Origin of the sequence: Streptomyces africanus (assembly GCF_002150735.1) — a bacterium.
In the GTDB taxonomy this organism is placed as follows: Bacteria; Actinomycetota; Actinomycetes; order Streptomycetales; family Streptomycetaceae; genus Streptomyces; species Streptomyces africanus.
In genome coordinates this window covers 1-55186 of the sequence record NZ_MUKA01000268.1, presented here as the reverse complement: position 1 = coordinate 55186, position 55186 = coordinate 1, and the positions used below count along the sequence as shown (strand labels likewise).

Genomic DNA, 55186 nt, shown 5'->3' with positions numbered 1-55186 from the left:
AAGCCGACCTGCCCACCCTCGTCCGCCTCCGCGACGACGCCGCCCGCTGGATGCTGGCCCGCGGCATCACCGGGCAGTGGCGGCCCGGGGAGCTGGACGAGGGCCACTTCCGCCAGGTCATGGCGCACGGCGAGGTCTGGCTCGCGGAGGCCGGCGGGCACGTCACCGGGGCCTGGGAGCTGTGGTGGGAGGACGAGGCCGCCTGGGGGCCGCAGCCGCCCGTGGCCGGGTACGTGCACCGGCTCATGGTGGACCGGAGCAGCGCACCGCCCGGGACAGGACGGCGGCTGCTGGAGGCCGCGGAACGCCGGGTGGCCGAGGCCGGACGGACCTGGGTCCGCCTGGACTGCCTGGCCGGGAACGCACAGCTCAACGCCTACTACCGGGACGCCGGTTACCGCGTCGTCGGCCGGAAGGAGGGCAAGTCGCAACCGGGCGGGGCGCCCAAGTCCTTCACCCTGCTGGAGAAGGAACTCCCCGGCCCCGCGGCCCCGGAGACCGCCGACCGCAGCGGTTAGGGTGAACCGCGTGGAGCTCCTGCACCTGCGCTATTTCGTCGCCGTCGCCCAAGAACTGAACTTCTCCACCGCCGCCCGCAAACTGCACATGGCGGCCTCCCCGTTGAGCCGGCGGATCAAGGATCTCGAGAACGAACTCGGACACCGGCTCTTCGACCGCGACACCCACCATGTGCGGCTCACCCCGGCCGGCAGCGCGCTGCTGCCGATCGCCCGCGGGGTCCTGGAGCAGGTCGACTCCATCCAGTGGCGGCTGGACGAGACGGCCCGGCCCCGGCGGACCACCCTGCTGCTCGGTGTCCCGAGCGGCATCCATCCGGACCTGCGCGAGCGGATGGCCGCCCTCGCCGAGCGGGTCTGCGACCGGTTCGAGATCAAACGCTGGCCGGGCGGCACCGAGCGGCTGGTCGACGCGGTGTGCGACGGCAGACTGGCGCTGACCCTGGCCCGGCTCCCGGTCGGCGGCGACCCGGCCCTGGAACAGCTGTCCGTGATGTCGGAGCGCCTCGGCGCGGTCGTGCCCAGGGACCGGTTCGCGGGGCGGGAGTCGATCGCCCTGGCGGAACTGTCCGGACTCGCCTACGCGGGCTCGCCCACGGCCGTGACCAACGCGTATTTCCGCGGTCTCGACCAGCAGCTGGCCGAGCTCGGCATCAAGAAACGGATCGAAATCGGCAGCGCGACCTTCGACGGAGTTTCCGAGATAGTGTCCAGCGGCCTGGCATTCTCCATTTCCATGCTGGACCCGCGGAGCCCCGTGCAGAATTACCGTCTCGACAATGTGACCGTCCTGCCCTTCTCGGATTTCCACCCCCGGCTGGAGACCGGTCTACTCTGGCGCAAGGACCGGGCGCACGGCGGTGACCTGGAGGAAGTCGTCGCCGCCGCCCGCGAGATCTTCGCCGAGCCGCTTCACACCTGACCCGCTCAGGTATTCGAAAAGTATTAGCCAAAGGCGGTATGACCACTGCGGTCATACCGCCTTTCGCTTATTGGTCACTCCATTTGTTTCCGGTCTCCGCTCCCCCCTTGCTAACTTAGTTTCCAGATACACATACATGGCGAAGCAAGGAGTTGAAGGAAAAGCGATGACGGACATCACGGACACCGCCACCGGCCCCCTGGAAGGCATCCGCGTGATCGACCTGTCGACCGTGGTGATGGGCCCCTACGCGGCACAGATCCTCGGCGACCTGGGCGCCGACGTGATCAAGATCGAGTCGCCCGCCGACACCGTGCGCGTGGGCCACTACCGCACCACGCCGGGCATGACCCCGCTGAACCTCAACGTCAACCGCAACAAGCGCAGCGTCGCCCTCAACCTCAAGGACGACACCGACCGCGAGCGGGCGCTGAAGCTGATCGACACCGCGGACGTGCTGATCACCAACATGCGGCCGGGCGCCCTGCACCGCCTCGGGATGTCCTACGACGACATCGCCGCCCGCAACCCGGGGCTCGTCTACGCGCACGCCCAGGGCTTCCGCAGCGACTCCGACCGGGCGGGCAACGCCGCCTACGACGAGACCGTGCAGGCCGCATCCGGCCTGGTCGACATCGCCGACCGCGCGCTGGGCGAACCCGTCTACCTGCCCACCATCATCGGCGACAAGGTCTCCTCCCTGACCATCGCCTACAGCGTGCTCGCCGCCCTCCTGCACCGGAACAGGACCGGGCAGGGACAGCTCGTCGAGATCCCGATGACCGACACCCTGATCGCGTTCAACCTGGTCGAGCACCTGGCGGGACACACCCACGTGCCCGAGACCGGCCCCACCGGCTTCCCCCTGTCGATGCTGAAGGGCCACAAGGCGGTGCGCACCAAGGACGGCCTGGCCTGCGTCATGCCGTACAACCCGCAGAACTACCGGGACTTCTTCACCGCCGCCGGACGCCCGGACCTCGCCGAGGACCCGCGCGTGAACGGCGACGCCATCGACAGCGCCGACCACGAGGACCTGGCCGCGCTCCTGGAGACCTGCGCCCCGGCGCTGACCACCGACGAGTGGGCGGAGGTGTGCGCCAAGCACAGCATCCCGATGGCCCCGGTGCTGGAACTGGACCGCGCCCACGAGGACCCCTACGTGCGCGACGGTCACCTCCTCGACACCGTCGAACACCCGACCGAGGGCACCGTCCGCACCATCGGCATCCCGCTGCGCTTCTCCGCCACCCCCGGCTCGATCCGCCGCCTGGCGCCGGTCGCCGGCCAGGACACCGAGGACGTCCTCGCCGAGCTCGACACCGCCGCCCGCTGACCGTCACAGGAGGACAGCCATGAGCACCCCCACCACCCCCGTCGTCCGCACCGAACGCATCGGCTCCGCCCTGCTGATCACCCTCGACCGTCCCGAGGCCCGCAACGCCGTGAACGCCGCGGTCGCCACCGGCCTGACCGCCGCCCTGGACGAACTGGAGGCCGACCCCGAGCTGCGGACCGGCGTCCTGACCGGCGAGGGCGGCACGTTCAGCGCAGGCATGGACCTCAAGGCCGCGCTGCGCGGCGAGTCGCCCGAGGTCGAAGGCCGCGGCTTCGGCGGACTGACCGAGGCCGAACCGGCCAAGCCCCTGATCGCCGCCGTGGAGGGCTACGCCATGGGCGGCGGCTTCGAACTGGCCCTGGCCTGCGACCTGATCGTCGCGGCCGAGGACTCCCGGTTCGGGCTGCCCGAGGTCAAGCGCGGGCTGATCGCCGCGGGCGGCGGCGTGATCCGGCTGCCCAAGCGCATCCCGCACCACCTGGCCATGGAACTCCTGCTGACCGGCGAACCCGTCGACGGCCGCCGCGCCGGCGAACTGGGCCTGGCCAACCGGGTCACGGTCTCCGGCGAGGCCGTCGCCGAGGCGCTCCGGCTGGCCGAACGGCTCGCGGAGAACGCCCCGCTCGCCCTCGCGGCCGTCAAGCGCGTCGTCCACGCCGCCGACGGAGCGCCCGACGCCGACGCCTTCGCCTTCCAGCGCGGGGAGATGAAGACCCTGATGGCCTCGGCGGACGTACGCGAGGGCATGACCGCCTTCGCCGAGCGCCGCCCCGCGCGGTGGACGGGACGGTGAGCCGCCATGCACGCCGAGGACGTACGACAGCACCTCACCACCCCGCTCACCAGCCCGGCGTACGCGCCGACGGTCCCGCGCTTCACCGACCGGGAGTACCTCAACGTCGTCTACCGCACCGACCCCGACGCGCTGCGGGCCGTCGTCCCCGAACCGCTGCGGATCGGTGAACCCCTGGTCCGGTTCGAGGTCATGAAGATGGGCGACGTCAGCGGCTACGGCCCCTACACGGAAGCCGGGCAGGCGATCCCGGTCGGCTTCGAGGGCGAGCAGGGCGAGTACCTGCACGCGATGTACCTCGACAACTTCCCGGCGACCGCCTCCGGCCGCGAGGTCTCCGCCTACCCGAAGGTGCTCGGCTCCCCGTCGCTCACCGTCGACTCCGGCGCGCTCGTCGGCACCCTCGACCACGGCAGCCTGCGGGTCGCCACCGCGACCATGGGTTACAAGCACCACGAGCTGGACCGGCGCGAGGCCGAGGCGCAGATCACCGTGCCGACCTTCATGCTCAAGACGATTCCCGGCTACGACGGGCTGCCGCGCGTGCAGGAACTCGTCCGCACGCGCATCACCGACGTCACCGTCAAGGAGGCGTGGACCGGGCCCGCCCGGCTCCAGCTCTTCGCGCACGTGCTCGCCCCGCTGGCCGACCTGCCGGTGCTGGAGGTCGTCTCCGCCAGCCACATCCTCACCGACCTGACGCTGTCCGGCGTCGAGCCGGTCCACGACTACCTGAAGGGAGCCGCGTCATGACCCGCACCTTCCGTACGGCCGCGGTGATCGGCGCCGGGACCATCGGACTGTCCTGGACGGCGCTGTTCGCGGCGCACGGCCTGACGGTCCGGGTGAGCGACCCGCGACCGGACCTCGCCGAGGCGGTGGACGAGGCCCTGGCGCAGTCCGCCCCGCACCTGGCCGCCCGCGGCCTGGACGTGACCGGACTCGCCGGCCGGGTGCACATCACCACCGACGTCACCGAGGCGGTCCGGGACGCGGACGTCGTCCAGGAGAACGGCCCCGAGCGCGTCGAGTTCAAGCAGGACCTGTTCGCCGGTCTGGCCCGGGAGGCGCCCGGCCACGCGCTGCTGCTCAGCTCCTCGTCGGCCATCCCGTCGACCGAGTTCACCAAGGAGCTGGCGGACGACGACGCCGCCCGCGTCCTGATCGGCCACCCCTTCAACCCGCCCCACCTCGTCCCGCTCGTCGAGGTCGTGCCCGGTGAGCGCACCGGCGAGGACGCCGTGCGGGCCGCCGTCGACTTCTACACCGCGGTCGGCCGCACCCCGGTCGTCGAACGCAAGGAGATCCCCGGCTTCGTCGGGAACCGGCTGCAGAACGCCCTCAGCCGCGAGGCGGTGTACCTCGTCGAGCAGGGCGTGGTGACGCCCGAGGAGCTCGACACGGTGATGACCAACTCGCTGGGCCTGCGCTGGGCCACGGTCGGGCCGTTCCTCGGCTCGCACCTGGGCGGCGGACCGGGCGGCTACCGGCACCTTGCCGAGCACATCGGCCCCTCGATGAAGCGCATGTGGGCGGACCTCGGCACCCCGTCACACGACCAAGACCAGCAGGAACGGCTCATCGCAGCCGTGGAACAGGCCTACGGCTCCGCCCCGTACGCGGACCTCACCGAGACGCGCGACCGCAGGCAACTCGCCGTCCTGTCCGCCCTGGACAGCGCCGACAAGGAGGAAAACTGAGATGACCACCACGCTCGACGACCAGCTGGTCGCGGACTTCTACGCCTACGAGGCACTGCTGCCCGACGAGGAGCGGAAGATCCTCCTCAAGGCCCGTGCCCTGATGCGCGACGAGATCAAGCCGCTGGTCAACGCCCACTGGGCCAAGGGCGAGTTTCCCCGGGAACTCGTCGGCATCTTCCGCGACAGCGGCCTCGCCGGCCTGCCCTACGAGGGCTACGGCGAGCACCGGCCCGCCGTCAGCAACCTGCTCAGCGGCATGCTGGCGATGGAACTGAGCCGCACCGACGCCTCGGTGGCCACCTTCTTCGGCGTCCACAACGGCCTCGCGATGTACTCCGTCCACTCCGGCGGGAACCAGGAGCAGCGCGACCGCTGGCTCCCGGCGATGGCCGCGATGGACAAGATCGGCGCGTTCGCCATGACCGAGCCGCTCGGCGGCTCCGACGTCGCGGGCGGCATGCGCACCACGGCCCGGCGCGAGGGCGATACCTGGGTCCTGAACGGCGCCAAGAAGTGGATCGGCAACGCGACCTTCGCCGACTACGTCGTGGTGTGGGCGCGGGACGTCGACGACAACCACGTCAAGGGCTTCGTCGTCGAGAAGGGCACGCCCGGCTTCGACCCGGCGAAGATCGAAGGCAAGATCGCCTTCCGGATCGTCGAGAACGCCGAGATCACCCTCACCGACGTCCGGGTACCGGAGGCGAACCGCCTCCAGAACATCAACTCCTTCCGTGACGTCGCCGAGATCCTGCGCGCCACCCGCAGCGGGGTGGCCTGGCAGGCGCTGGGCGTCATGACCGGCGCCTACGAACTGGCCCTCGACTACGCCCGGGAGCGGCGGCAGTTCGGCCGTCCGATCGGCGGTTTCCAGCTCGTGCAGGACCTGCTGGTCAAGAGCCTGGGCAACATCACCGCGTCGTGGGGCATGCTGGTGCAGCTCGCCCGGCTGCAGGACGCCGGGGTGTTCCGCGACGAACACTCCTCGCTGGCCAAGGCGTTCGTCACCTCGCGGATGCGGGAGGTCGTGGCCTGGAGCCGGGAGATCTTCGGCGGCAACGGAATCCTCCTGGACCACGACATCGCCCGCTTCTTCGCCGACGCCGAGGCGATCTACTCCTTCGAGGGCACGCGCGAGATGAACACCCTGATCGTCGGCAAGGCGATCACGGGCCGGAGCGCGTTCGTGTGACGCGGACCAGCCGGGTCCTCCACGAAGCAACCCCAGGTCTTGGACCTGGGGTTTCGTCATGCTCGGCGGCGTCGTCCGACTGTCCGGTTCGAGCGTTTCCACTGAACAGGCGGGAGTGGGACCCTGACGAGCACTCTCGGGGAAGGAAGCGCCGGCATGATCGAGTGGAGGCCGCTGGGCACCGGAGCCAGGCCCGTTCCGAGGCCCGTGGCGACACCGCTGGTGTGGGCCGGGGCGTTCGGCGGCGCACTGGTACTGGTGGCAGTCCTCAACACCGTGGTGGGGACCGGCCGTCCGGGACTGGCCCTGCTCGCGCTGTCCCTGCTGGCCGCGGTGCTCGGACTGTGCGCACGCTTCACGGCGGCCCCCGGCACGGCCGTCCTGTGCTGGCTGTTCCTCAACGGCTTCGCCATACCGCCCGCGGGCACCCTCACCTGGGCCGGCCCCCGCGACACGACCTGGCTCGCCTGCCTGCTCACCGCCACGCTCGTCGGCACGTCCCTGGCCCGCGTCGCCCACGCCCGCGCCGCGTACCGCCGCCTGGCGCCCGGGCGCGCCCGGCAGGACGACTGGCGGGGCGACGGACCGTACGGCTCCTGACCGTCCGGTCCGCCGCCTGCTCCTCGCTACGGCTCGCTCAGCCCACCGGCCCCTGCCACCACGCGGCGCTCGCGTCGCGCAGGGTGTTGGTGCCGCAGTGCACCTCGCCCATGCCGAGGTGGTACGTGTACCAGTCGTCGATGTACGACACCTTCAGACCGGCCTGCCGGTACGCGGTGTTGACGGCCTCCGTGAAGATGTCCTTGCCGCCGATCACGGGCCCCCACTGGCGCGGGGCGAGGTAGCGATCGCGCCCCAGGAGCACGCCGTTGACCGCTCCGGGAACGTACGCGCTGGTCATCACCGCCGCCGCCTTCGTACGCGAGCCGGCCGGGTTCTCGGCGAGCCACTTCTGCTGGCCGCGGTCCCCGAGGCTGTCCACGAGGCCGGACCCGGCACCCATACGCGTCAGACGCGGCACGGGAATCTCGTCGCCGCCGGCGGTCATCACCTCCGACTCGCGGGTGTACAGCGCCGGCACCCGCACGATCTCCCCGTCGGTGATCCCCGTCTCCCGCTTCAGGATCGCCAGGTTGGCAGCGATGCGCCGTGCGGCCATCTCGTTGTCGGCCACCAGGTGCTTGGAGGCGAGCGCCTGGTCGATGGTCTCCTTGGGCGCCGGGCTGTCGCTCCGGCCCGGGACGGAGAACATCTTCGTCTTGCCGTGGCCGTCGCGCTTGGCGTCGCGCAACAGCCGCAACCCCGCCTCCGGATCGGCGACACCCATGCGCCAGCCGCGCGGCGTGTCGGCGGGCAGGAACTGCACGAACTCGTCGACGTGCCCCACGCCCAGCCAGGAGGTGTCCAGCAGCAGCGGATCCTGCAACCCCTGCGACGTCAGCATCGTCCGCATCACCTTGGACGGCCGCGCCCCGCTGTCCTTGCGCTCGCCCATGATGATCCGCCCGGCCGGGAAGGAGCGCCCGCCGTGCGCGTAGGGCGGGATGGTCTCCAGGTTCCCCATGGAGTTGAGCGACCAGTCGTCGGGCTCGGCCGGGTCGTTCACCTGCACCACACCGATGTCCCGGCCGCGCACCTTCTCGAACAGCTCCCGGCCCGCGTCCCGGTCCGGCTGGGCGGACCGCAGCATCACGCGCATCACGTGCCGCCGGCCGCCCGGCCCGGTCATGCTGACGTAGGCCGGTTCGACGAAGTCCTGGGCCCAGGGGTCGGCGTATTTCTTGAACGTGACCAGGGGCGCGGTGATTCCGGCCTTCTTGACTTCCTTGCCGAGTTCGGCGACGAACTTCTGCTGAAGACGGCTGTACGGGCCCTGGCCCTGGACCTCGGTCACCATCACCTGCTGCGTGTTCTGCAGGTGATGCTGGGTCAGCAGGGGCGCGACGCGCAGGGTCACGGAGTCGGAGGTGGACGTCCGCCCGGACGTCACCGTCAGCCGGACCACCGCGCGGCCGTCCCACTTCGCGCTGTCCCGGACGACATCGGTGCCCTCGACACCGAACTCGGCACCGGACCTCAACTCGGCGGCGGACAACCGGGTCTTGGACGTCACCAGAACCCACTTCCCGGAACGCTTGAGGAAGAGGTGCGTGTGCTTGCCACCCGTGGTGACCTTCAGTGTGCCCTTGGCGTCCTTGCCCAGATCCGGCATGGGGACGGAACGGACCCGGGCGAGGTCGTCGGCGTCCGCGCTGCCGTTGACCTTGGTGTCGGAGCCGTCGTTGCACGCGGCCAGCTTGGCGTCGGACAGGGGTTTGCCACCGGGCCCGGTCACCGGGCACCGCTTGGTGTCGTCATCGAGATTGGGCAGATACACAGCTCCACGCTCGACGGACCAGCTGTTCTCACCGGCCTTGTCGCTGCCGCCCGTGACATCGACCCGTCCGTCGCGGTTCACATCGGCCCGCAGATCGGCACGCCCGGCGGTGTCGGCGGCGACGGCCGGTCCGGCCAGCACGGATCCCGCGGCGGCGAGCGCCAGAACGACGGACCCGGCCGGGTAAAGGCGCGAAGGTCTACGCGTACGTATGCGTATACGGGTGCGTGAACGCACAGCACGTTCCTCTCGGTTGGGGGTTTCGCTGTGCAAGAGGAGGAACGGGGGCTGTGCGTTCACTGTGGGGCGGAGTTACTGCCAGTCCAGTCTCTTCCCCATGCGCGCTGAGACCTTCTCCGTGTCCTTCGTGTGCCACCACTCGAACAGGTGGGTGCGCACAAGGAACCCGAGGTAGTCCAGGGTGTCCTCGGAGAGGTCTCCGCTCACCAGACTCGCTTCCTGCCCCTGGTAGTCGAGTGAGACTTCCCAGAGCTGCCCTGAGATGCTGATCCGGATTTTCAGAAGCAATTCAGGGGAGACAGAGGGCACCTGCACCTCAAGGACTTCAAGAGAGGTTCCGCCTCCCTCGCTCTGCAGTCCTGAGAGTTTTCGGGTGAGTGCTTCCCTTACCTGCTCCGGGGTGGCCATACGGGTCCTCTCAGCACTTTGCCCCTGCGCCCGCTGAAGTCGCAGCCATGGCCGCGGTTGTGTACTCCACCGTGGCCGTGATGACTCCCTGAGGTGTCAGACCGCCCGGCTTGCCTCCCAGGGGGCCCTTGTTGACGACCACCTTGAAGTTCTTCCTCGGCGGCTTCGAGGAGCAGCCGCTGCCCACCTTGTATCGGTAGTACACCCCGGGCGTCCTCTCGTAGCCGTTGAAGAGCGTGTCGCTGATCTTGTTCTTGAAGCTCGTGCTCCAGCGTCCTCGCTCAACTATGTGGTTGTAGCCCCAAGTTTTCGTTCCGCAGCGCAGAGGCATCTTGCTCGGGCCGATATAGAAGGTGTAGGCGACCTTCGAGTAGTGCTTCGACTTGCAGGGGTTCGACGCGCTCACCGCGGCTGCTGCGGGCATCTCGGTGGATGCGTTCGCGGGCATGGGCACGGCCAGCAGAACAGTGGCTCCTGCTGCCGCGATGAACGTCGCGGTGGACTTGCGGAAATACGTAGCGCGCACGTCTTCTCTTTTCGATGCGGGATGTGCCTGTGTGTCTCCTGTGGGCCTGCTTATGCTCTCCTTCTGGGATTTACATGTGCAAGGAACCCCCGCGTGATCATGTTCACGTTCTGCAGTGGAACCGATACACTGAGCTGCTCATCTTGCCCAGAATGCCTGGTGCGCTCGGCTGTCAGTCGTGTTCTCGTAGTGCGGCGACCAGTTGGTGTCCTTCCCTGGCTCCGCGGCGCAGGAGTACGGCCTCTACGAGGAGTAACGAAGGGCACGGCGTGGCCGCCCTCTTGTACCGCTGTTGTCCGAGGCCGCCGGCTCTCAAGGGCGCTGGTTCAAGGCGTCCGGTGTCACCACCCCGTCAACAGCAAATGGTTGAGCAGCAGCGCCGGCACCACCTGCCCCGTGAGCCACGCGCGCGGGTGGGGAAGCAACGCGCAGGACGGGAGGAGCCACACCGCGAACGGCAGCCAGATGCGTTCTGTTTCCGCCTTGCTCATGCCGGACAGGTCGGCGATCAGCAGGGCGAGGAGGGCGGCGGACACGAGGAACGCGAGGTGGGTCGAGGCGGCGCGGTCGGCACGGCGGTGGAGCAGCGCCGTGCCCGTCCGGCGCAGGCCCGCCGCCGTCGCCAGGCCCGTGATCAGCACCGTGCAGGCCAGGTTGGCCCACACCCAGTAGCCGTAGGGGCGGATGCCGCCCGCGCCCTGGTGGTAGCGCGTCACCAGCAGGCGGTACGCCTCCCACCAGTCGAACCCGGCGAGTGTGAACGCCGCCGGGACCACGGCCAGTCCGGCGAGGAGCGGGATCAGGAGGGCGGGGCGTTCGCGGACCCCGTGCCGGCCCAGTATCAGGACCGCCGCCGCGATCAGCGCGACGAGCGTGAGGCCGTAGGAGAGGTAGCAGGTCAGGCCGAACAACAACCCGGACGCCCCCGCCCGCCACAGGGACCGCCGCGTGAGCGCCAGGGCCAGCAGCGCCACCGCCCACGCAGCCACCGCCGCGAAGTACGCGTCGGCCGACGTGCCCATCCACACCGCCGCCGGGGCCAGGACGAGGAAGGGGGCCGCCCTGCGGGCGAGGGTCTCGTCGGCCAGGGCGCGGATCGTGACCAGTACGGCGACGCAGGCCGTCGCCCCGACGGTGATGCACCACATGCCCGCCCAGCCGCCGCCCCGCAGCCCGATCCGGTCGAGCAGGACGAAGGTGAGTGTGGCGGCGGGCGGGTGGCCGGCGATGTGGGCGGGCCAGTTGTCGGGGGAGTCGAGGAGGATGTGGTGGGTGAAGTCCCGTAGCGCTTCGGGGATGTCGTCGAAGCGGTCGATGACCTGGAGGTACTCGTAGCGGGTGGTGAGCCGGTGCGCGATGCCCCGGTCCCAGCCGTCGATCAGGGCCAGGGAGAAGATCCACGTCGTGGCCGCGCCCCAGGTCACAGGGAGCAGAGCCCGCCAGGGAAGCCGGGCCGCGAGGGCGGGGCCGTACGCCACGATGGCGATCGCCAGGAGTACGGCCGCCGGGGTGCCGGGGCCCAGGTGGGGGCCCCAGGACGCCAGCAGCGGGGGCCAGTCGACGAACAGGGTGCGACTGGTGCTCTGGATGTGGCGGCCGATCAGTACGGCCGCCGTCACGAGCAGCGCGGCGGCCCCGGCGGCGTACAGGTCACGGCGCAGGTCACGGCGCAGGTCAGGGCGGAGGGAGCGGGTCACAGCGGAACGCTAGGCCGACGGGGCGGGTGCGAGCCGCCGTCCGGGCCGGACGTCAGCGTTTCGTCATGGGTTGCGCACCCTTTCCCGGGGTGATCCCGGCCTACCGTCAGGACATGCGCGACCCCGACGCCCCCCGGCTTCCCTCCTCGCCCGGCTTCTGGCGCAGCCCCCTGCGCGGCCCCTGGCTCACCTCCGTGCTGGGCCTCGTCCTGCTCGCCGGCATCACCGTGCTGTTCGTGACCGGCCTGGTCTCGTACGCCGCCTACAACCCGGGCCTGTCACCGGTGAACGACAAGACCCCGGACAAGGGGATCCTCGGCTTCTACCTCTTCGCCTGGCCGACGCGTCCGCACTGGCTGTACCGGCTCAACCAGGGCGTCCACGTCACCCTCGGCATCACCCTGACCCCCGTCCTGCTCGCCAAGCTGTGGTCCGTGGTGCCGAGGCTGTTCGCGCTGCCGCCGGCGCGCTCGCTCGCGCACGCCCTGGAGCGGATCTCGCTGGTGCTGCTGGTCGGCGGTGGGCTGTTCGAGTTCGTGACCGGTGTGCTCAACATCCAGCTCGACTACGTCTTCCCCGGCTCCTTCTACCCGCTGCACTTCTACGGAGCGTGGGTGTTCTTCGCCGCCTTCGTCGCCCACGCGCTGCTGAAGATGCCCACGGCGCTGCGCAATCTGCGGCACCTGCGGGAGGAGAGGAACGACCTGGTGTCGCCGCGCCCCGCCGAGCCGACCGTCTCCCGCCGGGGCGCCCTGTGGTTCGTCGGGGGCGGCTCGCTGCTGCTGTTCGTGACGACGGTCGGGCAGAACTTCGACGGTCCGCTGCGGCGTACCGCCCTCCTGGCACCGCACGGTGGCGGTGATCCCGGCAGCGGCCCGAACGGCTTCCAGATCAACAAGACGGCCGCCTACGCCGGGATCGACCCGGCCGAGACGGGCGAGGAGGCCTGGCGGCTCGTCATCACCGGGCCTGCGGGCACCGTCCGCCTCAGCCGCGCCCAGCTGGCCCAACTGCCCTTGCACAGCTCGGCGTTGCCCATCGCCTGTGTGGAGGGCTGGTCCACGTCGGACCAGTGGTGGCGCGGGGTGCGGCTGCGCGATCTCGCGGCCCTCGTCGGCTACGACGCCGGCGACCCGCCGGACCTGTTCGTCGAGTCCCTCCAGCGGCACGGCGCCTTCCGCAGCGCCGCCCTGCGCGCCAACCAGGTGGCCGACCCGCGTTCCCTGCTCGCCTTGTACGTCAACGGCGAGGAGCTGTCCCCCGACCACGGCCACCCGGCGCGGATCATCGTGCCCGCGGCACCCGGTGTGCTGAACACCAAGTGGGTGGCCCGGATGACCTTCGGAGACCTGTGATGCGCCGCCCGCGACACATCCGCCGCCCGGCGCTGATGCGCCGCCCGCTGTTCCCCGTCGGGAGCCCTTTCCAGCTCCTCCTGCTCGCCTGCTCGTTCGCGCTCGCCGCCTACGCGGGCGTACGGCTGCTCGCCGGTGACTGGTTCGGCGTGGCGCTGTGGTTCGTGGGCGCGGCGCTGCTGCACGACCTCGTGCTGCTGCCGTTGTACGCGGCCCTGGACCGGGCGGTCGTACGAGGGCTCGGCGCACGCCGGGAGTGGGTGCCGTACGTGCGCGTACCGGCGGCCCTCTCCGGGCTGCTGCTCCTCGTGTGGTTCCCGCTGGTCAGCGGCATGGTGGAGCGGCGTTACCGCTCCGGAACCGGGCTGCCGGCGGACGTGTTCCTCGCCCGCTGGCTGCTGATCACCGCCGTCCTCTTCGGCGGCTCGGCGCTGCTGCTGGCGGTGCGGCTGCTACGGGTGCGCAGGGCGGCGAAGCGGCGCCCGCCGGCCGTCCACTGACCGGCCCGCGTCCAGCCCCGGGCGTACCGGAGCAGGGCGGGCGTGCCGAGCCGCGCCCAGGGAAAGGGGTCGCCGGTGCCGCGTGCGTCCGTGCGGCCGACGACCCGGACCTGGGCGCGTTCGTCCACGTCCACCGGCGCGGTCTCGGCGATCAACAGGCCGCCGGGGCGCAGGAGTCCGGCGACCCGGTCCAGCAGGGCACGGGGGTCGCCGCCGATGCCGATGTTGCCGTCCATGAGCAGGACGGTGTCCCAGCGGCCCTCGCCGGGCAGCGGTTCGAACACCGAGCGCCGCAGCGCCTGGCCTCCCGCGCGTACGGTGTGGTCGACGGCGGCGGCGCTGACGTCGATGCCGAGTACGGGCCGGCCCCGGGCGGCGAGTTCCGCCACCAGCCGCCCGGGCCCGCACCCCACGTCCAGCACGGTCCCCTCGCACCGGTCCAGCACGCCCCGGTCCACCGCGTCGGCCCGCGCACACCAGCGCTCCACCTCCAGCGGCAGCAGCCAGCCGTCGGTCCGCTCCAGGAACAGCGGCCCCTGACCGGCGCGCAGGGCGGCGGCGTAGGGGTCGGCGGCCGCCCAGGCGACGGCGGTGACGGGCGGGGCGCTCATCGGGGCCCGGCCGCGCGGGAAGCCGGCGCGGTAACCGCTCGGGCTCCGGCGACGGGCCCGGGCTCCCCCTCGCCCGACCGACCAGCCGTCCCACCAGCCACCGCCTTCGCCGCACACCCGGCCAGCCGCCCCGCGAACCGCCCGTCCGGGGCCAGCGCGGCGACGGCGTGGGCGTCGGCCGCCGTGTCGACGTCGCGCAGGCGGGGCAGGTCGCGCACCCGCAGGCCCGCCGCGACGAGCCGGTCCCGTTGGACGGCCCCGGTCGCGGCGGTCGACATGGGCACGCCCCGCAGCAGGGCGGGGTCGGGGCGGGCCAGGCCGAGGGCCCAGAAGCCGCCGTCCTCGGCCGGTCCGAACCAGGCGTCGCAGCCGGTGAAGTCCACGGTGAGCAGCTCCGGCGTCACCTGCGGCGTGTCCATGCCGATGAGCAGGGCCGGGCCGGCGCAGCGCGCGAACGCGTCCGCCAGCCGCTCGTCGAGCCCGCCCGCGCACTGCGGTACGACGTCGAAGCCGGGCGGCAGCCAGGGCCCGGGCTCCCCGTCGAGGACGAGGACCCTGCGGCCGGCCGGGGCCGCCGCGACCGCGTCCAGGGTGTCGGCGAGGGACGCCTCGGCGAGGGACGCGGCCTGACGGGGCGTGAACGGCGGGGTGAGCCGGGTCTTGACCCGGCCGGGGCGCGGCTCCTTGGCGATGACGAGCAGGGTGGTCACGGGCAGGGTGGTCACCGCACGCTCCTTTCCACGGCCGGAGTCCCGCCGGGCGCCTCGCCCAGCACCCGGCTCATGTCCCGTACGGCCTGCCAGGTGCCGCGCCACGTGCCCGTCACCTTCGAGGCCCCGGTGCGCGGCAGATACGGCACGTCGTGCTCGGTGATCCGCCAGCCTGCGTCGGCCGCGCGCACCACCATCTGGAGCGGATAGCCGCTGCGCCGGTCGGTGAGAGAGAGGGCGAGCAGCGGCTCGCGGCGGGCGGCGCGCAGGGGGCCGAGGTCGTGCAGCCGCAGCCCGGTGCGGCGGCGCAGCATCCGTGCGAGCGCGAGGTTGCCGGCGCGGGCGTGCGCGGGCCAGGCGCCCCGGCCCTGCGGCCGCCGCCGCCCGAGCACGAGGTCGGCCCCGCCGTCGCGCACCTCGCGCACGAAGGGGACGAGGAGCGCCGGGTCGAGGGAGGCGTCGCAGTCGCAGAAGCACACCACGTCGGCGGTGGCGGCCGTCAGCCCGGCGTGGCAGGCCGCGCCGAAGCCCCGGCGCGGCTCGGACACGACCGTCGCGCCGAACGCGCGGGCGACCCGGGCCGAGCCGTCGGTGGAACCGTTGTCGACGACGAGTGCGCGCCAGCCCGGCGGGATCCGTTCGAGCACCCAGGGCAGGGCCTCGGCCTCGTTCAGGCAGGGCAGCACCACGTCGACGTCCGAAGGAGTCGTCGTCACGGTCTCACCCTACGAACGTGAAACGGGCATACCGGACTCCTGCTCCTTACGAAACGCGGACGTCGGCGGCCGGGAGCCGTCCGGACGGGTCATCGGCGGCGCCCTGGTGCGACGCTGGTGCCATGCAGCAGCCCCATCAGCACGACGAGATCCACGGAGAGACCCCCGGCGGGTCCCCGCGGGTCCTGGTCGTCGACGACGATCCGACCGTCGCCGAGGTCGTCGCCGGGTATCTGGACCGCGCCGGTTACGTGGTCGACCGCGCCGACGACGGCCCGACCGCCCTCACCCGCGCCGCCGCGCACTGGCCCGACCTGGTCGTCCTCGACCTGATGCTGCCCGGGATGGACGGCCTGGAGGTGTGCCGGCGGATGCGCGGACACGGGCCGGTCCCGGTCATCATGCTCACCGCCCGCGGCGACGAGGACGACCGCGTCCTGGGCCTGGAGGTCGGCGCCGACGACTACGTCACCAAGCCCTTCAGCCCCCGCGAACTGGTGCTGCGCGTGGAGTCGGTGCTGCGCCGCAGCCGGCCCGCCGTCCCCGGGCACCGGCTGGGAGCGGCCGGTCTGACCCTCGACCCGGCAGCCCGCCGGGCCACCAAGAACGGCACCGAACTCGCCCTCACCCTGCGCGAGTTCGACCTGCTCTCCTTCTTCCTGCGGCACCCCGGGCGGGCCTTCGGCCGGGAGGACCTGATGCGCGAGGTGTGGGGGTGGGACTTCGGCGACCTGTCGACCGTCACGGTCCACGTCCGCCGCCTGCGCGGCAAGGTCGAGGACGATCCGGCCCGGCCCCGCCTGATCCAGACCGTGTGGGGCGTGGGATACCGCTTCGACGCCACGGGAACCACCGGGGAGGAGGCCGGATCGTGAACGACACCCTCCTCATCGCCGTGTACGCCTTCGCCGGTGCCGCGGCCACCGGCCTGGCCGGGGCCGGTGCGCTGCGCCTGATCCGGCGCCGGTCGCTGACCGCCTCGCTCGCCGTGGTCGCGGCGGTCGGGGTCGTCGCGATGCTCGCGGGCACGCTCGCCGTCGCCTGGGCGATGTTCCTCTCCCCGCACGACCTGACCGTCGTCACGACCGTCGTCGCCATGGCGGCCGTCGTCTCCCTGGCCACCGCGCTGCTGCTGGGCCGCTGGGTCGTCGCCCGCAGCCGCGAACTCGCCGTGGCCGCACGCTCCTTCGGCGACGGCGGGGCCTTCGCCGCCCCCGCCGGCCCGACCACCGCCGAACTGGACCACCTGAGCCGCGAACTGGCCGCCACCAGCGCCCGGCTCGCCGAGTCCCGGGAGCGGGAACGCGCGCTGGAGGCGTCGCGGCGGGAGCTCGTCGCCTGGATCTCGCACGACCTGCGCACCCCGCTGGCCGGTCTGCGCGCCATGTCGGAGGCCCTGGAGGACGGCGTCGCCGCCGACCCCGGCCGCTATCTGAAACAGATCCGCACCGAGGTCGAACGCCTCAACGACATGGTCGGCGACCTCTTCGAACTCTCCCGCATCCACGCCGGCGCGCTCGCCCTGGCCCCCAGCCGGATCTCCCTGTACGACCTGGTGGGCGACGCGCTGGCGGGCGCCGACCCGCTCGCCCGGGAGCACGGGGTGCGGCTGGTAGGCGGCCGTATCGAGCCGGTGCCGGTGGAGGTGGACGGCAAGGAGATGAGCCGGGTGCTGGGCAACCTGCTGGTCAACGCCATCCGCAGGACCCCGGCTGACGGCACGGTCGCCGTCACCGCGGAACGCTCCACCGAGGGCGTGGTGCTGTCCGTGACGGACGGCTGCGGCGGCATCCCCGACGAGGACCTGCCGCGCGTCTTCGACACCGGCTGGCGCGGCACGCACGCCCGGACGCCCCCGGCCGGCGCGGGCCTCGGCCTCGCCATCGTCCGGGGGATCGTGGAGGCGCACCAGGGGCGGGCCACCGTACGGAACATCCCCGGCGGCTGCCGTTTCGAGGTGGTGCTGCCCGCCGCCGCTTCGTAACACGGGCAGCACCACCGGTCCATCGGGGGGCTACGTGCCCCGCATCCCGGCCCGCGCGAACTCCACCATGCCGTCCTCGAAGGCGACCTGCGGCTTCCACCCCAGCGCGTCCCGCAGCCGCGCGGAGTCGGCGGTGATGTGCCGTACGTCCCCGAGCCGGTACGCGCCGGTGACGACGGGCTCGGGCCCGCCGTACGCGGCGGCCAGCGCCCGGGCCATCTCGCCGACGGTGTGCGGGTCGCCGCTGCCGGTGTTGTACGCCGCGAGCACGCCCGGGGCGGCGTCCGCCTCCAGGGCCGCCGCATTGGCCTGCGCCACGTCCCGGACGTGCACGAAGTCCCTGCGCTGCCGCCCGTCCTCGAACACGCGCGGTGCCTCGCCCCGGGCGAGCGCCGAGCGGAAGAAGGAGGCGACACCGGCGTACGGGGTGTCGCGGGGCATGCCGGGCCCGTACACGTTGTGGTAGCGCAGCGACAGCGCCGAGCCGCCCGTGCAGCGGGCCCAGGCGGCGGCCAGGTGCTCCTGGGCCAGTTTGGTCGTCGCGTACACGTTCCTGGGGTCGGCCGGGGCGTCCTCGCCGACCAGACCGGGGACGAGGTCCGCCCCGCACACCGGGCACGGCGGCTCGAACCGGCCGGCGTCGAGGTCGGCGACGGCACGCGGCCCGGGCCGTACGACCCCGTGCCGGGGGCACTCGTACCGGCCCTCCCCGTAGACCACCATCGACCCGGCCAGCACGAGACGCCGTACCCCTACCTCCGCCATGGCGGCGAGCAGTACGGCGGTCCCGAGGTCGTTGGAGGAGACGTACTCCGCCGCGTCGGCGACCCCGTCGCCGAGCCCGACCTTCGCGGCCTGATGGCACACGGCGTCCACACCGGCCAGGGCACGGGCGACGGCGGCCGGGTCCCGCACGTCGTCGGCGGGGTCCTCCCGCACGTCGAACACGATCGCCTCGTGCCCGCGCTCCCGGAGGGCGGCGACCACAGGGGACCCGATGAACCCGGCACCGCCGGTGACCAGTACGCGCATACGGCCACGCTAGGCCCGCGACCCCACCGCACCACGGGAGCGCGCCCGCACGTCACGACTCCGTAAGGTCGACGACGGCCGCGGTCACAGTGACGCGGTCTCCGACGCCGTCGCCCACGCGAACCCGTCCGGGTCGGTGAAGGGCCCGGCGTCGCCGTTGACCGTCAGCCGGTGCGATCCGGTCCCGTCGGGAGAGACCCCGACGAGCTTGGCCAGGCCCCGGCGCTTGTACAGCGCCAGCTTGACGGCGCCCGACCCGGTGTCGAACTCGACGTACTTGCTGCCGAAGCTCTTCGCCACGGGGAGGCCGTGCTCGACGTAGAACCGCTTGCTCCCGCCCATGTCCGCGACCCCCAGCAGGAGCACGATCTCGTCGATCCGCCGGGTGGCCGGGCCGGTGTCCTTCTTCGACGACGACGCGATCTGCCAGATCGTCCCGTCCGGTGCCCGCACGACGCCCCCGTACCCCCACAGGGACCTGGCGGCGGGCTTCAGCGTCGTGGCACCGGCGTCCACGGCGGCCTCGGCGAGCGCGTTGACATCGGCCGGCTGCGACACCACGAGCGACAGCGTGAAGCCGCGAAAGCCGGCCGTCGGAGCCTCGGAGTCCCGCACGCGCACCTGTCCGTCCAGTCCGAACGCGCTGCTGTAGAAGCGGCGGGCGGCGGCGGGGTCGTCCACCTCGAGGGTGACGTATTCGATGGAAGTCATGCCACCGACGCTAGGCGCGGCCCGCGCCCCGCGCTTCTCGATTCCTGACCGGCCTGTGCCGCGTGCCCGCCGGTCACCGGCGGGCGAGCCGGCGTTCACCCCCCGCCCCCGCCCGGGTCGGAGTACGGTGGGGAGGACGAGGACTTTCCGTATACCGGAATTCTGATGGGTTCCGGACAGCGCACGCCATCCGTCCTCGTATGGGCAGCCCGTGATCCCGGCCGCGCATCCGCACCCAGGCCGAGGAGCCGCACATGCCGTGGTGTCCGACCACCCGCCCCGCCCCCCGGCACCGTCGGCAGGAGCCCTCATGACCACCGCACCACCGCCCCCGCTTCCCTCCCATCCGGTCCTCCGGCTGCGTCTCGCACCCCGCAGCGCCATGCCCCGGCCCATCGACGGAGCGTGGTGGCCCCGCTCCTACGACCTGCTCGCGGAACTCCCGTCGTTGCTCGCCGGGCTGCCGCGGGCCTGGGGCCACATCACCAGCGTCACCGTCAACGGGGCGACGTGGTCCACGGCACCGGGCCGGATGCTCGTCTTCAACCAGGTCGTGGGACTGCACAGAGCCCTCGCGGCGTCCGCCCCGCACACCGTCGTCCTGCTCGCCCCCGGCCGGGGCCGCTGGGACCTGCTGGTCGTGCCGCCGGACACGACCGAGGAGGCCGCGGAACCGCTGATGGCCGCCGCCGCGAGCGACCACGGGTGACCCTCACGTCCGGTGGTGGCTGTCCTCCATGGACCGGCTGCTCTCCAGCCACGACCGGGCGGGCTCTGCCGGGCGGCTGGTGTCCACCGTGAGGTCGAGGCGGGTTCCCCCGTCGGGGCCCGCGGGGTAGCTGCGCTGCTCGCTCGCGGCGAAGCAGAGGCGGAGGATCTCCGCGACCCGGCGGGCGACCTCGGGCGAGGCGGCGACGATGCGGACCTCGGCGTGCCCGTCCTGCCCGTCCGGGGGTGGTTCCGTGGACTGCATGGCGACCTCGGAGTTCGATGTCCCGGGATGAGATGTCCCGGTATGGGACAGGCCGGGTCTGTCACTCTACTCCGGGCTTCCCGGCCGCCGGAGAGTACCGTGAAACGAGGAAGCCGCTCGGTTTCCGTCCCGGCAGGGCAGGCAGGCGAGAGCGATGTCCGACTCCGACCCCCCGCGTGTGACCAGGCTCCTGCCGGACGCCGTCCACCAGGCCGTGCGGCCGGGCACGGCCGTCGTACGGCTGGAGACGACACACGACCGGCAGGGCGTGCTCGACGGGGCGTGGTGGCCGCGCTCCCGCGACATCGCCGCCGAGCTCCCCGGCCTGATCACCACACTGACCGAGCACCTCGGGCCCATCACCCGTGTCGGACTGGACGCCGGTGCCTGGGAAGAGCTGCCGACGCGGATGACCGTCGACGACCGTGTCGTCCACATCGACTCCTCCCCGGTCGGCGACGACACCGTCCTCATCACCCGGGGCGGCCAGGACCTCTTCTCCCTCCTCGTGGTCCCGCCGCACGCGACGCCCGACGCCGCGCGCGCCGCCATGGCCGAGGCCGTCCGCGCCGGCAGCCTGCGGCCGGCCGAACAGATCCTCATCGACACGGGCGCCGAGCGGGCGGACTGAGGAGTACGGTTGAGGCACCGAGGATATTTCGCGCACCGGCTTCCAGGCTCGTGTCGTTTTCGGCGATCGAAGATGCCGGGCCGGTCGTGATCGGCCCGGGGCAGGGTTCGCGCCATGACTGCGACCGTTTCCCACGCCCTGACAGCCGAAGCCGATGACCGGTCCGCCTGGTCCTCTCCGCGTCTGTCGCTCGCTCCCGTCGGTTCCGCACCGCCGCTGCTGGACGGCGCCTGGTGGCCCCGCTCCCGTGATCTCGGGGCCGAACTCCCTTCCCTGATCGCCGTGTTGGACCCGCTGTGGGGGAGGATCACCCGGGTCACGGTGAACCCCACCCACTGGCCGGCCGTTCCCCGCAAGGTGCCCGTCGCCGGGCACGTGGTGAAGGTGGGCTGGTTCCTGGCCGAGCAGGACCCGCACGAACTGCTGCTGCTCTCGTACCGCGCGGGCCGCTGGAACCTTCTGGTGGTCCCGCCGCGGACGCCTCCCGAGTCGGCCGCCCGGCTGATGGCCGCCGCGAGCGACCCCTTCGGCACCTCGACCGCGAGCCGGTTGATGGAGGAGGAGGCGCGCGTGCGGACGGCGTACGAGGCCGACCGGGCCGTCGAGGCGGTCTGGGACTCCGAAGGCGGACATCAGGCCCCGGCCCCCGCGGTGCCGCCGCAGCCGAGGGGAAGGTGAGAACCGTGGAGACATTCGTGACCGTGGCCGCGATCCTGGGGATGATCGTTCTCGGTGTGTTCCTCATCCACCAGCTGAACTCCCAGCACAGCGACCGCATCGCCGCCTTCCACTACGGCCGCTCCGGTGTGCCCGTCGCGGGACCGGCACCGGCGGCTGTGCGGAAGGCCCGGGGCCGGTTCTCCCGGCGCCGCACGCGACGGCCCGTCTGAGGCTACGTCCCGCTCACGCCGGAGGCGTACGCGCAGGAGCAGCGGGCGCAAGGGGTGCCCGAGGAGTGGGTGCGGCTGACGGTGGGCCCGTACGTCTGACCTTCCCTGGCCGGGACTCCTCACCGGCCCAGGTGATCAGCCGGATTCGGCTACGGAACCCTCGGGCGTGTCGTGCCCGGCGCGGCGGCGGTACTCGGCGTTGATGCGCTGGGCTTCCTCGAGCTGGTCCTCGAGGATGACGATGCGGCAGGCGGCCTCGATCGGGGTGCCCCGGTCGACGAGCTCGCGGGCGCGCGCGGCGACGCGCAGTTGGTAGCGGGAGTACCGGCGGTGTCCGCCCTCCGAGCGCAGCGGAGTGATCAGACGAGCCTCGCCGATGGCCCGGAGGAAGGCAGGGGTGGTGCCGAGCATCTCGGCGGCCCGCCCCATCGTGTACGCGGGGTAGTCGTCGTCGTCCAGACGATCGCTGAGCGGGGTATCTGCTGTCATGTCACCTCGTAGTGCAACGCACGCGTCGAGGGGCCCTGGTGCCGTACGGCACCAGGGCCCCGAAGGAAATTGAACACCATCTGTCGGCCCTAATGCTGCGCCGACCTTCTGTTTCCGCTACCGGCCCTGCAGGAGGGGGGATGCGGGGATCGCGGCTGCGTGACCGGGGACCACCTTCCAATCCGGGGTCTTGCGGTACCCGGCCGAGCGCTGCTCGGGCCGGGCGATCCTGATGGCGTCTGCTCCTCCGTCCTTCTTCGATCAGTGATCCGTGTCAACGAGAAAAAGGCTAACCGCACCAGAGCCCAATGTCTACTCTGGCAAGAGTAGATTTTCGTTCGCTTCAGGCGCACATTGCTGCGGCCCGCACGGGCGGCGAGACGACGACGAGGGCCCTGCCGACGCGCGTCGGCAGGGCCCTCATCGGGATCGGGGTGGGCGGTGGTCCGCCCGTCCTCATGCGTCCAGAGGTGCGGCGCCGAGCAGGGCCGACGCGGTCTGGAGCGGGGTGGCGGCGACGCGCACGGGCGCGGCGTCGGGGTGGCTGTGGCAGGTGAAGCCGAGGCGGGTCATGGCCCGGACGACCTCGGCGGCGGTGAAGTCGCGGGGGTCCTGCCGGGTGAGGACCTGACCGACCTGCTTGACGGGGTAGCGGCGGCGGCCGATGGTCACGGACTCACCCGTGACGAGCTCGGGCGTGATGCCCTTCATCGAGGCCAGCACCCCGTTCTTGGTCAGGTCGAACGGGTACCGGGCGATGACACAGCGCATGATGCCCCTCAGGGAGAAGGAGTACGGGCTGACCGGGTGAGGCGGATCAGCTGGAGAGGGCGAGGACGCCCGGGGTCCGGTCGTGCTCCCCGAGGGTGCCGATCCGGGTGACGGCGGAGGTGAACGCTCCGCCGAGGACGTCCCGCAGCCGGGTCCGGTCCGTGTACGTGGCGCTTCCGCGGTGCACGGCGAGTTCGGCCCGGGTGACCGAGCCCGTGCACTGGTCGTCCGCGTCGCACAGCAGGAGGTGGTCGACCCGGGCACCGGCCATGACGGACAGGGCGACCTCGACGGTCATGTCGTCCCGGACCCGGGGGCCGGATCCGTCCATGCCGTCGATCACGGTCACGGGGCAGGGATCCGCCTGCCGCCGCTGCGTCTGAACCGGTGTCAAAGCTGCCTCCTCGGAGATGGGTGGGCTACTGGCCCGACTGCCGGCCGACGCCACTAGGCCGCCGGGTTGTAGGAGGGCCGCTGCGCCGTGCGCCGCCCCGCCTGCCCGGTGGGGCGCCCCCGGGAGGGGCGGCGGCCCCGGGACGAGGGGGCTCCGGACGAGGTGCCACGGCGGGGATGTGCCGGGGCCGGCGCGGTGATGACGACCGGGACACCGGACGGGGCCTGGGCGCCGGTGATCCGGCTCAGCTCCGCCTCACCCGAACGCACCGGCGTGACCTGCGGGGTGATGGCGGCCGAGGCCATCAGCCGGGTCATGCCACGGCGCTGGCCGGGCGTCACCAGCGTGACGACGCTGCCGGACTCGCCGGCGCGGGCCGTACGGCCGCCGCGGTGCAGGTAGTCCTTGTGGTCGGTGGGCGGGTCCACGTTGACGACCAGGTCGAGGTTGTCGACGTGGATGCCGCGGGCCGCGACGTTGGTCGCCACCAGCACCGTCACATGGCCGGTCTTGAACTGCGCGAGGGTCCGCGTGCGCTGGGGCTGGGACTTGCCGCCGTGCAGCGCCGCGGCGCGGACGCCGTTGTTCAGCAGGTGCTCGGTCAGCCGGTCCACGGCACGCTTGGTGTCCAGGAACATGATCACCCGGCCGTCCCGCGCCGCGATCTCCGTCGTCGTGCGGTGCTTGTCCGCCTCGTGCACGTGCAGCACGTGGTGCTCCATCGTGGTGACCGCACCCGCCGACGGGTCGACGGAGTGGACCACGGGGTCCGACAGGTAGCGGCGGACGAGCAGGTCGACGTTGCGGTCCAGGGTGGCCGAGAAGAGCATCCGCTGCCCCTCGGGGCGCACCTGGTCGAGCAGGGCCGTGACCTGGGGCATGAAGCCCATGTCGGCCATCTGGTCGGCCTCGTCGAGGACGGTGATGGCGACGTCGTCCAGCCGGCAGTCGCCGCGGTCGATGAGGTCCTTCAGCCGCCCCGGTGTCGCGACGACGACCTCCGCACCGCCCCGCAGCGCACCCGCCTGCCTGCCGATCGACATGCCGCCGACCACGGTGGCCAGCTTCAGCCGCACGGAGCGGGCGTACGGGGTGAGCGCGTCGGTCACCTGCTGGGCGAGCTCGCGGGTGGGCACGAGGACCAGGGCGAGCGGCTGCCGGGGGGCCGCGCGCCGGCCGGCGGTACGGGCCAGCAGCGCGAGGCCGAAGGCGAGGGTCTTGCCCGACCCGGTACGGCCGCGGCCGAGGACGTCACGCCCGGCGAGCGAGTTCGGCAGGGTCGCCCCCTGGATGGGGAACGGTACGGTCACGCCCTCGTGGCCGAGCGCGGCCAGCAGCGGCGCCGGCAGCGCGAGGTCGGCGAACGCCTCGACGGCGGGCAGCGCCGGCGTGGTCGTCACCGGCAGCGCGAACTCCCCCTGGGGGGCGGCCGGCCGGCGGTCGTAGCCCTTGGAGCGGCGCGGAGCTCCCGAGCCCTTGGTGACGCCGCCCCGGGAGCGGTCGTAGGTGCGGGGCGTGCGTGTGGTGCGTGCGCGGTTCAAGCGGAACCTTCCTCGATGTGAGCTGGTAGGCACGTATCAAGGAATTTCCGCAGCAAAACGAACGGCGCAGAGAATCGCGAGAACGAGCCCGATAGGGTGGGCGCGGCGTTTTTGTCACGCGCCCTGAAAAGCAGCGAGCTGGGGCCCGCACCCCAAGGTGCGGGCCCCAGCTGCGAAATATGCGTTGCCGCGATGTCAGGCGGGAACGATGTTCTCGGCCGTCGGGCCCTTCTGGCCCTGAGCGATGTCGAAGGACACCTTCTGGCCTTCGAGCAGCTCACGGAAGCCCTGGGCGGCGATGTTCGAGTAGTGGGCGAAGACGTCGGCGCCGCCGCCGTCCTGCTCGATGAAGCCGAAGCCCTTTTCGGAGTTGAACCACTTCACGGTGCCAGTAGCCATGTTAATTCTCCTTCGGAGACGATGTTCGGAATTCGCCCTGTGCGGATTCCGCGTCGCCGTGCTGATTACCCCGTAGGAAAATGAACCTTCTGGCAACCACACCTGCAACTGAGATCGACAGTAGCATGGCGCGACCGGCCCTGTACGGAGCACTAATTCCGGCCCGTCCGGTGCTCGGGGAATACTCGCCGGGGGCCGCGCCAATTTCTCATCCCACAAAAACAGATATTGGCTCCGCGGGGCTGCACTGTTCCTGCCGCCGCCTCCGCCCGCAGCGCCATGACCTCCCCCGATGACCCATGTGCCGCACCCGTCGCCCTCGGCGGAGGGGACGACGGCGCAGACGCCGGAACCCCGCGATCGCGAGGAAGGTCACATCGGCATACGGGTGACGGGGCGGCCGGCACGGCCGACGTCAGTCGAGGGCGGCGAGGTGATCGGCGTCGCCGCCGCGCCACTCGACGAGGAAGATCGTCGCGTCGTCGGTCGTCGTGCCGCCCCGTTGGTGTTTCAGGGCGTGCGAGAGCGCCCGCACCACCGCCCGTACCTCGGTGCGCTCGCGCAGGATCCGGTTGGTCCACTCGATGAGCTGTGCCTCACCGAACGTTTCCCCGCCGGCCTGGTGCTCCTCGATCAGACCGTCGGTGAAGCACAGCACACGGTCCCCGGGGCGCAGCATCCGCTCGCTGACCACCGGCTCCTCACCGCCGAAGCCGACCGGCAGCGTGGTCGGGCTCTCCAGCCGGTCCACCACGGCGCGGTCACGGATCAGGAACGGAGCCGGGTGGCCGGCGTTGACCCACTGCAGTCGTCCCGTGGCGATGTTCAGCACCATCATCTGCGCGGTGACGAAGTGGTCGTGGCCGAACTGCTCGTTGATGGCCCGGTCCATGAACGCGTACACCTGGGACAGATCGGTATGGGACCGTCGCGTGTGGCGATAGGCACCGACGGCTACCGTCGCCATGGTCGCCGCGTCCAGCCCGTGGCCCATCGCGTCGAGCATGGCCACGTGGAGGATGTCGCCGTTGAGGGCGTAGTCGAAGCTGTCGCCGGCCACGTCGTAGGCGGGCTCCAGGATTCCGGCCACCTCGACCTGCGGAACAGTCATCGACAGCGGGGGCAGCAACTGCCACTGGATCTCCGCGGCCACGCTCATCGGGGCGCTGCGGCGGGCCTGGAAGAACCGGTCGGTGTAGGAGTCCTTGGTGACGATCATGTCCGCGACCAGGCCGGCGAGCCGGCGGAGCAGCCGCCGGTCGTCGTCGTCGACCCTGTCCAGGGTGACGGCCATCGCCCCGATCTGGTCACTGCCGTCCAGCAGCGGCAGGTACATCCGCACATTGCCCTCCTGCGGCACCTCCACCGTTCTGAGGGTCAGGAACGCCTCACCGGCGGGGGAGTCCTCGACCGACTCGGGGCCGCCGACCTTCAGCCCCCGGCCCGGCAGCGGGACCAGCAGCTCCTGTTCGTAGTCCTGCAGGAGGATGGAGACCTCCCGGCCCCCGACCCTGGCCACCTCTTCCGCGACGAGCGGTGCGATCAGATCGGGCGGCATCTCGTGGGCCCGGTCCAGCAGCACCCCCAGCAGCCGCTCGCCGAACCCCTCCGACCGGTCCACGCCGATCCTGCCCGGCTGCCACCTACCGTCGTCCGTCATCGCTGTTCGCTTCGCTCGCTGTGTTCGCCGACTCTCGATCGCCTCGGCACGGCGGGGCGCGGCGCGGCGCGGACCGCGCGGGGTACGCAGGACGACGCTAAGCGGCCCGGGCCTGCGAGGCACTACGGGGCGGGCCGTTCGTGGCTGTGCCCGCTCAGCTCCGGCGGTCCCACGGGCCGGCGCCCCCGGCCGTCCACGTGATGTGCGGGGGCTGGACGCGGCCGCACCGGGGCCCGCCCTGCGCGTCGGTCAGGCCGAGGCGGCCGACCAGCAGTCCGTCGCGTGCGGCGGCGGCGAGGACGTCGGCGGGGACGGCGTCGAGCATGAGCTTGGCGCGGCGGAACATCGTGAAGACGCCCGCGTCGTCGACCGTGCCCCACGACAGGTAGACGAACCGCCGGCCCAGACGGTCCTGGACGTAGGGGCCCTTGACCTCGGTGCCGGTCGGCGAGGTGCTCGTGGTGCACTCCAGGGTCCAGGTCGCGGACGGTGCGTCGCCGGGCTGGGGTGCGAGGAGTTCGGCCGGACGGTCGCGGCGTTGCACGGCGACGTGGAGGTTGCCGTAGGCGGGGACCCTGCCGTCGGCGGAGGCGGGGCGGGTGAGGCCGGGCAGGTCGACGGCGTCGATGCGGATGCGCATGGGGCCATCATCTCGCCCTCGCCCTGCCGGCGCCCTGACGCCGTCCCCGGCGTCAGTGGTCGTCGCGGATGGTGGTCGCGATGCCGTTGCTGATCACGACCTCCGCGCTGAAGCCCTTCTTGGCGGCCGCCTCCAGTTCCGCCTCGGTGCACTGGGTGCCGCCCTGGCCGCCCTCGCCCGTGTCCGTGTCACCGCAGATGTCGCCGTAGCCCCAGATCTCGGTGTCCTCGGCGACGAGGAACTGCTGTTCGGTGCCCTTCAGGTCGGAGACGGTGTAGGTGCCCGGTGCCAGGTAGGAGACGTTGCCGAACCAGGTCCCGTCGACACCCTTGGCACGCCGCTCGGTCACCAGTGTCGCGATGCCGTCCGTCATCTCCACGTCGGCGTTCACGGCGGCCTTCTTCGTGGCGGTCTCCAGCTGGTCCAGCGTGCACGGCGCGTCCACCTCGGACCCCGCGTCGCCGCATATCGTGCCGGCGCCGTAGACCTCGGTGTCGTCGGCGACCAGGAACTGCTGGTCGCCCCTGCCCGGCACGGACACGATGTACTTGCCCGGGGCGAGATAGGTGACCTTGCCGTTCTTGAACGAGCCGCTGACGCCCTTGGAGTTCTTGGAGCTCCTGGAGTTCTTGGCGTCGCTGGAGCCCTTGGCGGCCTCGGCGGCCTTGGCGGCCCTGGCGTCCTTCGCGTCCGTGGAGTTCTTCGAGTCCGAAGCCTGTTCCGCGACCGCCGCCGTGCCCGTTCCGCTCTTGCCCGACGAGCTGTCGGCCGTGCTGCTCTGGCAGGCCGTCATCAGCAGCCCGGCGGTGATCGCGGCGGTGGCGACGGCGGCCTTGCGCAGGTGGCGGTTCATCACGGGAGGTTCCTTCCGAAGTGGCGAGTAGCGGCTCTGTGCTGACTAGGAGGAGCCCCGGAGCCCTCCGGTCGCGCCCGTCTTCCCTTCAGGACACCGCCGTGGCGCGCCCGTGACACGGCAACACATCGGCTGTGGACGGCGGTTCGCCGACGCGCCGCCTTGCGTCACGCGGCTCACCGCTCCGGCTCCGGCGCAGCCGTTTCCTGCCCGCGGGGGGTTCCGGGAGGGACGACTGAATAGGATGTGCACTTATGTCGAACCCTGATGAGCTGCTCGTCGCCATCTCCGCCGCGGTTGAGTCAGAGCGAAGCAATCAGATGTCACTGACCGTGGTCGTCGGCGGCGCCGTCATCACCGGCCGGCTCGCTCCCGAGGCCCTGTGGCGGGAGCGGGTGGCGGACGTCCTGAAGGACTCGGAGCGGCTCGGCCCGTTCGCCGACGTCTTCGCTCGCGGCCCGGGAGGGAACCGGCCCGCCCGCGACGAGGCTCCCACGCACCTGCACTTCCATCTCGCACGGATCCTTCAGGGCAGCCTCGGCATCCCCGAGACGGGCGGTATGTACCGCGTCGCGATCAAGGACGTCAGCGCCTGGACCGTGGGCGATTTCAGCTACATCGACCGCTGAGTCACTGCCCCGGCCCCAGCGGCCGTGTCGTTCCGCCTCCGCACCGGGCATGATCGGTGGATGCATGGTGCGGAGGCCCGGTCGGGCGGTGGGAACGGGGAAGAGCCGGCGGAGATCTCGTCGCCGAAGCAGGCCGCGGACAACGCGCTGGTGCTGGCGTTCGGGCGGTTGCAGGGGGCGGCGAACCGGCTGGAGTACATCCTCGGGCGGTCGCTGGAGCTGGAGTGCGGCATCAGCCATCTGATGTTCGAGGTGCTGCTCATCCTGGGGCGGGCCGGTGATCCCGGGCTCTCGATGCGCGCCATCGCCCAGGAGCAGGTGCTGACCACGGGCGGGGCGACGCGTCTGGTGGACCGGATGGAGGCGGCCGGGCTGGTGGAGCGTGCCGAGGATCCCGGTGACCGGCGCGGGCGGCTGGTCCGGCTGACGCCGCTGGGGGAGGAGACCACGGTGCGGGCGTCCCGGCTGCACGTGGAGAACATCCGGCGTTACTTCCTGGCGCCGCTGCCGCCCGAGGACCGGGAGCGGTTCGCCGAGGACCTGCGGATCCTGAGCCACTCCGCCCGCGACGAGCTGCCCCGCCTGCCCTGAACGACGGCCTCCCCGGGCTCGGCGGAGCCTCGGCGGAATATCTGACGAGTCAGTTACTGTTTCCTCAGATGAACTGCTCGCGTTCGGCGGGACCCGCTGAACCCCGCTCCCTCCAGGAGGCCCCCGCATGAGCACTCTCTCCTTCAAGGTCCTCGACCTCGACTTCCCGGCCGGCAGCAAGAACAAGACCGCCACACTCGTCACCGGTGAGCGGGAGGCGCTGCTGGTCGACGCCGGCTTCACCCGCGCCGACGGCCACCGCCTCGCCGCCGAGATCCTCGACTCCGGCAAGAAGCTGACCACCGTCTTCGTCAGCCACGGCGACCCCGACTTCTACTTCGGCGCCGAGGTCCTCGCCGACGCCTTCCCCGACGCCGTCTTCGTCGCCACCCCGATCGTCATCGAGCACATCCAGCACTCCTACGAGGGCAAGCTCAAGGCGTGGGAGGCCCTCGGCCCGAACCTGCCCACCCGCCTGGTCGGTCTCACCCCGCTGACCGGTGACCTCACCCTCGAAGGCCACCGCTTCGAGCTCAAGGGCGGCCCGGCCGGCCTGCCCGACCGCCACTACCTGTGGCAGGCCGAGCACCGCGCCCTCCTCGGCGGTGTCCTGCTCTTCCAGCAGGAGCACGTCTGGGTCGCCGACACCCCCACCTCCGCCGATCGCTCCGTCTGGATCGAGCTGCTGGACGAGATGGCGTCGCTGCAGCCGGCGCTGGTCGTGCCCGGCCACCGCCTGCCCGGCACGGCGGCCGACGCCTCCGCCGTCACGGCCACCCGCGACTACCTCGTCGCCTTCGAGGAGGAGCTCGGCAAGGCGGCCGACGGTGCCGCGCTGACCGAGGCACTCGTCAGGCGCTACCCCGACCACGGCATGCTGATCGCCGCCCAGCTCGGGGCGAAGGTCGCCAAGGGCGAGATGACGTGGGGCTGACCGTCATGACCTGCGAACACACCGACTTCGCGACCTCCACGGCCCCGGCCGACGTGGTCCGCCGCCAGTACCTGGCCTCCGCGGCCGGCGACCTGGAGGCCCTGCGCGCCACCCTCGCCCCCGACGTGGAGTGGACGGAGATGGCCGGCTTCCCCCTCGCCGGCACCTACCGCACTCCCGACGGCGTCACCACCCACGTGATGGAGAAGCTCGGGCAGGACTGGGACGGCTGGACCGCGCACGACGACACCTATGTCGTCGACGGGGAGAACGTCGTCGTCCTCGCCCGCTACACCGCGGCCAACAAGGCCACCGGCAAGCCGGTCGACGTGCGCGTCGCGCACCACTTCACGGTCCGCGGCGGCCTCATCGTCCGCTTCGAGCAGTTCGTCGACACCGCCCTCGTCCGCGACGCCATGCCAAGGTAGGCACAGCGCCGCGGTGCGGGACGGCCGGGTCAGTGCCGCGTGGGTGCCAGGTCGGTGTTCATGACCTGGCGGGCCAGCTTCGGCCGTTCCCTGATCAGGTCGCTCGCGATCGGGTCGTGGAAGTACTTCTTGTACAGCTTGACGTAGGTGCCGTCGTCGATCATCGCGTCGATCTGGGCGTCGAGGTCCTTCAGAAGCTTCGGATCGCCGTCCTTGCGCAGCGGGAAGGCGCTGCCCTGGAGGCTGTCCACCTCGACGGCGATGCGTATCGGCTGCTTCCGGGCGTATTCGTCGGCGTCGGCGCCGCCGAGCACGATGGCCTCGACTCCTCCGGAGAGCAGCTGTGCGATCAGCGCGGTCTGGTCCTTGAACTGCACCAGGCGGGCTCCGGACATCTCGTGGTGGACGAAGGTCTCCTGCACGGAACCGCTGACGGCGCCCACCCGCTTGCCGTCGAAGTCCGGCAGCGTGGTCTGCTTGCCGCCCTTGAGGGTCACGACGTCGGTGAAACCCCAGTAGTACGGGGTGGTGAAGGCGACCTGCTTCTTGCGTTCGGGGGTGGCGCCGACGCCGGCCACACCGATGTCGTACTGCCCGGCCGAGAGCCCCGCGAGGATGCCCTGGAGGTTCGTGGTCTTGTACTGGACCTTCAGGTCGAGACGCTCCGCGGCCTCGTTCATCAGGTCGACGGCGAATCCGCTGGGCTTGCCGGACGCGTCGGTGACCGCGAAGGGGGGCTGCTCGGCCTGGGTGCCGGCGGTGATCACACCGTTCTGGACCAGCTTGTAGCGGGCGGCCGCGGAACCCGCCGCCTCGCTGCCCCCGCCGCAGGCGGTGAGCGAGAGCAGCAGCAGGCCGGCGGTCGCGGCGCCGATCAGGAGCGATCTGCGGGAAGAGCTGTTCATGGCGGGGGGCATGACGGAGTTCATGGCGTGGGCCTTCTGCTGGGGAGGGACATTCACAGGACCTGGGAGAGGAACTGGCGCAGCCTGGGGTGGTCGGCGCGTTCGAAGATCCGGTCGGGGGTGTCGATCTCGGCGAGTCGGCCGTCGCACATGAAGGCGACACGGTCGGCGGCCTCCCGGGCGAAGCCCATTTCGTGGGTGACGACGGCCATGGTCATGCCGCCCGATGCGAGATCCCGCATCACGGCGAGCACGTCCTTGACCAGTTCGGGGTCGAGCGCGGAGGTGGCCTCGTCGAAGAGCATCAGTTCCGGCTCCATGGCCAGCGCGCGGGCGATGGCGACGCGCTGCTGCTGCCCGCCGGACAGTTGGGCGGGCCGCCGGTCGGCGAAGGCGGCGAGGCCCACTCCTTCCAGCTGGCGCAGGGCGATCTGCCGGGCCTGCTCGCGGCCCATGCCCTTGACGGAGGTCAGGGCGAGCGTGACGTTGCGCTCGACGCTCATGTGCGGGAAGAGGTTGAAGTGCTGGAAGACCATGCCGATGCGGGCCCGGGCGGCGTCCACGTCGGCGCCCGGGGCGGTCAGACAGGTCTCGCCGAGCCAGATCTCACCGGTGTCCGGGGCCTCCAGCAGGTTGAGGCATTTCAGGAGGGTGGACTTTCCCGAGCCGGAGGGGCCGATCAGGCAGAGCGTCTCCCCACGCTGGACGCCGAGGGTGATGTCGCGCAGCACGGTGTTCTGGCCGTAGCTCTTGCCGAGGCCGGTGACCTGCAGAGCGGCCGGGGTGACGGGGGCCTTGGTCACGGGGGTCATCGGGTCTCTCCTCCGGCGGCCGGGACGGGGGTCTTGGGCAGGTCCGGCTCGGTGAGGGCCGGGGTGTTGCCGGGGCGCGGGCCGTCGCGCAGTCGCCGGTCGAGGTGGTTCACGAGGTAGGTCATGGGGATGGTGAGCGCCAGGTAGCACAGGCCCGCGGCGATCAGGGGAGAGGAGTTGTAGGTCCGGGAGACCTCCTCCTGCGCGATGAAGTACAGCTCGCGCTGCCCGGCGGCGAGACCGAGGAGATAGACCAGCGAGCTCTCCTTGATGTCCTTGACGAACTGGCCGGCCAGCGCGGGCAGTACGCGGCGGACGCCCTGCGGTACGACGACCAGGCGCATCGCCGAGAGGTAGCTCATGCCGAGGCTGCGGGCCGCCTGCAGTTGGCCGGGGTCGACGCTCTGGATGCCGGAGCGGAAGATCTCCGCGGTGTAGGCGCCGGAGATGATGCCGATCGCCAGGATCGCGTAGCCGAACGGGTCGGTGCCGAAGGGACGGAACCCGGCGGCGGGCAGCCCCACGCCGACCAGCATCACCGTGATGATCACCGGCAGGCCCCGGAAGACGTCGACGTACAGCCGCGCGGGCAGTCTCACCCACCAGCGGTTCGACAGCAGCAGCATCGCCGCCAGGAGGGCGATGGCGACGCCGAGGACGATCGCGCCCGCGGCGATGATCAGCGTGTTCAGCAGCCCCTCGGTGATCAGCCGGGGGAAGGTCCTGGCGATCAGATCCCAGTCGAAGAACGTATTGACCAGGGCGTTAGATGCCAGGCTGACCGGGGACGGGGATGTCATCACGACTCCTGACCAGGGGCGGGGCGGGACGTGGAGGCGTGGAACTCCTCGCGGACGGCGGCGAGGAGGTCCGGGTCGCCGAGCAGGTCCAGAACCAGCGCGGCCATGGCAGTCGTGATCGTCTCGACCGCGTCGTGCGCCCGCGGACTGCGGGCGGCGACGCGCATCGGGACCGAGTGCCCCGGGGTGTCGCGGGGGCATATTTGCACATAAGGATGGATGACGGGCAGCTCGATCGAGACATTGCCGATGTCCGAGGAGCCGGCCGGATTCGCCGGTGACGGCGGTTCCAGGGCCAGACCGAGGCCGGCGGCGTACGCGGCGAGCCGGTCGGCCATCACCATGTTGTTGTTCCGCTCGGCGTAGCGGGGTGCCGTCTCGGCGGACTCCACGGTGGTACCGGTGGCGAGCGCCGACCCGTCGGCGGCCGCGAGGACCCGTGGCAGCAGAGCGTCCAGCGCGGCGGAGGTGGCCTCCCGTACGAAGATGTCGACCTCGCTGCGGTCGGGTACGACGTTCGGGGCCGCGCCGCCGTGCGCGATGATGCCGTGGATCCGTGCGGTGGGCGGGACGAACTGGCGCATCGAGTCGACCGCCGTGAGGAACAGCTGGGCGGCGGCCGCCGCGGAGCGGCCGTCCCAGGGCGCCTTGGCGGCGTGCGCGGCCGTCCCGTGGAAGGTCAGCCGCAGATGGCTGGCGGCGAGCGCGTGCCGGGCCCGCAGGCTGCGGTCGGCCGGATGGAACATCACCGCCGCGTCCACGCCGCTGAACACGCCGCGCTCCAGCATCAGGATCTTGCCGCCGCCGCCTTCCTCGCCGGGTGTGCCGATCACCTTCAGCGTGCCGGGGTGGTCCGGCCGCGTGGCGGCGGCGGCCAGGGCGGCGGTCAGCCCGCCGGCCGCGATGAGGTTGTGGCCGCAGGCGTGGCCGATGCCCGGCAGCGCGTCGTACTCCAGCAGGACCGCGACCGTCGGACCGTCGGACGCTCCCCGGTGGGTGGCCGTGAAGGCCGTCGGCAGGCCGGCCACGCCCTTGTCCACCTCGAAGCCCGCGGCGGCGAGCCGGCCCGCGAGCTGCTCGACGGCGTAGTGCTCCTCGAACCGGGTCTCCGGCGTCTCGTGCAGATCGAGACTGAGTTGCTCGAGCGCGGACCGACGCTCGCGGACGGCGGCGTGGAGGTCTGCGGGGACACAAGGTTTCACGGCAACTCCGGGGGTCGCTTTCGGGTTGCCGGAACCGTAGGCCGTGCCGGACACTCCCCCCACGACGCTTGCCGCGGTCGCGGTAACCGACATCCCGACGGGCCGGAGGTGACCATGAGCGTCGTCCTCTCACTCGCCGGCGCCGACCCGTCGTGTGTCTCCGCGCACGCCTCCCCGCTCGCCGAGCTGACCGCCGCGCTGCACGCCTACACGGAGGCCGAGCACCATCCCCACGCGGTCCGCTGGGCCCGGGGTCTGGAAACCGAGGCGTCCGGAAGCGGAGCATCCGTGCCGGACGAGGCACCCGCCTCCGCCCTCACTCCCGCGCTGCGGCGGCGCATCAGGGGCTGGGCACCGCTGTGGGCCTCGTACCGGGCCCGCTACCTGCTCCCGCTGACCGCCGCCGGAGACAGACCGCTCGACGCCGAACTCGCCGACATCGCGGACCTGCCGCCCCCGCTCTTCGCCGAGCTCACCGGATACGCGATCCGGGGAGGCAACTCCGGCACCCCGCTCGACCGGGTGCTGTCGGACCGCACGCAACGCGAGGGCCTGCTCGCCGCGGCGGAGCGGCGCTCGACCGCCCGCGCCGAACTCGCCCACCGCCTCGTGGACGCGCCGGACTCCCTGCGCGCTGACCTGCTCGACCTCCTGGCCCAGGCGGCCCGGGCCCTGGAGCCGGACCTGGCGCGGGCGGCCCGGGTGATCGGCGGCCGGCTGCCACGGCTGCGGTCCTGTCTCGACCGCGAGGGCCCGGGCAGGACGCTGGCCGGCCTGGATCCCACGGCGTCGTACCGCTCCGAGCCGCCGCGCGTGGTCTTCGACAAGTTCCACCACGGGATCGTGAACGTCGCCACCACCGCGGTGCTCGTCGTACCGTCGGCGTTCGGCCGCCCCCACCTGCTGGTGAAGCACGAGCCGGGCTTCGTGGCGGTCGTCCAGTTCCCCCTGCTCCTGGAAGGCGACGACCAACCCGGCCACGCGGTGGTGCAGCGCCGGCTCGAAGTGCTGTGCGACCCGGGCCGGCAGCGCATCGCGCGCGCCATCGCCCGGGAACCGCTCACCCCCTCCGAACTGGCGGCCCGCATCGGCATGTCCCTGCCCCAGGTCTCCCGCCACCTCGCCCGGCTGCGCGACGCCGGCCTCGTCACCGTCGAACGCGACGGCAGGCGTGCCTACTACCAGCTGACCCTGGAACGCGTACGCCGCATCGGCGACGACCTCCTCACGGCGCTGTTCCACTGACCACGAGCCGTCCCCCGAGCGGCCCGTCCGCTTACCGGCACCGCGACAACCATCGCCGGTGGCGCCACCGGCCCCTCTAGCGTTCCCACACGCCGAAAGGCACTCCGTCGCGGATTCCCCAGAGGAGCTCGGCCCCATGAACGCTCGGCACCGGAGAACCCGGACCATCACCGTCCCGGCCCACGCGGACCAGGTTCCTCTCGCCCGCCGAGCCGTCCTGCGCATCCTTCACGACTGGGGCGTCCCGGACGACAGCGACGCCTTCCACGCGATACGGCTGATCGCCTCGGAGCTGCTGACCAACGTCGTACTGCACGCGTCCGCGGCCACGGCCGAAACCGGTGTCGTGGTCGAACTGCTCGACGGCGCCTGGGTACGCATGGGAGTGCACGACGGCCACGCCGACTGCCCCGCCCTCGCGGACCCCGGCACCGAGGCGACCGGCGGTCGCGGTCTGAAGATCGTGCACGCCTTGCTCGAAGAGCTGAACGGGGTGATCCTCACCGAGCACACCGCCGACGGAGGCAAGACCGTCTGGGTGGAGGTGCCCTGCGCCATGGCCGTCACGGAGATGGTGGACGGTACGGCGGCCTGCGCGGGGACGACCTGAGCGCCATGGCCCTCACCGGTGGGCGTGGAGCCCGTCGCCCAGGGCGTGATGGCTGTGCCGCCAGCCGCCCCGGACGCGTACGGCGTCCACAAGGTGTGGATGGCCGGCGCGGAGGTCGCTGTGCTCGTGCTCTACAGGGCCCGGCTCCTGAGCAGCCGGCCACAGCCGCACCGCCACAAGCCCGGCCGTGAGGGTGATCAGGCCCAGCGCCACCACCGCCGACTGCAGACCGGCGGCCGCGCCGAGCCGGCCGGCCAGCGGATACGTCAGCAGCCAGCAGCTGTGCGAGAGGGAGAACTGCGCGGCGAAGGCGGCGGTGCGCGCCTCGGGCGGGGCCGAGCGGCGGATCAGCCGGCCGGCCGGGGTGAGCACCATCGAACCGGCCGCGCCGAAGGCCGCCCAGGTCAGCAGCAGCGCGGGCCAGCGCCAGGGGCCGGCGCCGGCTGCCGTGAGCGCGCCGAGCGCGGCGAAGACCAGCGTGAGCAGCAGGGCGCCGCGCAGCATCACCGTGCGGTCGCGGACGCGGTCCAGGACCCGGGGCAGCAGCAGGGCGGCGACCATGGATCCCCCGCCGTACGCGCCGAGCGCGAGCGACACGTCGGCCGCGCCGCGCTCCAGCTCGTCGCGGACGTAGACGACGGTGTTGACGGTGACCATCGCACCCGCCGCCGCGACCGCGAGGTCGAGGGCGAGCAGGGCGCGCAGGTGCGGGCCGGCGAGGAACAGGCGCATGCCCGCGGTGGCCTTGGAGTAGGCGCCGCCGCCGAGCGGCTCGGGGGCGGCCTGCTTCGGCAGGATCACCGAGACGACCAGGACCGCCGAGGCCAGGAACCCTGCCACCGTGCCGAGGAACAGCCAGTTGTACGTCATCAGCGACAGCAGCGCGGCGGCGAGTGCCGGGCTGAACAGGCTCTCCGTGTCGTAGGCGAGGCGGGACAGCGACAGCGCCCGCGTGTAGTCGCGCTCGGCGGGCAGCACATCCGGGATGACCGCCTGGAACGTGGGTGTGAACGCGGCCGACGCCGACTGGAGCAGGAAGATCAGGACGTACACCTGCCACACCTGGTCCACGAACGGCAGGGTCAGCGCGACCGCGGCCCGGACGAGGTCCGCGCCGGCCATCAGCCACCGGCGGGGCAGCCGGCCGGCGACCGCGCCGATGGCCGGGGCGATCGCCACGTAGGCCACCATCTTGATCGCCAGTGCGGTGCCGAGGACCGACCCCGCGTCGGCCCCGGCGATGTCGTACGCCAGCAGACCGAGGGCGACCGTGGACAGACCGGTGCCGACCAGGGCGATCACCTGCGCGGTGAAGAGACGTCGGTAGGTGCGGTTGCGCAGGACGGACAGCATGCGGCAATCCCCCGGCGGGTCGGAGACGGGCGCGGCTGTCCCTCACTGTATCGACAGGTGCGCATCTGCGCACATGTTGACGCCAGATTGTCCGCGGACGGGCGCCGTCGGCTCATTCCGGCCTCTACGCTGTGGGCATGCCTGCTCGCGAGTCCCTGCCAACTGCACCCGGTGCGCATCTGCGCCCCCCGGACAGCGCGCGTCTCGCGGAGGCGACCGAGGTGTTCGCGATGCTCTCCGACGTGACGCGGCTGCACCTGCTCTGGCTGATCGCCCAGGGGGAGTCGGACGTCGGCTCCCTGGCCGAGCGGTGCGAGGCGTCCCGGACCGGGGTGAGCCAGCACTTGGCGAAACTGCGGCTCGCGGGTCTGGTGGAGACGCGGCGCGAAGGGCGGCACATCTACTACAGCCTGCGCGACGGGCATCTGCGGCGGCTCGTGCTGGAGGCGCTCAGCCACGCCGACCACCGGGTCAGCGGCCAGGCACCGCACGACTGACCGGAAAAATTCACATCGAGGGCGTTGCATGTGTTTTCACGAATAAAGAGCAGACCTGCCGTGACTGCTGGGCGTCAGTGGCGTGTGATGCTGTGGGGCACAGCGGGTGTGGCGGCTCTCGGACTCGTTGTCGTACTGGAGCTCATCGCACGCCACTACGGTCAGCCGGGGTCGGTCTCCGACCAACTGAGAGGGGCGGTCTTCGCACCGAAACCGGGGCCGCTGTACGGCGGTCTGGCGTTGATGTCGGTGGTGCTCACCTGGCCGCAACGGATCCTCGCGGCCGGTGCGGCGATCGCCACGGACGCCGTCCTCCTGCTGGTGCGGTGGGCGGCCGACGTCAAAGTCTCCGACGGTCAGTTCTTCGGCAACGGCGCGTTGTTGGTGATGCTGGGCTACGGGGTCATCGCCGTCACGCGCCGTACCGGCCCGGAACGTGCCCTCCTGCTGAAGGGCGTCGGGCTGGGCCTGCTGCTGGTGGCCGGCCGTAAGACCGGGGACAGTTGGCTGCTGATCACGGCGAAGACCCGTCCGACGGTGCTCGACCAGTACGTGGCGACCGCCGATCACGCGCTGGGCAACCCTTCGTGGCTGGCAGGCCGCCTCCTCCAGGCCGCCGGCCCGGTCCCCACCCATGTTCTCGACGTGGTTTACGCGAAGCTCGCGGTGGCCGCGCTCGTCGTCGCGCTGTACCAGCTGCGTCACGTGGCGGCCGAGCGCCGCTTCCCGGGCCATCATCTGGTGCGCACGTTCCTGGTGATCGGCCTTCTCGGGCCGGCCGTCTACATGCTCTTTCCGGTGGTCGGACCGGTCTTCGCCTACGGCCCGGGCGCCTCCGGCACCGGCGGCGTGCACTGGGCGGCGGCCGATCTGTGGCCGGACACGCCGCTGCCGATCAGCACGCCGCACCCGATGCCCTACGACGGGATCACCCCCCGCAACTGCATGCCCAGCCTGCACACGGCGTGGGCCACCGTGATCTTCGTTCACACCCGTAGGGGCCCGCTTGTGCTGCGCTGTGCGGGCACGTTCTGGCTGATCGCCACGCTCGGCGCGACGCTGGCTTTCGGCTACCACTACGGCGTGGACCTCGTCGCCGGCGTGGTGTTCGCGCTCACCGTCGAGGCGGCGATGCGTGCGTTCGACCGTGGCTGGGACCGGCCGGGCATCCGGCTGGTCGCCTACGGCGCCGTGGTCTTCACCGCGCTGTTGGTGGCGTACCGCTGGCTTCCGATGGAGATGGCCCGGCATCAGGAGGTGTCCGGATCACTCCTCGTCCTGGCGATGACCTCGGTGGTCTACGGCTACGTACGGACCACCCGACTGTGGGACCCGGCGGCCGTGGCCGCGCGGCGCCCCGAACCGCAACCCGAACCGGTCTGAGCGGCGTCGCGTCAGGCACCTGTGGTGACCGGTGACCGCTCGGCAAGGGCGTCTATACGATGTCCGCGCGGGTAACGGGCGGCGGCGGAAGGGAGCCAGGGCGTGGCGGAGCACCGGCAGCGTCCCCGGCGGCGGGGGCAGGGTGAGCTGGAGGCGCTGGTTCTGTCGGCCCTGCGGGAGGCGGACGGTCCGGCGACGGCGGGCTGGGTGCAGGAACGCGTGGGCGGCGACCTCGCCTACACGACCGTCATCACCATCCTGACCCGGCTGCTGGGCAAGGGCGCGGTGACCCGTGAGCGGGTGGGCCGGTCCTTCGCCTGGACGCCCGCCTCGGACCAGGCGGGCCTGGCCGCGCGGAAGATGCGCAAGGTGCTGGACTCCGAGAGGGACCGCGAGGCCGTGCTGGCCAGCTTCGTCACCGGCCTCGATCCGGACGACGAACGTCTGCTGCGGGGGCTGCTGGGCCAGTCCCGGGACGAAGAAGAAGACTGAAGCCTCATGGGGGTGTTCGTCCTTCTGCCGCTCGTGCTGCCCCTGACGGCGTGGCCGGTCGCGCGCCTCGCCGAGCAGCGTCTGCACCCGCGTACCGCGACCCGGCTGCTGACGGGACTGGCGGCGGTGATGGCGGCGTGCAGCACGGTGTGCCTGGGCCTGGTCATGGTGGTCGGCACCGCCCAACTGCCCGGCAACCCCCTGCCCGACGGCTGGTCGGACCCCGAGGTGCGGGCGGCGGTGCCGTACGACGAGGTCGTCGGCAAGGCGGCCATTCCCGCACTGTGCGCGGTGCTCGTCGCCTGGGGGCGGACGCTGTGGCGGCATGGCCGGGTACGCCGCAGCGCGCACCGGGCGCTGGGCGGTCTGCCGGACACGGAGGTCGCCGTACTGCCTGATGATCTCCCGTACGCGTACGCCCTGCCGGGCCGGCGTCGCGACCGCGTCGTGGTGACCTCGGCCTTGCTGGACTGCCTCGAACCCGCCGAGCGCCGGGCGTTGTTCGCCCACGAGCGGGCCCACCTCGCCGCCCGGCACCACCGCTTCCTGCTCGCCGTCCGACTGGCCGCCCGTGCCAACCCCTTCCTGCGGCCGCTGCGGACGGCGGTGTCGTACACGGCCGAACGATGGGCCGACGAGGAGGCGGCCCGAAGGATGGGCAGCCGCCGGGCGGTGGCGTGCGCGATCGGCAAGGCGGCCCTGGTGTCCCGGGGCACCCCGGTGGGCACACTGGCGGGCTTCGCGTCACCGGGTCCGGTGCCGCGCAGGGTGGCCGCCCTGCTCGGCCCCGCCCCCGCGGTGCGCAGCTGGCCGTCCGCGTTCACGTCGGTGGGTGTGGCGGCGTGGGGTGCTGCCGCCGGGACGGCTGTCTCGGCGATGTCGTCCGCGAACTCCGCGGTGACCATGGTCCTCATCCTGCACGCGGCCACGCCCCTGTGAAGCGGGGCGGAGCCTTACCGCTGCCGCCCCTCTGCCGTCCGCCGGGCCCCGTATCAGCCCTCGTCCCCTTCGTCCTCCTCGTCGCCCTCGAAGAAGTCCCCGACCTCGTCCACGACTTCGGCCGCGACCATGCCGCCGACGGCACCGGCCGCGAGCCCGGCGGCGCCCGCGGCGACGGCGGTGCCCGTGCCGGGGCCGGAGCGGTGGTGATCGTCGTGCCCGTAAGGGCCGCCGTGCCCGTGCCCGGCATAGGGGTCACCGTGCCCGTACGCACTGTGGGAGCCGTACGACGCCCGGTGCTCGACCAACTGCCGGATCCAGCCGTCGACTTCCGCGTTCCAGTCGCGCGCGTCCTGGTGGCCGACCGTGAAACGGGTCAGCGCGTCGTGGCCCCCGGAGAGGAAGCCACCCCGCTTGTCGGCCTCCAGGACGACCTCCATACCGCCCGGGTGGGCCAGGAAGGTCATCTCGATCTCGTTCACCTGGTCCGCGTACTGCGGCGACGGGGCGAGCTCGATCTCCTGGTAGAAGGGCAGTCGCTGGCCGGTGCCGCCGATGTGCCCGAACTCCAGGTCGGCCGACCTGAAGCCGAAGCCGAGCCGGCCGAGGGCTTCGAGGACGGCCTCCTGGGCGGGCAGCGGGCCGACGGTCAGCGGGTCGAGGTCCCCCTTGTCCCTGGCGCCCGCCACCGACAGTTCGGTGCGCACGCCCAGCACGATCCCCAGCGGCCGGCCGTGCAGCTCGGTGATCGGGGTCTCCCACGGCAGCGGCACGCTGAACGGGATGCTGCGCTGCTCGCCCTCCGCGAGCCGGAAACCGCCTGCGACGGTGAACCGGTCGAAGGCGACGACGCCCTCGCTCTCGCCCTCGGCGTGCTCGGCCTCGACCCGCGCCACCAGCTCCAGGGTGATGTGCTCGATGTCGTAGCCGGCGTTGCCGCCCTTGAGGTGCACCTGGCCGGTGAGCGTCCCGCCGGGCCGGGCCGCTCCGGGGTCGAGGACCGTGTCGACCGTGGGGCCGCCCAGGCCGAGCGAGCCGAGCAGTCGTTTGAACACCATGGTGGCGTCCACTCCTTACACGCGTGTCTTCTACAAACAAGTAGAAGCATAGGGGCCCGCCCGTCACCGTCTCCGGGCGCAGGGCCACCTCTTCCGCGATCCGCATCTCGATGCGGGCCAGCTGCTGGCCCAGGCACAGGTGGATGCCGTGGCCGAAGGCCAGGTGTCCACCCTCGTGCCGGTTCAGATCGAGCACGTGCGGATCGGTGAAGCGCTCGGGGTCGCGGTTGGCGGTGTTGTACGACAGGACGACCGTCGTGCCGGACAGCATGTTCGCGGTGGTGTCGAACCCCGCCGCCAGCAGGATCAGGCTGATCCCCCTCAGTTCCTCGTCGCTCGTCTCCCCGCCCATGAAGGTGTCGATCTGCTCCTGGAAAGTCCGTCGGCGGCCCGGCCTTCTCCATGGCGTCCAGGCAGTCGGTGGTGATCTGTTCGATGCGCTCGGGGCTGCGGCTCGTCCATGAGAAGGAACTCGCCGGGCATGAAGCCCGGCTTCCGCTTCCCTCTCAGGAGGACGCCGTCACCGGTACGTCCGGCTGGTGTGGCCGCCGCCCCGGTGCCGTCCGTACGGTGAGCACCATGGTGAGACCGCCGCCGGGCGTGTCCTCGGCGTGCAGGGTGCCGCCGACGGCCTCGGTGAAGCCGCGGGCCACCGCCAGGCCGAGGCCGACACCCGCGCCGCGGGGCGAGTCGCCGTAGCGCTGGAAGGGTTCGAAGATGCGGTCCTTGGCCTCGTCCGGGACGCCGGGCCCGCGGTCGACGACCCGTACCTCGACCCGGTCGGCGAGGGCGCTCGCGGACACCAGGACCTTCTCGCCCTCGGGGCTGTACTTGACGGCGTTCTCGACGACGTTGGCGACGGCCCGCTCCAGCAGTCCCCGGTCGACGTGGACCATGGGCAGCGTCTCGGGGATGTCCAGTTCCACGCTCTCCTCGGGCACTCCGCCGAGCGCCATCGGCACGACCTCGTCGAGGTCGGTCTCTCGGATGACGGGAGTGACCGTGCCGGTCTGCAGCCGGGACATGTCGAGCAGGTTGCCGACCACGTGGTCGAGCCGGTCGGCGCCCTCCTCGATGGCCTCCAGCAGCTCAGCCTGGTCTTCTTCGGACCACTCGACGTCGTCGGAACGCAGTGAGGTCACGGCGGCCTTGATGCCGGCGAGCGGGGTGCGCAGGTCGTGGCTGACGGCGGCGAGCAGCGCGGTCCGGATGCGGTTGCCCTCGGCCAGTTCCTTGGCGCGGTCGGCCTCGCGCAGCAGGCGCTGCCGGTCCAGGACGACGGCGGCCTGCGCGGCGAATGCGGCCAGCACCCGGCGGTCGGAGGCCGGCAGCACGCGGCCGCGCAGGGACAGGGCCATGCGGTCGCCTACCGGGACATCGACGTCGGCCTCCTCGGGGTTCCCGGCGGGCCGGGGCCCCACGCTGCCGGCGCAGGTCCACGGGTCCGTCTCGCCGGTCCGCTCCAGCAGGGCCACCGACTCCATGCCGAAGGTCTCGCGGACCCGTTCCAGCAGCGCCTCCAGCGTGGTTTCGCCGCGCAGGACGTTCCCCGCGAGGAAGGACAGGATCTCCGCCTCGGCACGCAGCCGCGCCGCCTGGTGGGTGCGGCGGGCCGCGAGGTCGACCACCGACGCCACCGACACGGCGACCCCGACGAACACCGCGAGGGCGACGATGTTCTCCGGGTCGGCGATCGTCAGGGTGTGGACGGGCGACGTGAAGTACCAGTTGAGCAGCAGGGAGCCCACCAGCGCGGAGGCCAGCGCCGGGAAGAGTCCGCCCAGCAGGGCCGCCGCCACCGTCAGGGTCAGGAAGAGCAGCATGTCGTTGGCGAGGCCGACGTCCGGGACGGCACGGATGAGGAGCCCGGCGAGGAGCGCGGGGCCCAGCACTCCGACGAGCCAGCCCCAGATGACCCGGGAGCGTCCCAGGCGTGCTCCGCGCGGCAGGGGCAGCCCGCGTCCCTTGCCCGCCTCGTCGTGGGTGATGAGGTGGACGTCGAGGTCGGGGCCGGAGTCCCGGGCCACCGTCGCGCCGACACCCGGGCCGAAGACGTACTGCCACCCCTTGCGCCGGGAGACACCGAGGACGATCTGGGTGGCGTTCACCCCGCGTGCGAAGTCCAGCAGGGCTGCGGGTATGTCGTCACCGACGACGTGGTGGAAGGTTCCGCCGAGGTCCTCGACCAGGGTGCGCTGGACGGCCAGTTCCTTCGGGGAGGCGGCAGTGAGGCCGTCGCTGCGGGAGATGTAGACGGCCATGACCTCGCCGCCGGCGCCCTTCTCGGCCAGCCGGGCGGCACGCCGTATCAGGGTGCGGCCCTCGGGGCCTCCGGTCAGGCCGACGACGATGCGCTCGCGCGAGCCCCAGATGGCCGAGACCTGGTGTTCGCTGCGGTACTGGGTGAGGTAGGCGTCGACCCGGTCGGCCACCCACAGCAGGGCCAGCTCGCGCAGGGCGGTCAGGTTGCCGGGCCGGAAGTAGTTGGAGAGGGCGGCGTCGACCTTGTCCGGCTTGTAGATGTTGCCGTGCGCCATGCGGCGGCGCAGGGCCTCCGGGGACATGTCGACCAGTTCGATCTGGTGGGCCCGCCGTACCACCTCGTCCGGCACGGTCTCGCGTTGCCGCACCCCGGTGATCGACTCGACGACGTCTCCCAGTGACTCCAGGTGCTGGATGTTGACGGTTGAGACGACGTCGACGCCTGCCGCCAGCAGTTCCTCGACGTCCTGCCAGCGCTTGGTGTTGCGGGAACCGGGGACGTTCGTGTGGGCCAGTTCGTCCACCAGGGCGACGGCCGGGGCGCGCCGCAGGACGGCGGCCACGTCCATCTCCGTGAAGGTGCCGCCCCGGTACTCGATCTCCTTGCGCGGGATCTGTTCCAGGCCGTGCAGCATCACCTCGGTGCGTGGCCGGTCGTGGTGTTCCACGAACGCGACCACGCAGTCGGTGCCCCGCTCGATACGGCGGTGTGCCTCGGAGAGCATGGCGTAGGTCTTGCCGACGCCGGGTGCGGCGCCGAGGTAGATCCGGAGCGTGCCGCGTGCCATGTCATCCCTCGAAGCGGTAGCCCATGCCGGGCTCGGTGATCAGATAGCGCGGGTGGGAGGGGTCCGTCTCCAGTTTGCGGCGCAGCTGGGCCATGTACACCCGCAGGTAGTTGGTCTTGCTGCGCTGCGAGACGCCCCAGACTTCCTGGAGGAGGTGCTTCTGCGTGATCAGCCGGCCCGGATGGGTCACCAGGATCTCCAGCAGGTGCCACTCGGTCGGGGTGAGCCGCACGTCCTGACCGTCCCTGATCGCCTTCTTGGCGATCAGGTCGATGCTGAAGTCCGCCGTCTCGACGAGCAGGGGCCCGGGTGCGTGCGGGGCGTCCTCGGTACGGCGGACCGCGGCGCGCAGCCGGGCCAGCAGCTCGTCGATGCTGAACGGCTTGGTGACGTAGTCGTCGGCGCCGGCGTCGAGCGCGGCCACTTTCTCGCCCGACGCCTGCCGGGCGGACAGGACCAGGATGGGGACCCGGCTCCAGCCCCGTAGGGCCTTGATGATGTCGACGCCGTCCATGTCGGGCAGACCGAGGTCGAGCAGCACCACGTCGGGCCGGCGCGCGGCGGCCAGACGCAGGGCCGTGGCGCCGTCTGGGGCGGCGTCCACGCCGTAGTGACGTGCCTGCAAGTTGATGACGAGGGCCCGTACGAGCTGCGGGTCGTCCTCCACCAGGAGCACCCGGGTCACGGGTGCGCCTTGGCCACGAGGTCCTTGAGCGCGATGTTGAGTTCGAGCACGTTGACCCGGGGCTCGCCGATGAAGCCGAGCGTGCGGCCCTCGGTGTGCTCGTCGACGAGCTTGCGGAGCCGGGCGTCGGTCAGGCCGTTGCGCTCGGCGACACGGTGGACCTGGAGGCCGGCGTAGGCCGGGGAGATGTCCGGGTCGAGGCCGGAGCCCGAGGAGGTCACGGCGTCTGCCGGGACCTGGGACGGCCTGACCCTGTGGTCGGCGGTGGAGTTGTCCCTGACCACCTTCGCCTTGGCCGCCTCCACCGACGTCACGAGCTTGTCGTTGTCGGCGGACAGGTTGGTGGCGCCCGAGAGAAGCAGCTTGTACTGGGTGTTGACCGAATTCTCGCCGAGCCCGTTCGCCGGGCGCGGCTGGAAGTAGTCCAGGCTGTAGCCCTGCTGCCCGATCAGGGACGAGCCCACGACTCTGCCGTCCGCCCTGACCTCGGAGCCGTTCGCCTTGCCGGGGAACAGCCCCTGGGCGACGCCGGTGACGACCAACGGGTAGATGACGCCGGTGACCAGGGTCAGCACGAGGAGGGCGCGCAGGCCCGCCCCGAGCAACCGGGCGGTGTTCGTAACGGAGTTCTTCATGTCCTTCACCCGATCCCGGGGATGAGTGAGATGAGCAGGTCGATGAGCTTGATGCCGATGAAGGGAGCGATCAGTCCGCCCAGGCCGTAGATGCCGAGATTGCGGCGGAGCAGCTTGTCGGCGCTGACCGGCCGGTACCGCACGCCCTTCAGGGAGAGCGGCACCAGCGCGATGATGATCAGCGCGTTGAAGATCACGGCCGACAGGATCGCGGAGTCCGGCGAGGCCAGGCCCATGACGTTGAGCTTGTCCAGGCCGGGGTAGACCGCCGCGAACAGCGCCGGGATGATCGCGAAGTACTTGGCGACGTCGTTGGCTATGGAGAACGTCGTCAACGCGCCCCGGGTGATCAGGAGTTGCTTGCCGATCTCGACGATCTCGATGAGCTTGGTCGGGTTCGAGTCGAGGTCGACCATGTTGCCGGCCTCCTTCGCGGCCGACGTGCCCGTGTTCATCGCGACACCGACGTCGGCCTGGGCGAGGGCCGGGGCGTCGTTGGTGCCGTCGCCCGTCATCGCGACCAGCTTGCCGCCGGCCTGCTCGCGCCTTATGAGGGCCATCTTGTCCTCGGGGGTGGCCTCGGCGAGGAAGTCGTCGACGCCGGCCTCCTCGGCGATCGCCTTGGCGGTCAGCGGGTTGTCGCCCGTGATCATGACGGTCTTGATGCCCATGCGGCGCAGTTCCTCGAACCGCTCGCGCATGCCGTCCTTGACGACGTCCTTGAGGTGGATGACTCCCAGGACGCGGGCGCCATGCGCGTCGTCCACCGCGACCAGCAGCGGGGTCCCGCCCGCCTCGGAGATCCGGTCGGCGATCCCGTCCGCGTCCTCGGCGACCGTGCCGCCCTGCTCCTTCACCCAGGCGATGACCGAGGCCGTGGCGCCTTTGCGGACTTTGCGGCCGTCTACGTCGACACCTGACATGCGGGTCTGAGCGGTGAACTCGATCCACTCGGCGTGCGCCAGCTCGCCCTCATGGCGCTCGCGCAGCCCGTACTTCTCCTTCGCCAGGACGACGATGGAACGGCCCTCGGGCGTCTCGTCGGCCAGCGACGACAGCTGGGCCGCGTCCGCGACATCCGCCTCCGTCGTGCCGCCCACCGGGACGAACTCGGCGGCCTGCCGGTTGCCGAGCGTGATGGTGCCGGTCTTGTCGAGCAGCAGGGTGGAGACGTCACCGGCGGCCTCGACCGCCCGGCCCGACATGGCCAGCACATTGCGCTGCACCAGCCGGTCCATGCCGGCGATGCCGATCGCGGACAGCAGTGCGCCGATGGTGGTCGGTATCAGGCAGACGAGCAGGGCGACCAGCACGACCAGCGTCAGGTGCGTACCGGCGTAGTCCGCGAGCGGCGGCAGGGTGGCGCAGGCGAGGAGGAAGACGATGGTCAGCGAGGCGAGCAGGATGTTCAGCGCGATCTCGTTGGGCGTCTTCTGCCGTGCGGCGCCCTCGACGAGGTTGATCATCCGGTCGATGAAGGTCTCGCCCGGCTTCGTCGTGATGCGGATGACGATCCGGTCGGACAGCACCTTCGTACCGCCGGTGACGGCCGAGCGGTCGCCGCCCGACTCGCGGATGACCGGGGCCGATTCACCGGTGATCGCCGACTCGTCGACCGACGCGACGCCCTCGACGACGTCCCCGTCACCGGGAATGACATCCCCGGCCTCGCACACCACGCGGTCACCGATCGTCAGCTCGGTGCCGGGGACCCGCTCTTCGGAGCCGTCGGTGAGCAGCCGGCGGGCGATCGTGTCGGTCTTGGCCTGGCGCAGGGTGTCGGCCTGCGCCTTGCCGCGGCCCTCGGCGACCGCCTCCGCCAGGTTGGCGAAGACCACGGTCAGCCACAGCCAGACGCTGATCGTCCAGCCGAACCAGTCGCCCGGGTCCTTGAAGGAGAAGACGGTCGTCAGGACCGAGCCGATCCACACCACGAACATCACGGGCGACTTGACCATCACCCGCGGGTCGAGCTTGCGGAAGGCGTCCGGCAGTGACCTGACCAGTTGCCGGGGGTCGAAGAGGCCCGCACCGACACCGCCCTCGGCGGGCTTGTGCTCGCTGGGAGCGTCACCGTGCGGCGCTCGGGTGGGAGTGGCTGTGGACATGGAGTCCTCTGACTTGTCCGTACGGGCGGTCATCACGCCAGCCCCTCGGCGAGCGGGCCCAGCGCGAGGGCGGGGAAGTACGTGAGACCGGTGATGATCAGGATCGCGCCCACCAGCAGGCCGGTGAACAGCGGCTTCTCGGTGCGCAGGGTGCCCGCGGTCACGGGCACCGGCCTCTGCCCGGCGAGCGAGCCGGCCAGCGCCAGCACGAACACCATCGGCAGGAAGCGGCCCAGCAGCATCGCGAGTCCGGTCATGGTGTTGAACCAGTCGGTGTTCGCGTTCAGCCCGGCGAAGGCCGAGCCGTTGTTGTTCGACGCGGACGTGAAGGCGTAGAGCACCTCGGAGAAGCCGTGCGCGCCCGCGTTCAGCATCGAGTGCGGCGGGGTCGGCAGGGCCATGGAGACGGCGGTGAAGACGAGGACCAGCGCCGGCGTGACAAGGATGTAGCAGGCGGCGAGCTTGATCTCGCGGGTGCCGATCTTCTTGCCCAGATACTCGGGCGTGCGGCCGACCATCAGACCGGCGATGAACACCGCGATGACCGCCATGATCAGCATGCCGTAGAGGCCGGATCCGACACCGCCGGGCGCGATCTCGCCCAGCATCATGCCGAGCATCGTGACGCCGCCGCCGAGGCCGGTGAAGGAGGAGTGGAAGGAGTCCACCGCGCCGGTCGAGGTGAGCGTCGTCGACACCGCGAAGATCGAGGACGCGCCGACGCCGAACCGGACCTCCTTGCCCTCGTACGCCCCGCCCGCGGCCTGCAGCGCCGGGCCGTGGTGGGCCAACTCGGTCCACATCATCAGGGCCACGAAGCCCAGCCAGATGGTGAACATCGTGGCGAGGATGGCGTACCCCTGCTTGACCGAGCCGACCATGACCCCGAAGGTCCTGGTCAGCGCGAACGGGATCACCAGGATCAGGAAGATCTCGAAGAGGTTGGTGAAGGGGGTCGGGTTCTCGAAGGGGTGGGCGGAGTTGGCGTTGAAGTAGCCGCCGCCGTTCGTGCCCAGCTCCTTGATGGCCTCCTGCGAGGCGACCGCACCGCCGTTCCACTGCTGCGAACCGCCCATGAACTGACCGACCTCGTGAATGCCGGAGAAGTTCTGGATCACGCCGCACGCCACCAGTACGACGGCGGCGATCGCCGCGCCCGGAAGCAGGATCCGCACGGTGCCGCGCACCAGGTCGGACCAGAAGTTGCCGAGCTCACCGGTACGGGACCGGGCGAACCCGCGGACGAGAGCGACCGCGACGGCCATGCCGACGGCCGCGGAGACGAAGTTCTGCACGGCGAGACCGGCGGTCTGCACGACGTGCCCCATGGTCTGCTCGCCGTAGTACGACTGCCAGTTGGTGTTGGTCACGAACGACACGGCCGTGTTGAACGACTGCGCCGGGTTGACGGAGGAGAACCCCAGCGAGCCGGGCAGGATGCCCTGGAGCCGCTGGAGCAGGTAGAGGAACAGGACACCGACGGCCGAGAAGGCGAGCACGCCGCGCAGGTACGCGGACCAGGTCATCTCGGTGTCGGGGTCGGCACCGATGCCCTGGTAGACCCACTTCTCGACGCGCCAGTGCCTGCCCGAGGAGTAGACCCTGGCCATGTAGGTGCCGAGGGGGATGTAGGCGAGAGCCAGCGCGGCTGTGAGCGCGAGCAACTGGAGCACGCCGGCGGGGACGGGGCCCATCGGGCTCAGAACCTCTCCGGGAAGATCAGGGCGAGGACGAGATAGCCCAGCAGGGAGACGGCCACGACCAGGCCGACGACGTTTTCGGCGTTCACAGCTTCGTCACCCCCTTGGCGACGAGAGCCACCAGCGCGAACGCCGCGAGCACGGTGACGACGAAGGCCAGATCGGCCATCGCGGACTCCTGGAGTGAGGTTCGGTGAATCGGACGACTCGAGCTAAGTGCCTTTTCGTCCGGACCGGACCTGTCGTTGACGGCTCCTTGACGGCGAGACCCCTGGTTTTGACGGGACCCTGACGCGACCTGGCTCCCGTGGAGAGGTGCCGGGCTCAGCCGCCGACGTGGATACCCGGGCGGCGGTCGGGGTCGGGTTCGTTGCTGCGGATGATCTCGCGGGTGACCGGGGCGGTGTCACCGCGGCCCAGGAGGAAGTAACGGACCATGTGCACCAGGGGGCTGCCTTCGGCCCAGGCGAAGTAGCACTGCGGCCGCACGCCCGTGGCGTCGCGCAGGGCGAGCAGGATCGCGGCGATGGCGTTGGGCGCGGCCGGCGCCTCGGCGCGCAGGATGCGGTAGCCGTCGACGTCGACGCCGTGGACGGTGAGGGTTTCGCTGAAGTCGGACGGGTCGACCACGTCGATCTCCAGGAAGAGCACGTCGGCGGGGCCCGGCACCGGATTGGTGCCGCGCTGCTCGCGTTCCTTGGCGCTGTACTCGGCGACGTCGCCGGCCTGGCGGCGGTTGGCGATGATGTTGATGGACTCGTCGTGGGCGAGGGTGTCGGCGATGAACCGGCGGGCGGCCTCGTCGAAGACGATGCGGTCGGCGCGCAGTTCGGTGGTCCGTGAGACGCGGGAGATCAGCGACACGACGATGATGCCCAGGATGAAGAAGCCGGAGATGGCGATGCCGTCGGGCTTGTCGACGATGTTGGCCACCAGCGCGTAGAACAGGACCGCGGTGAGCAGGGCGAAGCCGGCCGTACTCGCGCGGCGGCGGTCGCGTGCCACGGAGACGGTCACGGCGAAGGAGCCGGAGACCATCATGGCCAGGATCCCGGTGGCGTAGGCACCGGCCTGGGCGTCGACGTCGGCGTCGAAGGCGATGGTGATCAGGATGCACAGAGCCGTGTAGACGATGACGACCGGACGCACCGCGCGTCCCCACTCGGGGGCCATACCGTAGTCGGGCAGGTAGCGGGGAACGATGTTGATCAGCCCGGCCATCGCGGAGGCACCGGCGAACCACAGGATGAGGATGGTGCTGATGTCGTACGCGGTGCCGAACGCCTCACTGACGTGCTCATGCGCCAGCCAGGCCAGCGCCCGGCCGTTGGCCGCACCGCCGGGTTCGAACTCCTTCTCGGGAATGAGGACGGTGGTCACGAAACTGGCGGACAGCAGGTAGACGCTCATGATCACAGCGGCCGTGGTCAGCAGCCGGCGGGCGTTGCGGATCCTGGCGCGCAGCCGCTGCTCGGCGTCGGCACCGTCGGCCGCCACGAGCGGCATCATGCTCACCCCGGTCTCGAAGCCCGACAGCCCCAGCACCAGCAGCGGGAAGGCCAGCAGGGCCGGGCCGGCGAGGTCACCGAAGCCGCCTCCGCCGTCGACGAGCGCGTCGGTCCAGGCCGACAGCGCGCCGTCCGTCGTGAACACCTGGACCAGGCCGACGCCGATGACGACCGCGTTGAGCGCCAGGAAGACGGCGACCAGCGGGATGGCGACACTCACCGCCTCGCTGAACCCGAGCAGGAAAACACCCCCCAGGACCAGCAGCAGCCCCACGGTCAGGGCGACCTCGTGGCCGTGGAGGGCGGAGGGGAAGAAAGGGTTCTCCATCACGTGGACGGAGGCGTCCGCCGTGGACAGGGTGATGGTGATGATCCACGAGGTGGCCACGAACCCGAGCAGGACCAGCACGAACAGCTTGCCCCACCAGAACGGCAGCAGATCCTCCAGCATGGCGACCGACCCCGCGCCGTGCGGGCTCTGCCTGGCCACCTTCCGGTACATCGGCAGCATCCCCAGCAACGTCAACGCCACGATCAGCAGCGTCGCCAGGGGAGAGACGGCCCCGGCGGCCAGAGCGGCGATCGCCGGCACGTAGGCCAGGCTGGAGAAGTAGTCGACCCCGGTCAGGCACATCACCTTCCACCAGGCGTGCTGCTCGCCGTGACTCTCACCGGCCGCCGGCCCCACCGGCTGGACCTGGTGCCGCAGCAGCCACCGCGCCGCCTTGCCCGTCGGCGGTGTCCGCAGAGCCGGACTGGCCACCGACTCCGGCATGATCGGCCGGTTGGCACCACTCATGTCCCCCATGCCCTTCCTCGTCTGACCACCGAATCGGTCGCAGCGGCCACCGCTCTGACGGCACCGCGACGATCACCGAGTATGCGCCCTCCGTCCGCGCCGGTGCTCGCCCGGGGCTACGGCCTCGTCGCGTGAGGCTGGGTGGTGGGGATCCGTGAGGTGAAGAACAGGCCGAGGAGACAGGCGAGGGCGAGGACGGCGAGGGCGGCGCGCAAGCCGTCGAGCCTCGCTTCGGTGTTCGCGTCGATTGCGTCCTGGGACACGTCGTCGCTCACCCCGGCATCGTCGAGAGCCTTCTTCAGCTGAGCGTCCGACAGGAAGGGCGCTCCGCTTTGGAGCTGGACGGACGCCTGGCTCTTGACCTGGTCCGGGACTGCTGGATTCTGCTCGACGCTGGTGAGGAACGACGACGTGAGCGTGGCGATCATGATCGACCCGGCGAGTGCCGTACCGATCGAGGCACCGAGGTTGGTGACGGCGTTCTGGACGCCGCCGACTTCCGCGCTCTGTGCCTCCGGCACCGCGGACACGGTGACGGAACCGAGCTGGGACGCCAGGGCGCCCATGCCGAGCCCGATCAGCAGGAGAGGGATGGTGACGATCTCCGCACCGGCGTCCGCGTCGAGCGCGGCCATCAGGACCACCGCGCCCGCGAGCAGTGCGAGGACCCCGAGCCGCACCACCCGGCGCGGCGAGACGTCCGGGAGGAGGCGCGGGATCAGGATCGCGGCCGCCAGCAGCGTCAGCGAGAGGGGCAGGATGCGGGCACCGGTCTTGAGCGCGGACAGACCCAGGGCGACCGACAGATAGAGCGGTACGACGAAGAACACGCCCATCTGCACGAGGTACTGGAAGAAGAACATCGTCAGACCGCCGGTGAGCTGCTTGTTCCGCAGCATGGCGGGGTCGACGAGGGGCTCCCCGCGTCGCTCCGCCACGCGGGCCTCCCAGCGGAGGAAGAGCCAGATCAGCAGCAGGCCGGCCAGCATCAGCCACACGACCGGCGAAATCCCGAGCCACGACGGGGCGTCGGGCTTCGGCCGGAACCAGCCCCACTCGTCCGAGCGGAGCACCCCGTAGACGAAGATCCCGAGCCCGAGGGCGGAGAGCACGGCCCCCACGACATCGATGCGCGTGCGGGCGCCCAGCGGCGCGTCGGCGATGCGGCGGGCGAGCAGGACGATGCCGAGCACCATCACGACCTCACCCGCGAACACCCAGCGCCAGGAGAAGTACGTGGTCGCGACACCCCCGATGAGCGGCCCCAGCGCGATGGCCACGGCGCCCGCGGCCGCGACGAGTCCGTAGGCGGCGGGACGGCGTTCCACGGCGAAGTTGCTCGCCACGAGCGTCACGATCGCGGGCAGGATGAGCGCCGCTCCGATCCCCTCGAGGAACGCCCAGCCGATCAGCAGGACGGTCAGGTTCGGTGCGAGCGCCGTCGTCAGGGAGCCGCAGCCGTAGACGGCGCAGCCGATCACGAACGCGCGTCTGCGGCCGATCAGGGCACCGGTCTTGCCGCCGGGGATCATGAACATCGCCATCACGAGCGTGTAGGCCGTGATGGCCCCCTGGATCCCGGTCACCGTCGTGTCCACGTCCTCGGCGACGGTCGCGATCGACACGTTCATGACAGAGCTGTCGAGTGCCATCAGGAACTGACCCGACGCCAGTGTCAGTAGGACGAGGCGTGCTGTCGCCGGCCTCGCGGCGGCGTCCGCGGGGGGTGCCATGGGTGCATCGTGGCAGCTGTTTCCGGGCCCGCTCGGCGACCCGCCCCGGCGGGTCAGTCACTTGGCGGCGGCCCAGGGGGAAGACGCCCCGCCGCGGTCCGTCCCATCGTCCGCGCCAGCCGCCCCACCCGGCGCCAGTTCATGGGGGGCCTGCCACCGGGGACACCGGGCCGGTGGCGGGGCACGCGCACGCGCAGGGCGCGCGGCTCGATCCGGCAGTGGACCGGGGCCGGCAGGACGAGGGCCTCGCCGTCGACGCCCACGGGAACGCCGGCGGCGTCGGCGTCCACGACGACGTCCCGGGCGGTGAGCGAGGCGAGGCCGGGTGAGCGCCGGCCGCGGAGCATCCCCGCCGCCTGTGCCGCGTTGTCGACCTTGACGGCGAGCACCCCGAGGACGCCGGAGTCGAGCCGTTCGCGACGGCCCAGCCCCGCCGGGTCGTCCGTCCGGTAGGGGTTGTTGCTCACCAGGACGGCCTGTGGTGCCTCGATGGCCGCCTCACCGTCCGTGCCGTG

Annotated in this window: 58 protein-coding genes and 2 pseudogenes (1 of these 60 cut by a window edge); 26 read left to right on the top strand and 34 right to left on the bottom strand. The window is 71.5% G+C overall.

All coding sequences use genetic code 11. The features are described 5' to 3' along the window. The 8 genes from CCL05_RS30225 to CCL05_RS30190 all read left to right on the top strand — a co-directional run. Positions 1–518 carry the 3' portion of a GNAT family N-acetyltransferase gene (locus CCL05_RS30225; protein ID WP_086563856.1) on the top strand. It extends 31 nt beyond the left edge of the window, so only the last 518 of its 549 coding nucleotides appear in the window; its start codon lies off the left edge, out of view; its stop codon occupies positions 516–518. Between the two features lie 10 nt (positions 519–528). After that, complete coding sequence (locus CCL05_RS30220) at positions 529–1440, top strand: LysR family transcriptional regulator (RefSeq protein ID WP_086563883.1); 912 nt, start codon at positions 529–531, stop codon at positions 1438–1440. Positions 1441–1606: 166 nt separating this feature from the next. Then, the gene (locus CCL05_RS30215) at positions 1607–2776 is read left to right on the top strand and encodes a CaiB/BaiF CoA transferase family protein (protein WP_086563855.1); all 1170 of its coding nucleotides are present in this window, start codon (positions 1607–1609) and stop codon (positions 2774–2776) included. A 19-nt stretch (positions 2777–2795) separates the two neighbouring features. Beyond that, positions 2796–3572 (top strand): crotonase/enoyl-CoA hydratase family protein, encoded by a 777-nt coding sequence (locus CCL05_RS30210; RefSeq protein WP_086563854.1) that lies wholly within the window; start codon positions 2796–2798, stop codon positions 3570–3572. Between the two features lie 6 nt (positions 3573–3578). Continuing rightward, the gene (locus tag CCL05_RS30205; protein ID WP_086563853.1) at positions 3579–4325 is read left to right on the top strand and encodes an acetoacetate decarboxylase; all 747 of its coding nucleotides are present in this window, start codon (positions 3579–3581) and stop codon (positions 4323–4325) included. Beyond that, positions 4322–5272, top strand: coding sequence for a 3-hydroxyacyl-CoA dehydrogenase NAD-binding domain-containing protein (locus CCL05_RS30200; protein ID WP_086563852.1), 951 nt, complete (start codon positions 4322–4324; stop codon positions 5270–5272). The genes CCL05_RS30205 and CCL05_RS30200 overlap by 4 nt, the downstream gene beginning before the upstream one ends. Before the next feature lies 1 nt (position 5273). Beyond that, positions 5274–6467 carry an acyl-CoA dehydrogenase family protein gene (locus CCL05_RS30195; protein WP_086563851.1) on the top strand — a complete coding sequence of 398 codons (1194 nt, stop codon included), beginning with the start codon at positions 5274–5276 and terminating at the stop codon, positions 6465–6467. A 156-nt stretch (positions 6468–6623) separates the two neighbouring features. Then, the gene (locus CCL05_RS30190) at positions 6624–7067 is read left to right on the top strand and encodes a hypothetical protein (protein ID WP_086563850.1); all 444 of its coding nucleotides are present in this window, start codon (positions 6624–6626) and stop codon (positions 7065–7067) included. A 37-nt stretch (positions 7068–7104) separates the two neighbouring features. Here the strand turns inward: CCL05_RS30190 and CCL05_RS30185 are convergent, their stop codons facing one another. From CCL05_RS30185 to CCL05_RS30170, 4 genes are all read right to left on the bottom strand, one after another. Next, entirely contained in the window at positions 7105–9057 is a 1953-nt protein-coding gene (locus tag CCL05_RS30185) for a protein-arginine deiminase domain-containing protein (RefSeq protein WP_086563882.1), read from the bottom strand. 99 nt (positions 9058–9156) lie between these two features. Then, the gene (locus CCL05_RS30180; RefSeq protein WP_143589968.1) at positions 9157–9492 is read right to left on the bottom strand and encodes a hypothetical protein; all 336 of its coding nucleotides are present in this window, start codon (positions 9490–9492) and stop codon (positions 9157–9159) included. A gap of 10 nt (positions 9493–9502) precedes the next feature. Continuing rightward, complete coding sequence (locus CCL05_RS30175) at positions 9503–10018, bottom strand: hypothetical protein (protein ID WP_143589967.1); 516 nt, start codon at positions 10016–10018, stop codon at positions 9503–9505. A gap of 341 nt (positions 10019–10359) precedes the next feature. Next, positions 10360–11691: a hypothetical protein gene (locus CCL05_RS30170; RefSeq protein ID WP_086563881.1), complete on the bottom strand. Its 1332-nt coding sequence runs from the start codon at positions 11689–11691 to the stop codon at positions 10360–10362. Between the two features lie 137 nt (positions 11692–11828). Here CCL05_RS30170 and CCL05_RS30165 point away from each other — a divergent pair, with 137 nt between their 5' ends. Both CCL05_RS30165 and CCL05_RS46540 read left to right on the top strand, forming a co-directional pair. Then, positions 11829–13070: a molybdopterin-dependent oxidoreductase gene (locus CCL05_RS30165; RefSeq protein WP_167409638.1), complete on the top strand. Its 1242-nt coding sequence runs from the start codon at positions 11829–11831 to the stop codon at positions 13068–13070. After that, complete coding sequence (locus CCL05_RS46540) at positions 13070–13570, top strand: hypothetical protein (RefSeq protein WP_244204462.1); 501 nt, start codon at positions 13070–13072, stop codon at positions 13568–13570. The genes CCL05_RS30165 and CCL05_RS46540 overlap by 1 nt, the downstream gene beginning before the upstream one ends. A gap of 176 nt (positions 13571–13746) precedes the next feature. Here CCL05_RS46540 and CCL05_RS46535 read toward each other — a convergent pair. The 3 genes and pseudogenes from CCL05_RS46535 to CCL05_RS30145 all read right to left on the bottom strand — a co-directional run. Then, positions 13747–14181: pseudogene (locus tag CCL05_RS46535) on the bottom strand (class I SAM-dependent methyltransferase); the annotation flags it as partial. Beyond that, positions 14178–14891 (bottom strand): TIGR04282 family arsenosugar biosynthesis glycosyltransferase, encoded by a 714-nt coding sequence (locus CCL05_RS30150; RefSeq protein ID WP_086563878.1) that lies wholly within the window; start codon positions 14889–14891, stop codon positions 14178–14180. The gene CCL05_RS30150 and the pseudogene CCL05_RS46535, both read right to left, overlap by 4 nt. Positions 14892–14902: 11 nt before the next feature. Further along, on the bottom strand, positions 14903–15607 hold the full coding sequence (locus CCL05_RS30145; protein WP_086563846.1) for a glycosyltransferase family 2 protein: 705 nt from the start codon (positions 15605–15607) through the stop codon (positions 14903–14905). Positions 15608–15729: 122 nt separating this feature from the next. On the opposite strand from CCL05_RS30145, the gene CCL05_RS30140 reads away from it, so the two are divergent. Further along, a complete protein-coding gene (locus CCL05_RS30140; protein WP_086563845.1) occupies positions 15730–16482 on the top strand; it encodes a response regulator transcription factor in 753 nt (250 codons plus the stop codon). Then, positions 16479–17591, top strand: coding sequence for a sensor histidine kinase (locus CCL05_RS30135; protein ID WP_086563844.1), 1113 nt, complete (start codon positions 16479–16481; stop codon positions 17589–17591). The genes CCL05_RS30140 and CCL05_RS30135 overlap by 4 nt, the downstream gene beginning before the upstream one ends. A 30-nt stretch (positions 17592–17621) precedes the next feature. On the opposite strand, the gene CCL05_RS30130 is transcribed toward CCL05_RS30135, so the two are convergent. Together CCL05_RS30130 and CCL05_RS30125 are read right to left on the bottom strand one after the other, a co-directional pair. Next, positions 17622–18623, bottom strand: coding sequence for an NAD-dependent epimerase/dehydratase family protein (locus CCL05_RS30130; protein ID WP_086563843.1), 1002 nt, complete (start codon positions 18621–18623; stop codon positions 17622–17624). 84 nt (positions 18624–18707) lie between these two features. Continuing rightward, positions 18708–19334, bottom strand: a complete 627-nt coding sequence (locus tag CCL05_RS30125; RefSeq protein WP_086563842.1) for a VOC family protein — start codon at positions 19332–19334, stop codon at positions 18708–18710. Positions 19335–19644: 310 nt separating this feature from the next. On the opposite strand from CCL05_RS30125, the gene CCL05_RS30120 reads away from it, so the two are divergent. After that, the gene (locus tag CCL05_RS30120) at positions 19645–20043 is read left to right on the top strand and encodes a DUF5994 family protein (RefSeq protein WP_086563841.1); all 399 of its coding nucleotides are present in this window, start codon (positions 19645–19647) and stop codon (positions 20041–20043) included. Positions 20044–20046: 3 nt separating this feature from the next. On the opposite strand, the gene CCL05_RS30115 is transcribed toward CCL05_RS30120, so the two are convergent. Beyond that, on the bottom strand, positions 20047–20307 hold the full coding sequence (locus CCL05_RS30115) for a hypothetical protein (protein ID WP_086563840.1): 261 nt from the start codon (positions 20305–20307) through the stop codon (positions 20047–20049). A gap of 154 nt (positions 20308–20461) precedes the next feature. On the opposite strand from CCL05_RS30115, the gene CCL05_RS30110 reads away from it, so the two are divergent. From CCL05_RS30110 to CCL05_RS30100, 3 genes are all read left to right on the top strand, one after another. Next, entirely contained in the window at positions 20462–20938 is a 477-nt protein-coding gene (locus tag CCL05_RS30110; RefSeq protein ID WP_086563839.1) for a DUF5994 family protein, read from the top strand. Positions 20939–21052: 114 nt separating this feature from the next. Then, positions 21053–21616, top strand: coding sequence for a DUF5994 family protein (locus tag CCL05_RS30105; RefSeq protein ID WP_086563838.1), 564 nt, complete (start codon positions 21053–21055; stop codon positions 21614–21616). A 5-nt stretch (positions 21617–21621) separates the two neighbouring features. Beyond that, a complete protein-coding gene (locus CCL05_RS30100; protein ID WP_086563837.1) occupies positions 21622–21828 on the top strand; it encodes a hypothetical protein in 207 nt (68 codons plus the stop codon). A gap of 135 nt (positions 21829–21963) precedes the next feature. Here CCL05_RS30100 and CCL05_RS30095 read toward each other — a convergent pair whose 3' ends face one another. From CCL05_RS30095 to CCL05_RS30060, 8 genes are all read right to left on the bottom strand, one after another. Next, on the bottom strand, positions 21964–22317 hold the full coding sequence (locus tag CCL05_RS30095) for a helix-turn-helix domain-containing protein (protein ID WP_086563836.1): 354 nt from the start codon (positions 22315–22317) through the stop codon (positions 21964–21966). Positions 22318–22773: 456 nt separating this feature from the next. Next, complete coding sequence (locus tag CCL05_RS30090) at positions 22774–23088, bottom strand: SCO5918 family protein (RefSeq protein ID WP_086563835.1); 315 nt, start codon at positions 23086–23088, stop codon at positions 22774–22776. A gap of 46 nt (positions 23089–23134) precedes the next feature. Next, positions 23135–23482, bottom strand: a complete 348-nt coding sequence (locus CCL05_RS30085; RefSeq protein ID WP_425275954.1) for a CBS domain-containing protein — start codon at positions 23480–23482, stop codon at positions 23135–23137. A 53-nt stretch (positions 23483–23535) separates the two neighbouring features. After that, entirely contained in the window at positions 23536–25023 is a 1488-nt protein-coding gene (locus CCL05_RS30080) for a DEAD/DEAH box helicase (protein WP_086563833.1), read from the bottom strand. A 195-nt stretch (positions 25024–25218) separates the two neighbouring features. Then, positions 25219–25422, bottom strand: coding sequence for a cold-shock protein (locus tag CCL05_RS30075; RefSeq protein WP_020119326.1), 204 nt, complete (start codon positions 25420–25422; stop codon positions 25219–25221). Positions 25423–25837: 415 nt separating this feature from the next. Then, entirely contained in the window at positions 25838–27082 is a 1245-nt protein-coding gene (locus tag CCL05_RS30070; RefSeq protein WP_086563832.1) for a PP2C family protein-serine/threonine phosphatase, read from the bottom strand. A 154-nt stretch (positions 27083–27236) separates the two neighbouring features. Beyond that, positions 27237–27722, bottom strand: coding sequence for a DUF5990 family protein (locus tag CCL05_RS30065; RefSeq protein WP_086563831.1), 486 nt, complete (start codon positions 27720–27722; stop codon positions 27237–27239). 52 nt (positions 27723–27774) lie between these two features. Beyond that, a complete protein-coding gene (locus CCL05_RS30060) occupies positions 27775–28575 on the bottom strand; it encodes a hypothetical protein (RefSeq protein WP_086563829.1) in 801 nt (266 codons plus the stop codon). A 254-nt stretch (positions 28576–28829) separates the two neighbouring features. On the opposite strand from CCL05_RS30060, the gene CCL05_RS30055 reads away from it, so the two are divergent. The 4 genes from CCL05_RS30055 to CCL05_RS30040 all read left to right on the top strand — a co-directional run bounded on the left by CCL05_RS30055 (position 28830) and on the right by CCL05_RS30040 (position 31157). Beyond that, entirely contained in the window at positions 28830–29204 is a 375-nt protein-coding gene (locus CCL05_RS30055; RefSeq protein WP_086563828.1) for a hypothetical protein, read from the top strand. 60 nt (positions 29205–29264) lie between these two features. After that, complete coding sequence (locus CCL05_RS30050) at positions 29265–29795, top strand: MarR family winged helix-turn-helix transcriptional regulator (RefSeq protein ID WP_086563826.1); 531 nt, start codon at positions 29265–29267, stop codon at positions 29793–29795. A 127-nt stretch (positions 29796–29922) separates the two neighbouring features. Continuing rightward, entirely contained in the window at positions 29923–30729 is an 807-nt protein-coding gene (locus tag CCL05_RS30045; protein ID WP_086563825.1) for an MBL fold metallo-hydrolase, read from the top strand. Between the two features lie 5 nt (positions 30730–30734). Beyond that, complete coding sequence (locus CCL05_RS30040) at positions 30735–31157, top strand: nuclear transport factor 2 family protein (RefSeq protein WP_086563875.1); 423 nt, start codon at positions 30735–30737, stop codon at positions 31155–31157. A gap of 29 nt (positions 31158–31186) precedes the next feature. Here CCL05_RS30040 and CCL05_RS30035 read toward each other — a convergent pair whose 3' ends face one another. From CCL05_RS30035 to CCL05_RS30020, 4 genes are read right to left on the bottom strand one after another with little or no spacing between them, the layout of a single operon-like run. Beyond that, positions 31187–32062 carry a substrate-binding periplasmic protein gene (locus CCL05_RS30035; RefSeq protein WP_086563876.1) on the bottom strand — a complete coding sequence of 292 codons (876 nt, stop codon included), beginning with the start codon at positions 32060–32062 and terminating at the stop codon, positions 31187–31189. A 53-nt stretch (positions 32063–32115) separates the two neighbouring features. After that, positions 32116–32874: an amino acid ABC transporter ATP-binding protein gene (locus CCL05_RS30030; RefSeq protein ID WP_086563823.1), complete on the bottom strand. Its 759-nt coding sequence runs from the start codon at positions 32872–32874 to the stop codon at positions 32116–32118. Next, a complete protein-coding gene (locus tag CCL05_RS30025) occupies positions 32871–33674 on the bottom strand; it encodes an amino acid ABC transporter permease (protein WP_086563822.1) in 804 nt (267 codons plus the stop codon). Before CCL05_RS30025 ends, CCL05_RS30030 begins: the two co-directional genes overlap by 4 nt. Then, a complete protein-coding gene (locus CCL05_RS30020; protein WP_086563820.1) occupies positions 33674–34876 on the bottom strand; it encodes an amidohydrolase in 1203 nt (400 codons plus the stop codon). Before CCL05_RS30020 ends, CCL05_RS30025 begins: the two co-directional genes overlap by 1 nt. 114 nt (positions 34877–34990) lie before the next feature. Between CCL05_RS30020 and CCL05_RS30015 the strand changes: the two genes are divergently transcribed. Both CCL05_RS30015 and CCL05_RS30010 read left to right on the top strand, forming a co-directional pair. After that, positions 34991–36121 carry an ArsR/SmtB family transcription factor gene (locus tag CCL05_RS30015; RefSeq protein WP_086563819.1) on the top strand — a complete coding sequence of 377 codons (1131 nt, stop codon included), beginning with the start codon at positions 34991–34993 and terminating at the stop codon, positions 36119–36121. Positions 36122–36257: 136 nt separating this feature from the next. After that, positions 36258–36731 carry an ATP-binding protein gene (locus CCL05_RS30010; RefSeq protein WP_086563818.1) on the top strand — a complete coding sequence of 158 codons (474 nt, stop codon included), beginning with the start codon at positions 36258–36260 and terminating at the stop codon, positions 36729–36731. Between the two features lie 12 nt (positions 36732–36743). Here the strand turns inward: CCL05_RS30010 and CCL05_RS30005 are convergent, their stop codons facing one another. Continuing rightward, positions 36744–38084: an MFS transporter gene (locus CCL05_RS30005; protein WP_086563817.1), complete on the bottom strand. Its 1341-nt coding sequence runs from the start codon at positions 38082–38084 to the stop codon at positions 36744–36746. A gap of 137 nt (positions 38085–38221) precedes the next feature. Between CCL05_RS30005 and CCL05_RS30000 the strand changes: the two genes are divergently transcribed. The 4 genes from CCL05_RS30000 to CCL05_RS29985 all read left to right on the top strand — a co-directional run bounded on the left by CCL05_RS30000 (position 38222) and on the right by CCL05_RS29985 (position 41395). Next, entirely contained in the window at positions 38222–38581 is a 360-nt protein-coding gene (locus CCL05_RS30000) for an ArsR/SmtB family transcription factor (RefSeq protein ID WP_086563874.1), read from the top strand. A gap of 87 nt (positions 38582–38668) precedes the next feature. After that, positions 38669–39964 (top strand): phosphatase PAP2 family protein, encoded by a 1296-nt coding sequence (locus CCL05_RS29995; RefSeq protein ID WP_167409640.1) that lies wholly within the window; start codon positions 38669–38671, stop codon positions 39962–39964. A gap of 102 nt (positions 39965–40066) precedes the next feature. After that, positions 40067–40456 carry a BlaI/MecI/CopY family transcriptional regulator gene (locus tag CCL05_RS29990; protein WP_086563814.1) on the top strand — a complete coding sequence of 130 codons (390 nt, stop codon included), beginning with the start codon at positions 40067–40069 and terminating at the stop codon, positions 40454–40456. 6 nt (positions 40457–40462) lie between these two features. Then, positions 40463–41395, top strand: coding sequence for a M56 family metallopeptidase (locus CCL05_RS29985; protein ID WP_086563812.1), 933 nt, complete (start codon positions 40463–40465; stop codon positions 41393–41395). A gap of 53 nt (positions 41396–41448) precedes the next feature. Here the strand turns inward: CCL05_RS29985 and CCL05_RS29980 are convergent, their stop codons facing one another. The 11 genes and pseudogenes from CCL05_RS29980 to CCL05_RS29930 all read right to left on the bottom strand — a co-directional run. Further along, positions 41449–42453: a sporulation protein gene (locus CCL05_RS29980; RefSeq protein WP_167409636.1), complete on the bottom strand. Its 1005-nt coding sequence runs from the start codon at positions 42451–42453 to the stop codon at positions 41449–41451. 67 nt (positions 42454–42520) lie between these two features. Beyond that, positions 42521–42945: pseudogene (locus tag CCL05_RS29975) on the bottom strand (cytochrome P450); the annotation flags it as partial. 14 nt (positions 42946–42959) lie between these two features. Next, complete coding sequence (locus tag CCL05_RS29970) at positions 42960–45503, bottom strand: sensor histidine kinase (RefSeq protein ID WP_086563809.1); 2544 nt, start codon at positions 45501–45503, stop codon at positions 42960–42962. 1 nt (position 45504) lies between these two features. Then, the gene (locus CCL05_RS29965; protein WP_086563808.1) at positions 45505–46188 is read right to left on the bottom strand and encodes a response regulator; all 684 of its coding nucleotides are present in this window, start codon (positions 46186–46188) and stop codon (positions 45505–45507) included. Next, entirely contained in the window at positions 46185–46823 is a 639-nt protein-coding gene (locus CCL05_RS29960) for a potassium-transporting ATPase subunit C (RefSeq protein ID WP_086563873.1), read from the bottom strand. Before CCL05_RS29960 ends, CCL05_RS29965 begins: the two co-directional genes overlap by 4 nt. 5 nt (positions 46824–46828) lie before the next feature. Then, positions 46829–48931 (bottom strand): potassium-transporting ATPase subunit KdpB, encoded by a 2103-nt coding sequence (gene kdpB, locus CCL05_RS29955; protein WP_086563872.1) that lies wholly within the window; start codon positions 48929–48931, stop codon positions 46829–46831. A gap of 32 nt (positions 48932–48963) precedes the next feature. Further along, positions 48964–50625, bottom strand: a complete 1662-nt coding sequence (gene kdpA, locus CCL05_RS29950; RefSeq protein WP_086563807.1) for a potassium-transporting ATPase subunit KdpA — start codon at positions 50623–50625, stop codon at positions 48964–48966. A 5-nt stretch (positions 50626–50630) separates the two neighbouring features. Continuing rightward, positions 50631–50720, bottom strand: coding sequence for a K(+)-transporting ATPase subunit F (kdpF, locus tag CCL05_RS29945; RefSeq protein WP_086563806.1), 90 nt, complete (start codon positions 50718–50720; stop codon positions 50631–50633). 235 nt (positions 50721–50955) lie between these two features. After that, the gene (locus CCL05_RS29940) at positions 50956–52938 is read right to left on the bottom strand and encodes an APC family permease (protein WP_107400530.1); all 1983 of its coding nucleotides are present in this window, start codon (positions 52936–52938) and stop codon (positions 50956–50958) included. A gap of 116 nt (positions 52939–53054) precedes the next feature. After that, positions 53055–54671 (bottom strand): MFS transporter, encoded by a 1617-nt coding sequence (locus CCL05_RS29935; RefSeq protein WP_086563804.1) that lies wholly within the window; start codon positions 54669–54671, stop codon positions 53055–53057. A 53-nt stretch (positions 54672–54724) separates the two neighbouring features. Then, positions 54725–55186 (bottom strand): diacylglycerol kinase family protein (locus CCL05_RS29930; protein WP_483025080.1); only part of this gene is annotated, 462 nt, incomplete at its 5' end.

Coding starts and splice junctions, on each gene's coding strand:
- CCL05_RS30215 (WP_086563855.1), top strand. CDS start 1,607: ATGACGGACATCACGGACACCGCCACCGGCCCCCTGGAAGGCATCCGC.
- CCL05_RS30210 (WP_086563854.1), top strand. CDS start 2,796: ATGAGCACCCCCACCACCCCCGTCGTCCGCACCGAACGCATCGGCTCC.
- CCL05_RS30205 (WP_086563853.1), top strand. CDS start 3,579: ATGCACGCCGAGGACGTACGACAGCACCTCACCACCCCGCTCACCAGC.
- CCL05_RS30200 (WP_086563852.1), top strand. CDS start 4,322: ATGACCCGCACCTTCCGTACGGCCGCGGTGATCGGCGCCGGGACCATC.
- CCL05_RS30195 (WP_086563851.1), top strand. CDS start 5,274: ATGACCACCACGCTCGACGACCAGCTGGTCGCGGACTTCTACGCCTAC.
- CCL05_RS30190 (WP_086563850.1), top strand. CDS start 6,624: ATGATCGAGTGGAGGCCGCTGGGCACCGGAGCCAGGCCCGTTCCGAGG.
- CCL05_RS30180 (WP_143589968.1), bottom strand. CDS start 9,492: ATGGCCACCCCGGAGCAGGTAAGGGAAGCACTCACCCGAAAACTCTCA.
- CCL05_RS30165 (WP_167409638.1), top strand. CDS start 11,829: ATGCGCGACCCCGACGCCCCCCGGCTTCCCTCCTCGCCCGGCTTCTGG.
- CCL05_RS46540 (WP_244204462.1), top strand. CDS start 13,070: ATGCGCCGCCCGCGACACATCCGCCGCCCGGCGCTGATGCGCCGCCCG.
- CCL05_RS30140 (WP_086563845.1), top strand. CDS start 15,730: ATGCAGCAGCCCCATCAGCACGACGAGATCCACGGAGAGACCCCCGGC.
- CCL05_RS30130 (WP_086563843.1), bottom strand. CDS start 18,623: ATGCGCGTACTGGTCACCGGCGGTGCCGGGTTCATCGGGTCCCCTGTG.
- CCL05_RS30125 (WP_086563842.1), bottom strand. CDS start 19,334: ATGACTTCCATCGAATACGTCACCCTCGAGGTGGACGACCCCGCCGCC.
- CCL05_RS30120 (WP_086563841.1), top strand. CDS start 19,645: ATGACCACCGCACCACCGCCCCCGCTTCCCTCCCATCCGGTCCTCCGG.
- CCL05_RS30115 (WP_086563840.1), bottom strand. CDS start 20,307: ATGCAGTCCACGGAACCACCCCCGGACGGGCAGGACGGGCACGCCGAG.
- CCL05_RS30110 (WP_086563839.1), top strand. CDS start 20,462: ATGTCCGACTCCGACCCCCCGCGTGTGACCAGGCTCCTGCCGGACGCC.
- CCL05_RS30105 (WP_086563838.1), top strand. CDS start 21,053: ATGACTGCGACCGTTTCCCACGCCCTGACAGCCGAAGCCGATGACCGG.
- CCL05_RS30095 (WP_086563836.1), bottom strand. CDS start 22,317: ATGACAGCAGATACCCCGCTCAGCGATCGTCTGGACGACGACGACTAC.
- CCL05_RS30090 (WP_086563835.1), bottom strand. CDS start 23,088: ATGCGCTGTGTCATCGCCCGGTACCCGTTCGACCTGACCAAGAACGGG.
- CCL05_RS30075 (WP_020119326.1), bottom strand. CDS start 25,422: ATGGCTACTGGCACCGTGAAGTGGTTCAACTCCGAAAAGGGCTTCGGC.
- CCL05_RS30070 (WP_086563832.1), bottom strand. CDS start 27,082: ATGACGGACGACGGTAGGTGGCAGCCGGGCAGGATCGGCGTGGACCGG.
- CCL05_RS30065 (WP_086563831.1), bottom strand. CDS start 27,722: ATGCGCATCCGCATCGACGCCGTCGACCTGCCCGGCCTCACCCGCCCC.
- CCL05_RS30060 (WP_086563829.1), bottom strand. CDS start 28,575: ATGAACCGCCACCTGCGCAAGGCCGCCGTCGCCACCGCCGCGATCACC.
- CCL05_RS30055 (WP_086563828.1), top strand. CDS start 28,830: ATGTCGAACCCTGATGAGCTGCTCGTCGCCATCTCCGCCGCGGTTGAG.
- CCL05_RS30050 (WP_086563826.1), top strand. CDS start 29,265: ATGCATGGTGCGGAGGCCCGGTCGGGCGGTGGGAACGGGGAAGAGCCG.
- CCL05_RS30045 (WP_086563825.1), top strand. CDS start 29,923: ATGAGCACTCTCTCCTTCAAGGTCCTCGACCTCGACTTCCCGGCCGGC.
- CCL05_RS30040 (WP_086563875.1), top strand. CDS start 30,735: ATGACCTGCGAACACACCGACTTCGCGACCTCCACGGCCCCGGCCGAC.
- CCL05_RS30035 (WP_086563876.1), bottom strand. CDS start 32,062: ATGAACAGCTCTTCCCGCAGATCGCTCCTGATCGGCGCCGCGACCGCC.
- CCL05_RS30030 (WP_086563823.1), bottom strand. CDS start 32,874: ATGACCCCCGTGACCAAGGCCCCCGTCACCCCGGCCGCTCTGCAGGTC.
- CCL05_RS30025 (WP_086563822.1), bottom strand. CDS start 33,674: ATGACATCCCCGTCCCCGGTCAGCCTGGCATCTAACGCCCTGGTCAAT.
- CCL05_RS30015 (WP_086563819.1), top strand. CDS start 34,991: ATGAGCGTCGTCCTCTCACTCGCCGGCGCCGACCCGTCGTGTGTCTCC.
- CCL05_RS30010 (WP_086563818.1), top strand. CDS start 36,258: ATGAACGCTCGGCACCGGAGAACCCGGACCATCACCGTCCCGGCCCAC.
- CCL05_RS30005 (WP_086563817.1), bottom strand. CDS start 38,084: ATGCTGTCCGTCCTGCGCAACCGCACCTACCGACGTCTCTTCACCGCG.
- CCL05_RS30000 (WP_086563874.1), top strand. CDS start 38,222: ATGCCTGCTCGCGAGTCCCTGCCAACTGCACCCGGTGCGCATCTGCGC.
- CCL05_RS29995 (WP_167409640.1), top strand. CDS start 38,669: ATGCTGTGGGGCACAGCGGGTGTGGCGGCTCTCGGACTCGTTGTCGTA.
- CCL05_RS29985 (WP_086563812.1), top strand. CDS start 40,463: ATGGGGGTGTTCGTCCTTCTGCCGCTCGTGCTGCCCCTGACGGCGTGG.
- CCL05_RS29980 (WP_167409636.1), bottom strand. CDS start 42,453: ATGGTGTTCAAACGACTGCTCGGCTCGCTCGGCCTGGGCGGCCCCACG.
- CCL05_RS29970 (WP_086563809.1), bottom strand. CDS start 45,503: ATGGCACGCGGCACGCTCCGGATCTACCTCGGCGCCGCACCCGGCGTC.
- CCL05_RS29960 (WP_086563873.1), bottom strand. CDS start 46,823: ATGAAGAACTCCGTTACGAACACCGCCCGGTTGCTCGGGGCGGGCCTG.
- kdpB (WP_086563872.1), bottom strand. CDS start 48,931: ATGTCCACAGCCACTCCCACCCGAGCGCCGCACGGTGACGCTCCCAGC.
- kdpA (WP_086563807.1), bottom strand. CDS start 50,625: ATGGGCCCCGTCCCCGCCGGCGTGCTCCAGTTGCTCGCGCTCACAGCC.
- CCL05_RS29940 (WP_107400530.1), bottom strand. CDS start 52,938: ATGAGTGGTGCCAACCGGCCGATCATGCCGGAGTCGGTGGCCAGTCCG.
- CCL05_RS29935 (WP_086563804.1), bottom strand. CDS start 54,671: ATGGCACCCCCCGCGGACGCCGCCGCGAGGCCGGCGACAGCACGCCTC.